Raw genomic sequence first — 57,671 nt, forward strand, 5'->3', positions numbered from 1 at the left:
GTTTTACGACGGGTCAGGACAAGCCAACCGCGGGGCCGCCACCATCCTCACTGTTTTACGAGACACCTCGAAGGGTTGAGGGCCCGTCTCGCCCCTTGGCCGAAGGTGCTCAAAGGTCGCACTCTATGGACGGCCCACCGCACATCGCATGAGCCGAAGGCTCGAGTCTCGAGGCCGAAACGGCGAGACCAAGGGGGCCGCAACCCGCGACGCCGAAGGCGCCGCCAAGAACACAGAACCTTCACGAGCAAGCCCGCAATTCCATCTTCACGAACCGGGCAAGCCCACCGAGCCCTCGCCGATCAGCCCGCTACGCCCCGGTGCGGCATACAGAACGTGAACAGCGAGCACCGACCACGCACACCTACGCCGGCTCGGGATCCGCCCCCAGTGCCGGAAGAGTCGCCGAAATCACAGCGGGATGTTCTTGTGGTGGCTGGCCCGGCAAGGCGCCGCCGCCAGCGCGGCCGCGATCTTGCTGCGCGTATGCGCCGGGTCGATGACCTCGTCGACCACCCCGATCGACACCGCCCGCTCCACCCCGCCGGCGATGGCCTCGTGTTCGGCGGTGAGCCGTTCGTGCAGCGCTTCCCGCTCTTCTTCCGGCACCGCGGCCAGGGCTTTCTTGTGCAGGATCCCGACCGCGGCTTTCGCGCCCATCACCGCGACCTCCGAGCCCGGCCAGGCGTAGACCGCGGTGGCGCCGAGGGAGCGGGCGTTCATGGCGATGTAGGCGCCGCCGTAGATCTTGCGGGTGACCAGCGTGACCCGCGGGACCCGGGCTTCGGCGAAGGCGTGCAGCAGTTTGGCGCCGCGGCGGACCACACCGTCCCATTCCTGGCCGACGCCGGGCAGGTAGCCGGGGACATCGGTGATGACGACCAGCGGGATGCCGAAGGCATCGCAGAGGCGCACGAACCGGGCGGCTTTCTCGGCGCTCTTGGAGTCCAGGCAGCCGCCGAGCCGCAGCGGGTTGTTGGCCAGAACGCCGACGGTGCGGCCGGCCAGGCGGCCGAGGCCGGTCACCATGGAGCGGGCGTAGCCGCCCTGGAGTTCTTCGAAGCTGGATTCGCCGTCGACATTGTCGAGCAGTTCGTGGAGCAGCGGTTTGACGTCGTAGGCGCGTTTGGCCGAGGCCGGGAGCATGGCCTGCAGGTCGATATTGCCGTGTTCGGCGGCGACGAGGTCGAATTCGCCCTGTTCGGCGAACATCGAGACCAGGCGGCGGGCGCGGTGCACGGCGTCGGCTTCGTCGTCGGCGACGATATGGGTGACGCCGGATTTCTTGCCGTGGGTTTCCGGGCCGCCGAGGGTGGCCATATCGACCTGTTCGCCGGTGACGCTGCGCACCACATCCGGGCCGGTAACGAAAACGCGACCTTCGGGGGCCATGATCACGATATCGGTGAGCGCGGGGCCGTAGGCGGCGCCACCGGCCGCGAAGCCGAGTACCACCGAGATCTGGGGGACCCGGCCGGAGGCGCGGACCATGGCCTCGAAGACCTGGCCGACCGCGTGCAGGGCCTCCACACCTTCGGCGAGCCGGGCGCCTCCGGAATGCCACAGGCCCACCACCGGTGCGCCGGAATCGATGGCGGTGTCGATGGCGTCGACGATATGCCGGCAGCCCTCCACGCCCATGGCGCCACCCATCACGGTGGCATCGGAGCAGTAGGCGACGGTGCGGACGCCGTCGACCTCACCGACGGCCGCGAGCACACCCGACTTGTCGCGCGCGTGCAGCGGCAGCACGGTGCCGGGGTCGAAGAAGCGTTGGAGCCGCCCGAGGGGATCACGCGGATCGGTCGCAGTTTCCTGATGGCGGGCCGGAGCGATAGTCGTCATCGCGTTCCTCCTCGAAAATGTGCGCCCGAGACGCGGGCCACTTGGTGTCGAAGCCCGGACGGGGCCGCCCGGATGAAACCCGGCGGCCCCGTCTATGGGTCGTCGAACAGTTCGGTCGGACCGTCAGGCCCGGCCGAAGGCGAGCGCGACATTGTGCCCACCGAAACCGAACGAATTGTTGATCGCGTACTCGATCTCCTGGCGGCGGGCTTCGCCCTTCACCACATCGAGGTCGATCTCCGGATCCTGGTTTTCCAGGTTCAGGGTGGGCGGCACGATACCGTCCCGGATGGCCAGCACGGTGAGCACGGACTCCAGTGCGCCGACGGCGCCGATGGAATGTCCGAGCGCCGATTTGGGCGCGTAGACCGAGGCGTGGTTGCCGACGGCCTTGTTGATCGCCTTCGCCTCGGCGGTGTCACCGATGGGGGTGGCGGTGGCGTGGGCGTTGATATGGGTGATGTCCTGCTTGGACAGACCCGCGGTCTGCATGGCCCGGGTCATGGCGCGGGCGGCGCCCGTGCCTTCGGGATCCGGCGCGACCAGGTGGAAACCGTCGGAGGTGATACCGGCGCCCAGCAGCCGGGCGTGGATGGTGGCACCGCGCGCCTTGGCGTGCTCCTCGGTTTCGATGACCATGAGCGCGCCGGCCTCGCCGAAGACGAAGCCGTCGCGGTCGGAGTCGAAGGGACGCGAAGCACCCTTCGGGTCGTCGTTGCGGGTGCTCATCGCACGCATCATGGTGAACGCGGCGATCGGCACGGCGTCGATGAAACCTTCGACGCCGCCGGTGACGACCATATCGGCATCACCCATGACGATCATGCGCCACGCGTTGGCGATACCTTCCGAGCCCGACGAACACGCCGAGACCGGAGTGACCACTCCTGCCCGGGCCTGCAGCTCGAGACCGACGACGGCGGACGGCCCGTTCGGCATGACCATCTGAACAGCGAGCGGCGAGATCTTGCGATATCCGCCGTTCTTCAGCTTGTCGACCGAATCGATGAGCGCGTCACCGCCACCTAGTCCAGTGCCGATGGCCACACCCAGCCGATCCGGATCGACTTCCGGGCTGCCCGCATTACGCCAGACCTCGCGGCCGAGCACGGTCGCGAGCTGCTCGACGTAGGCCATCCGGCGGATCTCGACCCGGCTCAGCAGGCTGTCGGGACGAACTTTCAGATGGCCGCCGATGCGGACCGGTAGGTCGTATTCCTCGACGAAGGAATCCTCGAGAACGTCGATGCCGCTCTCGCCGTTGAGGAGACCCTTCCACGTCGCATCGACGTCACCCGCGATCGACGTGGACGCCGCCAGGCTCGTGACGACGACATTCGGGAAGTTCCCGTTCAAGGTGGAAGGAGTGGTCACGGTTTCGGCCCTACTCGGCGTTGTCGAACTTGGCCTTGAGCTCGGCGGCGGTGTCCGCGTTCTCCGCCTCGAGCTTCTGGATGTAGGCGACGGCGTCGCCGACGGTCTTCAGGCTGGCCAGATCCTCGTCCGGGATCTTGACCCCGTACTTGTCCTCGGTCTGAACCGCGATCTCGACCATGGACAGCGAGTCGATGTCCAGGTCATCGACGAAGGACTTCTCGACGGTCACCTCGGAGGGTTCGATACCCGTAACCTCTTCGATGATCTTGCCGAGTTCCTCGACGATTTGTTCCTGGGTCAGAGCGGCCACTTCGTGGCTCCCTTCTTGTTTTTCTCGGTAGGGCTCTACATATTTCTTCGGGCCGAGACGACGCACGGTTACGTCGACCCGGTGCCGTGCTCCCGTCGAGGGTTCGTCGGAAACACGGCCGTAGGCAAGCTAGCCGGAGCTCGTGAGCTCGGCGAGCGCGGGGAGGTCCTCCGGGGTCTTCAGCGCCAGGTTCAGGGTGCCTTTGAGTTCCCGTTTGGCAATGCCGACGAGGGTTCCCGCCGGTGGCAGCTCCGCCACCGCCGAAACACCGGCCTGCCGGACGGTTTCGGTACACAGGTCCCACCGGACGGGCCGGGTGACCTGCGCGGCGAGCTTAGCCACCGCGTCCGCGCCGGACTCGACCGGCTTGCCGTCGGCGTTCGACAGCAAGGGCCGAGTCGGCTCGTGCGGGGTGATCTCGGCGATCGCCGCCGCTACCGCCTGCTGGGCGGGAGCCATGAACTCGGTGTGGAACGCGCCCGCCACGGGAAGCGCTCGCACGCGGGCCTTCTCCGGCGGATTCGCGGCCAGTTCGGCCAGTGCGTCCAGGCGTCCCGCCGCCACGATCTGACCGGTGGCGTTGCGGTTGGCCGGGACCAGTTCCAGTTCGTCGAGCCGCGCCAGCACGGTGGCCTCGTCGCCACCGAGCACCGCGGACATACCGGTCGGTTCCAGTGCGCACGCCTTCGCCATCTCGGTACCGCGGATGGCTGCCAGCGTAACTGCTTGGTCGGCGGAGATCACGCCGGCGACCGCCGCGGCGGCGAGTTCGCCCACCGAATGTCCGGCCACGATGGTGTCGGCCGGCACCCGCTGATCGCCGATCTCGGCGAAGGCGAGCAGCGCGGCGGCCACCACGAGCGGCTGGGTCACGGCGGTGTCGGTGATCTCTTCGGCGGTCGCTTCGGTCCCGAGCCGGATGAGATCCAGACCGGATTCCTTCGACCACAGTGCGAGGCGGTCACGAGCGCCTGGCAGGTCGAGCCAGGGCGCGAGCATGCCGGGTGTCTGAGAGCCCTGTCCAGGGGCGAACAACGCGATCACGTACCTAAGAAAACACTGTGAGACGGCGTTTGCGAGATGTCGACGTGAATGAAGCTTTCGGACAGGTTTTGTATGGTCTCCACAAAAGCCCGCGTGGCGTGTCCGAATCGACCGAATCGGGGTTCGCGTTACAGCCCGTCTTTGTTCGATGGGACAAAAGAGTCCTCTGAGGTTTGTGATGACGATTCGTTACGTGTTCGTGTCAAACGACCCACGGTGGCGGCGATTCGTAACACATACGCATCCCGCGGATTGAGCGGATCACGACCGGTTACTTCCCCGATCCGCTTCAGGCGATAACGCACAGTATTTGGATGAACGTACAGTTGACGCGCGCACATCTCGACCGCACCACCGCAATCCAGGTAGGCATCCAGGGTGTCCGCCAGGGCGGAACCGGCAGAGGCCAACGGTAGGACAAGGTACTCGACGAGCGCGTCGACCGCAGCTCGATCACCGAGCAACGCGCGTTCGGGCAGTAATTCCATGGCGTGCACCGGGCGCGGCGCCTCCCGCCAGCCGATCACCGCCTCCATGCCGGCGAGCGCCTCCAGGGCGCTGCTGTGCGCCGCGCCGAGGGTGCGCGTGGTCGGCCCGATCACCACCGGGCCGTCCGAGAACGCCTCGGTGAGCAGATCGTCCATGAACGGCGAGCTGCGCAGGGCGTCGCCCAGCGGGCCGCTCACCACCATCACCAGGCGGGAGCCCTGGACCACCGCCAGCGCCGCCCGGCCGTGCCGGGCGGCGATGGTGTGCACCGCGCCGACCACCGACACCCCCTGATCCCGCGGCGGCGTACCGACCAGGACCGTCGCGGGGGCGGTCGCGTCCCAGTTCAGGGTGGCCGCCCGGGAGAGCATGTCGGAACCGGTATCGCCGCGCACCACCGCGTCCACCACCAGCGCTTCCAGCCGGGTATCCCAGGCGCCCCGGGATTCGGCCGCGCTGGCGTACACCGAGGCGGCCGCGAAACCGAGCTCACGCCCGTATCGCAGAACCGCCTCGGTGAGCGCGACCAACTGCCGGTCGTTCCGCGCCAGCGCGGGCAGCCACTGTTCGAAGAAATCCATGGCGACCCGGACCATGTCCACGGTCTGGCGCAGCGTCAGCCGCCGCGCCAGATCCTGCGGAATGACCTGGAAGGCATCCATACTGAACCGGATATCACTATCCGGGTCCTGGAGCCATTCCAGGAAGTTGACCACCGCGGTCTGCACCAGCATCTGCACGCCGGCACGCTGCGCGGCGTCCAGATCGGCGAAGAACGGCAGCCGATCCTGCATCGACCCAACGGCTTCGGTGGACAGCCGCCCGGAGAACTGCTTGACGCGTTTGAGCAGCGTGTCCGGCAAGGGATCACGGTTCTGCCGGTTCGGCGACAGCGCGCCGGTCGGCAGGTACACCTCGTGCTCGCTGGAGCCCTCGGAGACCCGGCGCGGACGCGGTGGTCTGCGTTCGATCATCGAACCGCCGTCACTCCGCGTCTCCGGCCCCGCCGGCGGTGAACTCGGGCGCCGCCGACACATCGTCGATGCGATACCGAGCGGCGGCCTCGGCGGCTTTCGCCGGATCCAGCCTGCCGATCCGGCCCAGTCCCGCCAGGGCGGCGACCACGATGGATTCCGCGTCGACATTGAAGACCCGGCGTGCGGCGGGCCGGGTGTCGGAGAACCCGAATCCGTCGGTACCGAGCGTGGTGTAGTCGCCCGGGACCCATTTACGGATCTGATCCGGTACCGCGCGCATCCAGTCCGTGGCGGCCACGAACGGACCCTGTGCCTCGGCCAGCGCCCGTGCCACGTAGGGCTGCCCCGCGTCCTCACCCGGGTGGTGCAGCGCCTCGATCTCGAGTTCGAGGGCCTCCCGGCGCAGCTGGCCCCAGGAGGTCACCGACCAGACGTCGGCGGCCACACCCCAGTGATCGGCCAGCAGCTGCTGGGCGCGCAGGCCGTCGGGCACGGTGACACCGGAGACCAGGATCTGCGCCCGGACATCACCCGCGCCACCCTTCTTGTACAGGTAGATCCCCTTGAGCAGACCGTCGACGTCGAGATTCTCGGGCTCGGCTGGCTGCTGGTAGGGCTCGTTGTACAGGGTGAGGTAGTAGAAAATGTTCTCTCCACCGAACCCGTCCACGCCCGGCGTACCGCCGTACATCCGGCGCAGGCCGTCGCGCACGATATGGGCGATCTCGAAGGAGAACGCCGGATCGTAGGAGACGACCGCGGGGTTGGTGGCCGCCAGCAGCAGCGAATGGCCGTCGTTGTGCTGCAGACCCTCACCGGTCAGGGTGGTCCGGCCGGCCGTCGCGCCGAGGACGAAACCGCGGGCGAGCTGATCGGCCGCGGCCCACAGCCCGTCACCGGTGCGCTGGAACCCGAACATCGAATAGAAGATGTAGAGCGGGATCATCGGCTCGCCGTGGGTGGCGTAGGAGGTACCGACCGCGGTGAACGACGCGGTGGAACCGGCCTCGTTGATGCCCTCGTGCAGGATCTGCCCGACCGTGCTCTCCTTGTAGGCGAGCATCAGTTCCGCGTCGACCGAGGTGTAGAGCTGGCCGTTGCGGTTGTAGATCTTCAGCGACGGGAACCACGAGTCCATACCGAAGGTGCGGGCCTCGTCCGGGATGATCGGCACGATGCGCTTGCCGATCTCGGGGTCGCGCAGCAGTTCCTTCATCAGCCGCACCAGCGCCATGGTGGTGGCCACGTTCTGCTTACCCGAACCCTTGCGCACCGATTTGTACGCCTCGTCGCCGGGCAGTTTCAGCGGTGCGATATTCGTACGCCGCTCCGGCAGGAACCCGCCCAGGGCCTTGCGGCGATCCAGCATGTACTGGATCTCCTTGGTCTCCGGGCCCGGGTGGTAGTACGGGGGCAGGTACGGGTCCTTCTCCAGCTCGGCATCGCTGATCGGGATCCGCTGCAGGTCGCGGAAGTCCTTGAGGTCTTGCAGGGTCAGCTTCTTCATCTGGTGGGTCGCATTGCGGCCCTCGAAATGCTTGCCGAGGGTGTAGCCCTTGATGGTCTTGGCCAGGATCACCGTCGGCTGGCCCTTGTGCGCCAGCGCCGCCGCGTAGGCCGCGTACACCTTGCGGTAGTCGTGACCGCCGCGCTTGAGGTTCCAGATCTCCTGATCCGACAGATCCTGCACCAGCGCCTTGGTGCGCGGGTCGCGGCCGAAGAAATGGTCGCGGACGTAGGCACCGTCGTTGGCCTTGTAGGTCTGGTAGTCGCCGTCGGGCGTGCTGTTCATCAGGTTCACCAGCGCACCGTCGCGGTCGGCGCCCAGCAGCGCGTCCCACTCCCGGCCCCAGATCACCTTGATGACATTCCAGCCGGCGCCACGGAAGAACGACTCCAGTTCCTGGATGATCTTGCCGTTACCGCGGACCGGGCCGTCGAGGCGCTGCAGGTTGCAGTTCACCACGAAGGTCAGATTGTCCAGACCCTCCATGGCCGCCACATGGGCGAGACCGCGCGATTCCGGTTCGTCCATCTCGCCGTCGCCGAGGAACGCCCACACATGCTGCTCGGAGGTGTCCTTGATCCCGCGATCGTGCAGGTAGTGGTTGAACCGGGCCTGGTAGATGGCGTTCATCGGGCCCAGGCCCATCGACACCGTCGGGAATTCCCAGAAATCGCTCAGCAGCCGCGGATGCGGATACGACGGCAGGCCCTTGCCCAGGCCGCCGTGGCTGTACTCCTGGCGGAAGCCGTCGAGCTGATCGGTGCTCAACCGGCCCTCGAGGAAGGCGCGGGCGTAGATACCGGGCGAGGCGTGACCCTGGATGAAGATGGAATCGCCGCCGCCGGGATGGTCCTTGCCGCGGAAGAAATGGTTGAACCCGACCTCGTAGAGCGCCGCCGAGGACGCGTAGGTGGAGATATGCCCGCCGACGCCGATACCCGGACGCTGCGCGCGGTGCACCATGATCGCCGCGTTCCAGCGGATCCAGGCCCGGAAGCGCCGCTCGGTCTCCTCGTCGCCGGGGAACCAGGGCTCGTTCTCGGTCGGGATGGTGTTGACGTAATCGGTGGACGTCAGCGAAGGAATGGAGACCCGCCGCTCACCGGCGCGTTCGAGCATCCGGAGCATCAGGTAGCGGGCCCGGCCGGGACCTTCGCGCTCGAGCATCTCGTCGAACGACTCGAGCCATTCGCTGGTTTCCTCCGGATCTATATCCGGTAGGTAAGACGCCACTCCTTCACGAATCACACGGACTCGGCCACCGGCGGGCGCACCGTGGGCGTCGCGAGGGGTGGGAGCGGAACCCGGCACAGCGGATTCCGCCGGGACGCCAGAGTGGATCAGATCGGTCAAAACTGCTCCTCGTACAGGGGGTGGTCGAGCTGATGGCTGCGGTGACCCCGAGTGGCCCGCTGGTGTGCGGATCACTCGTGACGACTTTTCCGGGCGTACCCACGCACTCGCGTGGCACGTCCCACATCATCATGTCAGCCGCCGATCCAGTACCGTTCGACAGGCACGTCTCACTGCGGTTACCGAGGAGTCGGGAGGACGATGGAAGGGCTGGACCCGCGCCGGTTCGGGCTGGTATGCGCCGCGACGGCCCTGGTCGCCGGCGCCGCCGTGGCCGGTTGCGCGCAGCAGGTCGAAGGTATCGCGACACCTAACGCCGCCGAGGCGACCTCCTATCGCGAATACGCCTCGTCCTCGTCCGCCGCCGCCACCTCGTCCCAGATCGCGGCCGCCCGCGACAAGGCCATCTCCGACAACTGCACCCTCTTCCCCGGCACCACCGGGGTCGGGGTGAGCAAGTACAACGAGTTCGTCGACGCCCACGACAACGACGCCCCCGACTACGACGCCAAACGCGACGGCGCCGTCACCGCGCTCGAGGACGCCGCCAAACAGGTCGAGGGCGGAGTGAACACCGCGGGCGCGCAGCTGCCCGAGGAATTGCGGACGAAGTTCGTCGCCTACGTCGACTCGGCCCGGGCCCTCGCCCAGGCCACCCGGGAGATGACCTACACCTCCCCCGTCGGACCGCTCAACGACGCCAGCAAGCGCGTGAACGACGCGCGCAACGCGGTACGCGATGCCTGCCCCAAGTAACCCGGATCGCCCGTCACCAGCGGTTTCGGACGACATAGAAAATTCGATCCACCCGATCGGCTTGCGTTAGGGCCGATAACCATGTTCGCTTGCAGATATCTGTAGTCGGGAGTTGAGGAGGACGCCACCGTGGTCGCCGCGGCGGACGATCAGAATTTCGCTCAGAAGCTTGGCATCACCCACGGCATGGTTGTCCAGGAGCTGGGCTGGGACGAGGACACCAACGACGACCTCCGGGCCGACGTCGAGGAGACCTCCGGTAGTGAACTGCTGGACGAGGACTCCGACGAGGTCATCGATGTCGTCCTGCTGTGGTGGCGGGACGGCGACGGTGACCTGGTCGACGAGCTGATGGAGGCGATCGGCCCACTCGCCGACGACGGCTTCATCTGGGTGCTCACCCCCAAGACCGGTAATGCCGGCCATGTCGATCCCAGTGAGATCGCCGAGGCCGCACCCACCGCGGGGCTCACCCAGACCTCCGCCATCAAACTCGGTGAATGGTCCGCCAGCCGGCTGGTGCAGCCCAAGGCCCCCACCAAGCAGCGCTGAGCCGCCCACAACTGTTCCGCGCACCCCATGGGCCGGGGTGCGCGCACCCGAGATTCGGAGGACCCTCATGCCCATAGAGGTCGGTGCCCAGGCGCCGGAATTCACCCTCAAGGACCAGAACAATCAGGAAGTCTCGCTGGCGGACTACCGCGGCGAGAAGAACGTCCTGATCGTGTTCTACCCACTCGCCTTCACCGGCATCTGCCAGGGCGAGCTGTGCAAGGTCCGCGACGAACTGCCGCGGTTCCAGAACGACAACACCGAGATCCTCGCGATCTCCGTCGGCCCGCCGCCCACCCACAAGATCTGGGCGGCCGAACAGGGCTACGTCTTCCCGCTGCTGTCGGACTTCTGGCCGCACGGCGCAGTGGCCCAGCAGTACGGCGTCTTCAACGACGTGACGGGTTTCGCCAACCGCGGCACCTTCGTCGTCGACCGCGAGGGAATCATCCGATTCGCGGAGATGAACGGCCCCGGAGAGCCCCGTGACCAGGCGGCTTGGGAGAAAGCGCTCGCCGCGCTAGATTCATAGACCGTTCCCCTCGGACACTGTCCGGGGGTCCGGGCGTATAGCTCAGCGGTAGAGCTCTGGTTTTACACACCAGCGGTCGGGGGTTCGAACCCCTCTGCGCCCACCATTACCGCCCTTGCGGATCGACCCTCGATTCAGCCGGGCCACTCGCATGCGCAAATCTGCGTCGATCTCTTCGGAACCGCCACGTGGTCGCCTCCCTCTCAGCCGAACCAACGCTCAGGGCCGAGGGCGCAGGACCCTCACGTCGGTCCGAACGATCCAACCGTCCACGTACTGCGTCGGCTCTCCACCCGGCGCTTCCGGTCTCCGTCTGGACCACGATCCGTAACCGAGCGGTCTTTCACCACGGAGCAAGAAGTATTTCGCCGACGAAGCGGATGACGCTTTTCCAGCGGGCTCGTCTCCACGCCGTGACCCGAGAGAACCGCGAAGCGCAGCGGGTCCTTGCGCTCGCCGACAGGGCCGCGGCATCGGCCGAGGACGAACAGAAGCCCGACGCCGGGTACTGGTACACCCCGGGGTTCTACGGCCCTCAGCGCTCCCGAGTGCTGCGCGCGCTGGGACAAGCCGAGCGGGCGCGGGAAGAAGTCCGGGCCGCCGTCGACGCGCTTCCGCCCGAACACCGCCGGGCCGAGTGGGCCGCGAAGTGGCGGCGGGCGGCGGACGGTGTCGACGATGTGCCGCACTGAGCAGTAGGGGCAATTCCGGGAACTGGCGTCCGCTGTGTCGCCAGCACGGCACTCGCTGTCTTCCGGCCCTGACGTGAGCACTGCCGGTGGCGCACGGCGGATATCCGATTCGTCCGGGCTGGGGCAGGTTCGGCCCTACCATCAGGTCTGCCACTGCTTCCCCGGCCGGTCCACACGCAACTACGGCGCGACGCCCCGGCCGCCCACGGCGGGCAGCACATAGGAGAAACGCCGCACCCGCGGCAACCACAGCTGCAACTCGGTGAGGTCGGTCAGGTCGGTGACCCCCGCGATCCGCGCGAGCCCCCCGTGCAGCCGGTGCCATTGCCCAATCCGACCCGGCGGCAGCGTTCCGGCGACACGGTTCGCCCATCCGTCGTCGCGGGGACGTGGTTCCAGGTCGGCGACGAACCGGTGCAGCGGGGTGCCGGGTGGTCGGTGCGCGAGTCCGCCGTCTACCCCGTCCCCCGGCCGCGGCGGTCCGTCGAGGACCACGCCGAGCAGTTGCGTACCGGCGGTGAGCAGGCCCAGCAGAAGGATGACGGCCTGGTATTCGCCCGGCTGCCCGTCGGATCCGAGGAAGCGGGACGCCTCGGACAGATCGCGAGTGGCGCGGACCATCCGGTACAGGTTGACGAGACGTTTCGCCTCGCGGGGTGTCTCGATCAGTGTGTCCAATGCCGCGAGCAGGGCGATCTCGGCTTCGGTCATCGGACGTGGTGGCGGGGTGCGGAGCCCGTCCTGTTCTTGCCGGTCGACCTCGGATCCGCGTTCGACTGTGATCACGCCAGCGGTCCGGGGCTCGATCGTCGGCGGCGCCGGTACGGGCGGTGGCGTGTCCTCGACCGGCTCCACCGTCGGGGCAGGTACGGGATCGGGTCCACTGATCGAGCGGAGCAGGCGGCCCAGGCCGTGCGACGACATCGCTGGTAGGACGAGCGGGATATTGAGGATTTTCTCCAGGTAGTCCTCCGGGGTGCGTCCGAACGCGTCCGGGTCGTCATCGGCGTCCATCGCCAGCAGATCGGAGTAGCTGCTGCGCAGCGAGCGCAGCAACCACCGCGGGTCCACACCGACCACGACCACGAACAGTTCGAAGGCCAGCAGCAGGTGTACCGCCTGCAATACCTCGACCACCTGCGCCGGCCGGCACCGGTCCAGATCGTCGATATAGAGGACGATCCGGTCGACCGGCCGCCGGGACCGGTCCCATTCCTGGTCGCTCGCCCGCCATTCCACCATCAGTTCGACGAGCTGTTCGAAATCCTTGCGGACTGTGGAGACCAGCCCGAGACTGCCCGAGTAGTCGTCACTGCGCGCCCGGTCGGCGATGAAACCGTGCAGGCGCCGCCCCGGCGCGAGCTGGGCGAGTTGCCGGCCGAGTTCGCCCACCTGGGTGACGACCTCGTCCAATTGCGCCTGCGCCACCTGCTGTCGCGCCTCGGCGGCCCGTAGCCGGTCCAGCGTGTCCGACATCTGTTCGGCCACCGCCGCGTCGGCCGCGCCGCGCATACCGGTGTGCAGTTCCCCGGCGATTTCCCGCAGTGTCTGCAATCCGGCGCGCGCCCGGATGAGCAGCGCGACCCCGGTGCCGGCGCACGCACCGAAGAGCGCGACGGCCCCGGTCAGCCAGTCCCGCAGGCCGGGCGCGAGAACCGCGGCCAGCAGGCCGGTGAGCAACAGGACGGCCGCCACCGCCAGCGCGATCCGGCCGCGCCGATCGGCCGGGACCCGCCGCAGCGCCTCGGCTTCGGTCAGGGTGCCGTGCATCTCCTCGGCCAGCAATCTGGCCCGGGCGGCCTCGTCGGTGATGCCGAGCCGGCGCCACAGGCCGTCGACGCGGCCCCGGAACGACTCGGAGTTGCGCAGCGCCACCAGGAGGTCGCCGGCGGTCGTCTCACGGGTCGCCGTGGCCTCGTCGATCTCCGCGCGCAGTGCCGCCGCGGTATCGCCCGCCTCCCGGGTGGCGATCTCGAGCTGTCTGCGCTGGTCGACCCGGTGGGCGAGCTCCCGGCGGATCCGCTCCGCCCGCTCCCGCGAACCAGGCTCGGCGCCGGCGAGCTGCCGGAAGATCTCGTCCCCGAGGCTGGCCCACAGATTGCTGTCCGTGTAATGCCACGCATTGAAACCGATCTGCACTATCTCGGTGCAGTACCGTTCGCCGGTTCCGGCCAGTCCATCGATCCGGTCCCGCAGCATCGCCATGAAATAGCTTTTGCCCGAACCCCACGCCCCGAAGACGCCGACCGACAGCGGCAGTGGTGTCGCACGGTCGGCGATCACTGTGGCCAGCATGGACACATATGGTGCGACGCCGAGTTGGTCACGGTCCAGCGGGATCCCGATATTCGGATCGACCAGATCGGCGGACAGGCTACCGGCCAGGCCACCGGACAGGTCGGGTACCGATCGGGCGAATTCCGCCGCGATGGCCGCCACCTCGCTCCGCTCACGGCAGAAGAAGACGACACCGTCCAATCGCTGCCCGGGCGGATCCCACGCGGATTCCACTGCGGCGGCGACCACCACCGCCGCGACCTCTGTCTCGGGCCGGTTCAGGATCCCGGCCGTGAACAGTGGCAGGCCGAGAACCCGGGTACCGCCGCCGACCGCGGTCCGGATGGCTTCCTGGACGGCCAGCCGGAGGACGTCGTCCGACAACGCGCTCTCGTCACCGCCGGACTCGCGCGGGTTGACGAGGAGCGCCTGTTCCGGCCTCGTGGACGAGAGCGCGAAGAATCGTGGACGGCGGGCGTCGATCAGCTCGTATCGGATCGAATTCCAGGCCGCGTCCGGATATGCCTCACGTAACGCACTCCCGAGCGAGCCGACCCCGGCTCCCACCGACACCGCGATCGTATCGATATCGAGTTCCCACGGGCGATTCGTCAAAGCCAACGAGAACCGCGTCGCGCCGATCACACCGAGTTCGGTGATGTCGACGGCGTCCGATGCTGTCATTCTTCATCTCCCCCGGTCGCGTTCACGCGGTGCCGAGTATGCCATCCGTGCACGCGAGAAGGACTCCGAGAAGCGGACCGGCGTAGCCGGGGCAGCGAGGAGGGTTTCCGGGGCCGGGGATTCTCCACCGCGTTCTCCGCGTCCACCGAGACCTGTTTCCGGCGGCAGGGTGTCGACCGGATCACCGTGGAGACCGGGCTGGACGACGGCGGGGTGGCGTGGGCGAAGGCCGGCTACGGCTGGGATCTCGACCCGCGCAATCTCGCCGAATCGGCCGCGAACATCCGAGCCCGGATCGACAGTTTGATTACCGACCCCGCAAGACACCCGAGTACGTCCGACACAGCGCTGCTGAAAGACATCAAAGCGCGTTTCAGCCGGACCGAGGGCCGAGTTCCTCTCGCCCCAGGAGTTGCTCGCACTGGCCGGTGACAACCCGAAGCTCGGCGAGGACCTGATGCGAGGGACTCAGTGGTACGGGGCGAAGAAACTGTGACGCCACCGAACACTCACACGTGCACGTATCTGTCCGCCTCCCGCGCGGCCGGCAAGGGCGCGCCGCCGTGACGCAGGTACGGGGAGCGCAGGGCCGGCAGGATGGCGGCGACCGCGAGGACGGCGAGCACGATTGCGAGGATCAGCGGCGCCCGGAGTCCGTGGCCGGGCAGCAGGCTCGAACCGATGGCCGAACCGAGGATCACGCCGAGCGTGATGAAGGAGGTGTGCACCGTGTTCACCAAGACCCCGGTGCCGCCCGCGCGCTGTACCCGCACGGCCATGGCCGGATTCATCGTCACGCCGACGAGTCCGATCCCGAGCATGAACACCACTGCCGCGGGCTTGGAGCCGGTGTAGACGGCGAAGCCGGTGAGGAACACGATATTGAGCAGAGTGCCGATCAGCAGCGTGGCGACGGTGTGGCGATCCGCGAAGCGCCCCACGACGGCATTGCCCGCCACCGTCGCGGCACCATAGGCCAAGAGCAGCAGGGGCACCGAACTGTCGGCGAATCCGCTGAGCCGGGTGAGTACCGGGGTGAGAAAGCTGAAGACGGAGAAGGTCGCGCCGATGATCAGCGTGCTGGAGACGAGAGCGAGCAGCAACTGGGGGCGGCGGAAAGCACGGAGCTCGGCGGCCGGTGACGCGACGGCCGAGCCGTCCTCGGGGACCGGCCGGCCGGGGTCGCGGACGAAAGCCAGAGTCAGCGCTGCGGCGAACGCGGTGAGCACCGCCACCGTCCAGAAGGCCGCCTGCCAGCCGAGACGGCCGCCGATGAAGGTGGCCAGCGGCAGTCCGAGCAGGGTGCCCAGCATGAGTCCGCTCATGGCCACCGATATCGCGCGTCCCCGGAACCGTTCGTCGACGAGCCGCATGCACAGCGATATCGCGAGACCGAAGAACGCCTGGGCGGCGACACCGGTGACGATCCGGGCGACCACCATCACCGGGTACGAGGAAGCCAGGGCCGCCGAGAAATTCCGGCGAAGAAGATCGCGAACACGATCATGAGCGCGGGTTTCGGGGAGAGCCGCAGTAGCGCGGCGACGAGTACCGGTCCGCCGAGCGCCATGGCGGCGGCGAAAACCGTGACCAGGTAGCCGATTCGGTCGATACCGGTGCGCAAGCTCTCGGCCAGCTGCGGCATCAGTCCGGCGACCGCGAATTCGCTGGTCACCATGGCGAAAATGCCCGCGGCCAGGACGTAGACGGCGGCGGTACGTGCGGCGGGGTGAGTCGGTGGCACGGGAAGTTCTCCTAAATTCTGTAATGATCAGTACACAATGCGGGCGCGAAAGGGCGTCGATCGACTCATCAGCGGTTCAGTCGTTCGCCGGATCCGGGCGCAGCGCGCGCAGTGTGGCCGTGACGATCTCCCCGGACCACGGGGCCGCGACCCGGCCCTGCGAGGAGATGCGCAGGCCCGCGACCGCCGAGTTCACGAAAGCGGCGAGCCCTTCGGCGGAAACGCTTGTCGTGACCTCTCCGGCGGCCTGCCCCGCCCGCAGGACGGCGCTCAACAAGTCCAAGCGGGCGGCAGTATCCCGGCCGATCCGCTCGACGCTCTTCTCGTGCACGGGATCGTCGGCCAGTTCGGCCACCGTGTTCACCGCCAGGCAACCCCGCGGCGACCCGGACTCGGCCCGTTCGGCCTCCTCGGCCGCGACCCGGCGCAACAGCACCTCGATACGTTCGACGGTGCCGAGCGAACCGTCACCGACGATCTCCTGCGCGCGGGTCAGGTTGCTCTCCAGATAGGCATCGAGGCACTGCGCGAAGAGTTCGTCCTTGCTACCGAAGGTGTTGTACAGACTGCTGCGCCCCAGCCCCGTCGCCCGGCAGAGATCCTCCGCACTGGTGGCGTGCAGCCCGGCGCGCTGAAACTGACCCATGGCGGCCGCGAGCACCTTCTCGTGTTCGAAGCTGCGGGGTCTGGCCATGCGCCGACCCTAACGTATTATGTAACGAACTGTCCATAACCCGGGTCGGCGCGGCCTCCACAACCGGCACCCGCATCAGCGGCCGCCCGCGAGGTCGAGGAAGCTGCCCGTCGCATAGGAGGCGGCATCGGAGATCAGCCAGGCAATGGCTTCGGCGACCTCATCGGGACGGCCGCCGCGACCCATCGGCAACCCGGGCGCGAGCCGGTCCACCCGGTCGGGGTCGCCGCCGAGGGCGTGGATATCGGTGTGGATATAACCGGGGCGGACGGCGTTGACGCGGATTCCCTCGCCCGCGACCTCGGCGGCCAGGCCACGGGTGAAAGCGTCCAGGGCGCCCTTGGCGGCGGCGTAGTCGACGTATTCGCCCGGTGCGCCGAGCCGGGCGGCGACCGAGGAGACGTTCACGATCGCACCCCCGGCGCCGCCGTGCCGGTGCGACATCCGCCGCACGGCCGCAGCGGCGCACAGCATCGGACCGATGACATCGGCCGCCATCATCCGCTGTAACCGGTCCGCGTCGAGATGCTCCACCCGACATTGGGTTTCGAGCATCCCGGCATTGTTCACCAAGCCGACGAGCGGCACCCGATCGGCGTCGACGGCGGCGAACAACGCGTCGATATCGGCAGGGATGCCCAGATCGACGCGGGTCGCCCGGGCCCGGCCACCCGCCCCGCGGATAGTGCGCACCACCTCGTCGGCGGTCGCGGCCCGAGTGCGGTAGGTGAGGTGGACGGCGTAGCCGTCACGCGCGAGCCGACGCGCCGCGGCCGCGCCGATACCACGGCTGCCGCCGGTCACCACGATCGTCCCTCGATCCACCCGCCGCCTCCTCGGAACAGCCGATACGCCTGCCTCACAGTACGTGCCGAGGGCCGGGCGAGCGGTATCCGCGCGCGGGCGATCGGTGGGCGCCGCACGATACCCACGAGCGTGGCCTCCGGCAAGCGCGCCGGTCAGCCCACGTCGCGACGCAGCCAGGTGACCTCGGCGCCCTCACTGCCGGTCCGGTAGACCTCCAACTCCTCATCCCAGGCCGTCCCCAGCACCCGGTCCAGTTCGCCGGCCAGATCGAACCCGGTGTACCGGCCCAGTTCCCGGTCGGCCTGCAACAGGACCCGCAGGCGCATCTCCCCCACCATCACATCCCCGTTGGCGCTGGTGGAGCCGTGCCACAGGCCCAGCGACGGCACGAAACTGTACCGTTCCCCGTCGACTCCCTCACTGGGATCCTCGGTCACCTCGAAACGCAGGACCGGCCAGGAACGCAGCGACTGCGCGATACGGGATGCGGTACCGGCGGGGCCGAACCATTCGGTCATTGCCCGGAGTTGGCCGGGGGCGGCGGGCTGCGCCGTCCAGCGCAGGGCGGCCGGAGCGCCGAGAGCGGCCGCGAGCGCCCATTCGATATGCGGGCACAGCGCGGCGGGCGACGAGTGGATGTACACCACACCCGCCGTTGCTTCCGCGTATCGGGACGATCCGCGCACCACGTACACCTCCGGTTTCGACGTGCTCGTCTTCCCCAACGGGTCCGTCGAAAAGGCGTTGCCCGAGTGTACTCGAGTGCCCGGTGTTACACGTGTTACTTGCCTGCCGTGTTGCGGGCAAGTGTTGACTCCGCAATGACCGAATCACTGAACGGAGGCCATACTTCGCGCGACCAGTCACCGAAATTCTCGTCGCTCAAGGCCACACACGCCACACCGGGGCGCGGGTCCACCCACAGGAACGTTCCGGACTGCCCGAAATGACCGAAGGTCTCGGGCGAATTGGTGCTACCGGTCCAGTGCGGCGACTTCCCGTCCTTGATCTCGAAGCCCAGGCCCCAGTCGTTGGGCCGCTGCGAGCCGAAGCCCGGCAGCACACCGTCGCTGCCCGGGAACTGGACGCTGGTCGCCTCGGCGAGGGTCTGCGCCGAGATGAGGCGCGGTTGGAGAAGTTCGGCAGCGAAACGCAACAGGTCGGCGAGAGTCGAATTCGCGCCGTGCCCGGCCGAACCGGTCAACTCCGAATCGACCATGCCCAGCGGTTCGAAGACGCCCTCGCGCAGGTACTCCGGGAAAGGGATACCGGTGTGTTCGGCGACCGTGTCGGCCAGCAGTTCGAAACCAGCGCTCGAATAGATCCGTTTGGCACCAGGGCGGGCCAGGATATCGGCGGTGTCGAAAGCCACGCCGGAAGTGTGTGCCAGCAGGTGCCGGACGGTCGCGCCGGGCGGGCCGGCGGTCTGATCGAGCTCGATCGCCCCCTCCTCCACGGCGACCAGCGCCGCGTAGGCGGCCAGGGGTTTGGTGACCGATGCCAGGCGGTAGACCCGGTCCGTCTCACCGGCCGACCAGCTCCCGTCCCGGGTGATCACACCCGCCGCGGCATGCCTGACCGGCCATTCCTGGATCTGCTCGAGTGCGCGCACACCCCGAGGTTACGAGACGGAACCGGGGCCGCGGAACCCGGCCGAGCCGTTGCCGGCGAGCAGTGGGATGCCACCGCGGGCCGACGGTCGGCCCGGGTGCCGCAAATGCGCTGCGGCGGAGCAGATCACCAGGTGGTACGCGCCGACGGGCCGCACACGTCGGCCCGCCCCGGTGACCGTCGGCGCCGGGGAGCGAGGTACCTCGGATATGCAGAAATCAGAGCGCCGCAGCGGGCGAGCCGGGTGGGCCGGTGCGGGGCGGCCCACCCGGGAACGCGCGGGGGACACTCGCCGATCAGCGGTCGGCGTCGGTGTACTTGATGATGCCGCGGATGTTCTTGCCGTCCAGCATGTCCTTGTAGCCCTGGTTGACGTCCTCCAGGGAGTAGCTGCGGGTGACCATATCGTCCAGATTCAGCTGGCCGGCCTTGTACATGGACAGCAGCCGCGGAATGTCCTGGCGGGCGTTGCCGCCACCGAAAATGCAGCCCTTGACCGTCTTCTGGAGCATGCAGAGCAGGAAGTTGTTCATCTTCACATCGGCGGCGTCCATCCGGCCCATGGAGGTGACGACCAGAGTGCCCGCCTTCGCGGTGAGGATCAGACCCTCTTCGATGTATTCGCCCTGCATCTCACCCATGGTGAGAATGACCTTGTCGGCCATCCGGCCCTCGGTCGCCTCCATCAGTGGCATGATCGCCTCGGCCATGCCGGTGTAGGTGTGGGTGGCGCCGAACTTCTTGGCCTGCTCCAGCTTCCAGGGATTCGGGTCGATGGCGACGACCTTCTGTGCCCCGGAGAGCACCGCGCCCTGCAGCGCGCTCATCCCGACACCGCCGATGCCGACGATGGCCACGGTATCGCCGGGCATCACATTGGCGATATGGGTGGAGGAGCCGAATCCGGTGGGCACACCGCAGCCGACCAGGCAGGCGACCTCGAACGGGATCTCCGGGTCGATCTTGACCACCGAGCTGTAGTGCACCGTCATATACGGCGAGAACGTGCCGAGCAGGCACATCGGGATGACGTCCTTGCCGCGGGCCTGGATGCGGTAGCTGCCGTCACTGATGGACTGCCCGGACAGCAGGCCCATCCCGAGATCGCAGAGGGCCATATTCCCCGATACGCACGCCGGACAGCGGCCGCAGGCGGGGATGAACGACAGCACCACATGATCGCCGACGGCCAGGTCGGGCGGGGTGCCGGGACCCAGTTTGGTGATGACACCCGCGCCTTCGTGGCCGCCCATGGCCGGGAACGACGGCATCGGGGTGGCACCGGTGACCATATGGTGATCCGAATGGCACATTCCGGCGGTTTCCAGCTGGATCTGCACCTCACCGGCGCGGGGGTCACCGAGTTCGATTTCCTCGACCGACCACGGTTCGTCGATCCCCCACAGGATCGCGCCCTTCGTCTTCATTCGTGTCCGACCTCTCGCATGCGCGGGCTTTCATGTGACGGCCTCCACACTACGATACGAACTGGAACACGTTCTAGTGGTTTGGCGAAGATTTTCCCGGGAGAACTGGTCGACCGACCATGACGCAGCGGCCGACAGTGGAAACCCACCGCCGGCCGCCCGCCGAGCAACTCACGAATCGTCCACTTCCACCGCCGATACCCGCGGGACCCGGCCTACGGAGAGCCCCGCCGCGATATCGCCCGGCTCGGGCCGGGAGAAGTACCGGCACACACCGGACGGATCGGATTTATGAAACCTGTTCTCACTCCATGAGTCCGCGCGCCCGCGCGAAGAGTTCGAGCGTATTCGCGTGCAGGAACTCACCGACCCGCTTCGGCGCCTTGCCCGCGAAGGACCGCGCGTAGGTGCCCTCCAGCACGATGCCGAGTTTGAAGCAGGCCAGCACCGTGTACCAGGTGACGGCACTCAGGTCCCGGTCGGAGAACTTGCCGTAGTGCTCGATCATCTCCGCGCTCGTCGGCAGCGCACCGGCCTCGCCGAGCTTGCCGATCAGCGCCGCACCGGAGGTGCCCGGTTCGGGCCGGGTCGCGATCTGCCAGCCGAGATCGAGCAGCGGATCACCGATGGTCGACATCTCCCAGTCGACCAGGGCCGCGACCTCGGGCCGCTCGTAGGAGAACATGATGTTCGCCAGATGGCAGTCACCGTGCAGGATGCCGGGGGTCCATTCGGCCGGGCGGTGGCGTTCCAGCCAGTCCGCCACCGAGTCCAGACCCGGGATCCGCGGGCCGGGATAGCCCTCGTTCGACGCGTACGACTCCAGCTCATGGGTCCAGCGACCGACCTGCCGTTCCAGGAACCCTTCCGGTTTGCCGTAGTCGTCCAGGCCCAGCGCCCGGTAGTCCAGCGCGCCCAGCCGGGCGATGGCCTCCACCGCCGACAGGCCCATCTGCCGCCGGGCCTCCGGGTCCTCGGCGAAGGGGGCGGGCAGCTCGTTCTGCGGGTTGAAGCCCTCGATCGGCTCCATCAGATAGAAGACCGCGCCCAGCACCGATTCATCGGGTTCGGCGGCGATCACCCGCGGGGCGCGGACATCGGTATCGGCCAGCGCGCCCAGCAGCCGCGCCTCCCGGCGGATGACCTCGTTGCTCTTCGGGCGCAGATGCGCCGGGCCGCGGCGCAGTACGTAGTCGCGGCCGCCCCGGGTGAAACGCAGCATGATGTTCTGCGTGCCGCCGCCGAGCGCCTTCACCTCCCGGAACTCACCGCCGGCGAGCCCCCGCTCGTCCATCCAGTTCCCTACCACGGTGAAGTCGACGTGCTCACGATCCACGCCTACCGGCTGCGCAACAGACATGCCTGACATTGTGCCCCACCCACCCGGATAAACTGCGGGCGACCGACAACAGTTCGTAACCCGCCCGCGGCGTAGGGTTCGGGCCACAATGTCTTTCTCCGTGACCCTCCAGCACCGCGTACTCGAGCGGGCCGTCGATACCGAGGCCGCCTTCCTGCGGTTGTGCAGCACCTCGCCCGCCGCCTTCTGGCTCGACAGCGAGCATGTGGAGCCGGGGATGGACCGCTTCTCGTTCCTCGGCGACGCCTCGGGCCCGCTGGCCGAGGTGATCGGCTACCGGGTCGGCAGCGGTATGGTCACCGTCCGCACCGCCGACGGCGCCGTCCGCGAGGAACGGGGCACCATCCTGGATCATCTGGCCGCAGCGCTACGGGCCAGGCCGGTGCCGCTGCCGGACGACTTCCCGTTCGATTTCGCGGGAGGTTATGTCGGCTACCTGGGTTACGAGGTCAAGGCCGATTGCGGCGGGTCCGCGGCACACCGTGCCCCGGCGCCCGACGCCCAGTGGATCTTCGCCGACCGGGTGGTGGTCGTCGACCATCTCGCCGGGCGCACGTATCTGCTGGCCCTGTCCGACGATTCCGGCCGCGTCGCGGCGCAGACCTGGCTGCGCGCCACCGCGGCGATCCTGGAGACACTGCCGACCTGGTCGAACCCGCCCCCGATCACCACGGCGGGCGATACCGCGGGCCTGGAAGAACACCTGGTCCGCGGCCGGACGCGCTACCTGCGCGATATCGCCGACTGCCGGGCCGCCCTGCGGGCCGGTGAATCGTACGAGATCACGCTGACCGACCAGCTCGTCTTCCCCGCCACTTCCGGCGGGCTCGACGTCTACCGCACACTGCGCCGGGCCAATCCCGCGCCCTACTCGGCCTACCTGCGGTTCGGCGATCTGGAGATCGCCTGCTCCTCCCCCGAACGTTTCCTGAAGATCGACCGCGACCGGACCGTCGAGACGAAACCGATCAAGGGCACCGCCCGCCGCGACCCCGACCCGATCGTGGACGAACAGCTGCGCCGCGCGCTGACCGAGGACCCGAAGACCCGGGCCGAGAACGTGATGATCGTGGACCTGTTGCGCAACGATCTCGGGCGGGTCTGCGAGGTCGGCAGTGTGCGGGTGCGCGAACTGCTGGCCACCGAGACCTACTCGACCCTGCACCAGCTGGTTTCGACCGTGCGCGGCACCCTGCGCGCCGATACCGGGGTCGTCGACTGCCTACGCGCCTGCTTCCCGGGAGGTTCCATGACCGGGGCACCCAAGATCCGGACCATGCAGCTCATCGACACCCTCGAAACCCGCGCGCGCGGCGTGTATTCGGGGACGATCGGGTTTCTGGGGCTGGGCGGCACGGCCGACCTCAATATCGTCATCCGCACCGCGGTGCGCTACGGCGGGACCTGGCAGATCGGTGCCGGCGGCGCCATCGTGCTGGACTCGGTGGCCACGGCGGAATACGACGAGATGCTGCTCAAGGCCGCGGCGGTGTACCGCGCCCTGGCCACAGGCCCAGTCGCCACCGCCGCGCCGGCCACCGGGGTCACCGTGGCCGGGTGAACGCCGCGACGGCCCGAGAAGTATTGCGGGCCATCGGAAACGAGCCGTCCGATCCGGCGAACAGCGCGACAATGGAGCGATGGCACAGCTCTGGGTGAGAACACATGGTGGGGACTGGCTTCGGGCCGATCAGATCATCGAGATCGGCACGGAATCGGTACGTGAACGCGGCCCACACGACGGTCCGGGCGCCGTCGAGGTCGTGGCCCGGCTGGCGGTGGCGACCGGCAGTGGGCAATGGGACTACGACCGGGGCAGCGGCACCGTCGGACCGAGTGTCCGGGTCCTGGGGCGGTATCCCAGCGGGGAGGCCGCCGGACGGATCGCCGATCAACTGGTGCTGATTCTGCTCAGTGCGAACAAGAACGCGCAGATCACCTTCGACGACGCCGAGGTGCAGGTACGCCCCGTCCACGACCGCACCACCCACGACACCCCCTACAACGGCCGGGCCCTCGACCCGGCCTGAGCGCTCAGGACCGGCGCCGGGACCTTTTCTTCGGTTCGGGTTCCGGTTCCGGAGGTCCGGTCGCGGTGAGACCGGCCATCCGGCCGAGCCGGCCGACTCCGGGCAACCGGGACAGCGCCCCGAACAGATCCTCCCCCAGCGCGATCATCGCCTCCAGCCGCGGCAGCAGCCGGTCGTAGGCGGCGAACGCGGGATCGGCGAGGGCCAGGGTGCGGTCGAGCCGGTCGATGGTGGCATTGAGCCGGTCGATGGCACTGGACAGATTCTCCAGCACATCGGGCAGTTGCGCGGCGAGCTGCGCCGACGCCGGTGGCAACCGCACCGCGGCGTCGAAGGCCTGGCCGGCGGTCAGCTGGGCGGCTTCCAGGGCCTGACCGGCGGCGGACTGCGCGGCGTCCACCGCGGTCTGCGCGGCGGCGAGTACATCGGCGGGTGACGGCACCCGCCGGGCCCCCGGCCGCTTGTCCCCCGGCTGCCCCGGATCGGTCATGCGACAACTCTGCCGCATCGATGACGAGAACCGCTACGACCTGCACACCTACGGGCGTGTCGGCGGCACATGGCATAGTTCGACGACGATGGAACTGAGCAAGGGCGCCAATACGCCGATACCGACATCGCTTCTGGCCGTGGTGATTTCCTGGCGGTCGGACCATACGGTGGACGCGCACGCCCTCCTGCTGGGCAGCGACGGATCGGTGCGCGGCGACCGGGATCTGGTCTTCTACAACGCACCCCGCCACATATCCCAGGCCGTCACCCTCGACCAGGACCCCGATCCGGGCACGGCCCGGCTGAGCGTTTCGCTGCCGCGTACCGAGGCCGAGGTGGACCGCATCGTGGTGTCGGGCTCACTCGAGGAGGCCACCTTCACCGATCTCGGCGAGGTCACGCTCACGATCTTCGCGGTCGACGGCCCGGTGGCGGTGTTCACCGTCGACGATTCGGAATCGGTATCGGCCATGATGTTCGGCGAGTTCTATCGCCGGGACGACGGCTGGCGGTTCCGGGCCGTCGGGCAGGGCTGGGCCGCCGGGATGGCGGGGCTGATCACCGAGTTCGGCATCCAGGTCGACGAGGCTCCGGCGGCACGCCGGACCGCCCCGCCGGCGCTTCGCGGCGAGAGCTCGGCCCGGGCGGCCGGCGAGGACGCCACGGAACTACTGCGACCGGCCGGGGACCGCAGTACCGCGGTCCTCGATCGGCCCGCCGATCCCGGGCACCGCCGCACCGGTACGGCGACCGACGATCCGGCCGGTGACCGGGCGACCCCCCGCCGCGGCCCGGACCGGACCGCCACCGGGAACGGCACCCGCACCGCGTCCCCCGGGGCACATCCCGGCAACGCCCACTACCGTCTCGACGAGAACCCGCCCGCCACGGCCCCCGCCGCACCCTGGGACCGTTTCGCCGAACGACAGCCCACCCGGCAGCTCCCCGGCACGGTGTCACTGCGCCGGCTCGCCACCACCGAGCCGGTACACCTGCCTCCGCCGCCCGAACCCGGCCGCGCCGACTGGTACCCCGACCCCGAGGACCCGGTACGGCTGCGCTGGTGGGACGGGGAACGCTGGACCGCCGACCGGCGTCCCGCCGTGCGCGCGCACGCCCACGACTGCGACCGCTGCGGCGCGCGCCGGCGGCGCCGGGTCTTCGGCGGTCATCACCCGTGCCCGTCCTGTGCGGCGGAGATCGAGGAATTCCTCATCCACTGGCACACCCGGGCGGCCCGGTTGCTCGCCTCGTCCGGGCCGCGCGGCCCGGAGTGGGAGGCACTGTGGGCTTCCCTGCGCTATCAGCGCATCGACGCGGCCGCGGCCCACGCCGCGCTGCAACCCGCGGCCCTGCAGTACGTGGAGCGCCGGGTCGCCTTCGCGTTCGCCGACGGGCAGATCACCGCCGAGGAATTCGACGAGGTCGAATACGCCGTCACCGAGCTCGGTCTGCGCGGCCCCCTGATCGACGAGCTGCGGTCGCGGATGACACGCGGACGCGCGCTGTCGCGATTGCGGGAGGGTGATCTGCCCGCCATCGCCACGCCGGGTCTGCATCTGGACGCCGAGGAACTGGTGTATCTCGATGTCGATGCCACCCATATCCGAGAGCTGGCCCGCGGGCCCAAGCACACCGACGGCCGATTGATCGTGAGCACCAAGAAGCTACGTTTCGTGGGTACGGGGGCGGGCGTCGAACTGCCGTGGTCGCGAATCGTCTCGGTGGCCGCCGAATACGACACCGTAGTGGTCGCGGCGACGTCGGCCCGCGGTGGCGCCACTTTCGCCGTCACCGACCCGGAATACCTCGCGGCCGCGCTGGAGGGCGCGCTGCGTATTGCGAAGCGTCTGGTCCTGGCCCCCGGCCAACGGGATTCGCGCAGTATCCCGCAGGAGGTGAAAGCCGAGGTGTGGCAGCGCGACGGCGGCCGCTGCGTGGAATGCGGGGACAGCCACTACCTGGAATTCGACCATGTGATCCCGCTCAGCCGCGGCGGCGCCACCAGCGCGGCCAACCTGCAGATCCTGTGCCGCGGCTGTAACCGCACCAAAGGCGCCAATATCTGATCGCGGCGGGGCCGGAAGACTAGGGCACCAGTGGCGGCGGCGACCAGCTGCCGTCCAGCACCCGGGGTTCCGGCTCGTACAACCGCATGATCAGCGAGAACTGGCCCTGCTCGGGAATCGGCAGCCAGTTGGACCGCGGAACCCCGGGGCCGGGGTCGGCAGCCTGCACCGCGAACTCCAACGCACCGTCGGGCGCGAGCCGCGGCGCCACTGGGTGCCCGAGGGTATGCAGGTCCGCCGGATTCTGCACCAGGTAGCCGTCGGCCCCATAGGCGGTGATCGACCAGAACGCTTTCACCGGAGGCGCCTGGCCGGGTTCGAATCGCAGGGTGAACTCCCGCGGGTCACCGTTCTTGTCGGCCTCGTCGAACAGCGCGGGATAGAGCATGGCCTCGGCGATATTCGCGCCGACCCCCCTTCTGGCGGTCGTGGCGCGCAGCAGATAGTTGGCGCCGTACCGGCCGACGTTCAGCGCTACCACCCACCCGTCGCGCATCCGGGAGGCCGGATCGACGTAGGCCGCTATCTTCTTCTTCGCCGCGTCGACGCCCGCGTCGAGTTCGCCGGTGCTCACGCCTTGCGGGGCCCCACCCGGGCGGATGCCGATGGTGGCGAACCGCCGCATCGCCGGTTCGTCCTCCGGTGCCGGCGGATTGTCCTTCATCAACTCGCACAAGCGGTCGAAGTATTCGCGCGACGACATCGCGGCGACCGAATCGCGGCCCACCGGTCCCGACCAGTCCTGGTTACCCGGTATCGACTCGGATTCCGTGGCCGCCCGCGTGTTCCACGCGCTGAGTGGCGCCAGCCGCAGCTGCGCCTGTAGAGCGCGAACGGCGGGAACGTCCGCGCTACCGCGCACCTCGATCCGCCCGTAGAGCGAGGCATCCGCGGTCGGCACCGGGAGTTGCACGACACCGGGCGGGAGTTTCCCGGCCCATCCCGGCCCGGTGACCGCGTAGGTGTAGGGCGGCACCGCGCCGGGCTCGGCCTCCGGACGCACGCTGCTCGGCGTGGACACCGTATTGGACCAGGCGTCGAGGACCTGCATCACCCAGTACCGATCCTGGATCTCCGGTACCTCGAACAGCACCGGTTCCTTACGCAGATCCAGCCAGGCGATCGAATACAGGTTGTCCAGGTCGATCCGGACCACCGTGCGCTGGCTCGCGGGCGGCAGGGAGGATGTGTGCTGGAACCGATTCGTGGATGCGTAGTCCATTACTTTTCGGCGAAACGTATCGATCACGATCATCGGGTAGCCGAAGATATAGGCATCGGCCGCCACCTCCCGTCGGGCGGCCGGGGTACCCGACGGCGGAACCGCGGTACCGGAGTCCTTGCCCCCGCAGGCGGCCAGACCGGTGACGGCGACGAGACCCAGCATCGACCGCCGGGTCATGCTGAACCGGTCCGCCACCGGCTGCGTCATGTCTCCGGATGCCGCGGCGGGCACTTCGCGCATTCGCACTCTCCCTGCTCATCGCTGTCGACGGACTGCGAGCAGGATACGCGGAGATAGCTGGAACGTTGCGGATGCGGGCGGCGCGGCCGCTCTCAGATGGCGAGAACCGTGTTCATGATAGTGCCCGCGCTGGTGGCGACGACACCTCCGATCATGGCGCCGGCCACCATCTTCGGCGACTGCATCCCGCTCCCGGACCATTTCTCCCAGGCAAACTTCGCGCCCGCGAAGATGATGCTGATCGTGCCCGACAGAATGGCCAGCCAGGTGCCGTACCGGACGAACTGATCGATTTTGTCCGCCAGCGGCGGCGGCTCCGGGGTAGGGTCGCTGACCTGCGCGTATACCGATATTGCGTCCATAACCGACGCCGCGATGCTGCTCACCGTCTGCTCCCTTACCGATACCGTCCGGGGCGCACGGCCCCGCCTCCATCATCCAGACAGATACCGGTGCGGCGCAAGTTCTTGCCGCGCAGCGGCTTTCACGCTATAACCGCTGGTGACCCGAACACCTGCCCGGACCTGGGATTACTGCATACCACCCGGCGAGCGGTTACGATGCGTTAGCGTTCCCGCCCACCCCGAAACTAGAGTGAGCTGCGAGATGATACTGGCCGCTGTGACCGATACGCTGGCGCAAATCGGTAACCCCACACCCGAAGCACCCCCCATCTCGGACAAATTCCTGCAACTCGTCAGGTATCTCACCTGGTTCGTGTTGCTCGCCGGAATCTGCGCGATCATCTACGCCGGCGGCAAGTTCGCCTGGGAGAAATGGTCCGGCGGCGGTTTGGAGTCCCCGAAGATGGTGGCCGGCGCCATGATCGGTGGTGTCATCGCGACCAGCGCGGGCACCATCATGAACGCCGTGATCGGCTGACGCGCCGCATTCTGCTCGACCCCGGGGCGTCTCGTCCGGATCGACACCCAGCGCACGCGGGTTCGCGTCGATGACCGCGGCGGGACCGCGCTCGATTCCGTCGTAGTAGGCGCGCGTCCTCGACATATCCACACCCGAGGCGGAACGTGGATCGCCGCCGTGCCCGTGCCAGTGTCCAGCCGGTCCGGGACAGCTGCCACTGGACCCCGAACAACCGCACCCGCCCCTCCGCCGGCAGGCGAGGATCCCGGACCGCGTGCGGGTCGACCAGGACGCAACTCGGCGCGGACGGCCGAGCGGAGATCAGCGCAGCAGCGCCTCGATCAGATCGGCGGCCCGCATCGTGCCGCCTTCGGTCCGTGCCTCGGCGCGCAGTCGCGCCGACCGGTCCGCCACCCCGGCGTCCCCGACGAGGTCCATCAGCGCCGCACGCAGGTTCTGGGGAGTGGCGTCGTCGGTGTCGATCCGGCGCGCCACACCCAGTTCCACCAGGCGGTCGGCATTGAGGAACTGCTCGGCGGCCTGCGGTACGGCGATCATCGGGACACCGGCCAGCAACCCTTCGCCGCACCCGCCCATCCCGGCATGGGTGAGGAACGCGTCCGCCCGGTCCAGTATCGCCCGCTGCGGAACCCACGAGTGCACTTCCACATTGGCCGGGATATCGCCGAGTTCTCCCGGGTCGGTGTGTTTTCCGATCTGCAGGACGATATGCCAGCCGGGCAGGTCGCCGAAGGCGCGCAGGCAGCGACGGTAGAACTCCGGCCGGTGGGTGTAGGCCGAACCCAGCGAGATCAGCAGGACCTTGTCGGCCGCGGCCGGACCCACCCAGCCCGCGTCGGACCCGTCCGGGTCGAAACAGGGTCCGACGAAGGTCACCTTGCCGGCATCCACCCGGTCGGCATGCGGTTGCATCGCCCGGGGTATCAGGGCCAGGGCCCGGTCGGGCACACCGGAGAAGGCGTCCACATCGGCGGTCACCGCACCGCAGTCGGCGAGCCACCGGGCGAACCGCGCCCGATGGGCGTCGGCACCCGGTAGTTGCCGCAGCTGTACCACGACCTCCCGCTCGTACCCGTCCCAGCCCACGAAGGACGGGGACAGCTGCAGGACGGGCCGACTCTGCGTTTCGGCGAGCGCGCGGCCGGCGTACGCGCCGATGTCGTACAGGTAAAGGTCGGCCGGATCGGCCCGGTAGGCCGCGGACAACTGTGGAAGGGCCGCCACGGCATCGTCGAGGAAGAGGTCCATCGCGGCGATCGGGTCGTCGGGCCAGGTGTCGTCGGCGACCGGCAACCCGGACGCGCACGGGACGAATTCGGCGCCGGTGGCGGTGAGCAGATCGGCCACCACCGGATCGTTGGCACAGGTCACGCGATGACCCCGAACCACGAGCTCACGGATGATCGCGAGACTCGGCAGCACGTGACTGACGATCGGGATACCGACCATCGCGATATGGGCAGAGTGGGAAGGCACAGCGGTTTCCCTCATTTCAGTTCCGTGGCGGCGGCTTCGAGGTCGGCGATACCGCCCGACATGATCGTGCGCACATGCCGGGTGAGGTGTTCGATGGGCCAGTCCCACCAGGCCACCGCCAGCAGCCGGGCGATATCGGGCTCCGCGTAGCGGGTGCGGATGAGGCGGGCCGGATTACCGCCGGCGATACCGTAGTCGGGTACGTCGGCGGTGACGACGGCGCCGGCGCCGATGATCGCGCCGTGGCCGATCCGCACACCGGGCAGGATCGTCGCGCCGTTACCGATCCAGACGTCGTTGCCGACGACGGTATCGCCCCGGTTCGGCAGATCGCTCAGCAGGTCGATGTGGTGGGCCCACCCGCCGCCCATGGTGGGAAACGGGAAGGTCGACGGACCGTCCATACGGTGGTTGGCGCCGTTCATGATGAACCGCACGCCGGTGGCCAGCGCGCAGAACTTTCCGATGATCAGCTTCTCCGGCCCGTAGTGGTAGAGCACATTGCGGGTTTCGAACGCGGTCGGGTCGTCGGGGTCGTCGTAGTAGGAGAACTCCCCGGCCTCGATCAGCGGTGAGCCGATCAGCGGTTTCAGCAGGACGACGCGCGGCTGCCCGGGCATGGGGTGCAACACGGTGGGGTCGGCGGGAAGCGTGACGGGGTCGGCGGGCACAGCAAAACTCCTTCGATACGTGGATGTGCCGGATTCGGCGAGGTTCAGACGGATACCGGCGCCCGCAACGCGAGCCGGTCACCGTGCCATCGCGCGCGCAGCCGGCGGTCGTGGCTGACGATCACCAGCGCGCCCGGGTAGTCGGCCAGCGCGGTCTCCATATCCTCGACCAACCCTGGTGAGAGGTGATTGGTGGGCTCGTCGAGCAACAGCACGTCGAACGGTTCCACGACCAGCCGCGCCAAGGCCAGCCGCTGCCGCTGCCCGGTGGACAGCTCCGCGACGCGGGTCGTGAGCTGCGCGCGGTCGAACAGGCCCAGGGCCAGGAGTCGTTCGGCGTGCCCTTCGGTCTCACCGGTGCGGCCGCGGGCGAAGGCGGCCGCCAGCGTCTCCCCCGGCACGGCGGGCGGCGGCTCCTGCGCGAGATAGCCGACCCGGCCGCGGCGGACGACGGTGCCGCCGTCCGGTGCGAGGACCCCGGCCAGCACCCGCAGCAGTGTGGACTTGCCCGCGCCGTTCGGGCCGGTGATCAGCAGGCGCTCTCCGGCGGCGAGGGTGAGGCCGGTCGGGTCCAGCCGGTCGGCGACAGTGATCCCGGTGGCGTCGAGGACAGTGCCGGGCGTACCGCCGGACCGCAGTGCCGGGGTGAAACGCAACGGCTGTGGGGGCGGCGGCACCGGGTCGGCGAGCAAGCGGCGCAAACGTTCCTCGGCATTGCGGACCCGCCCGGCCAGCGACTGCTGCACCCGGCCGGCCGCCCGGTCGTAGGCCATCTTGTTGTTGTCCTTCATCGCCCGCCCCGGGGCGACCCGGCGGGCCGTGGTGGCGGCGGCTTCCCGCAGCCGCTCGATATCGGTCTGCCACTGTTCGTGGGCTTGTACCCACCGCCGCCGCGCCGCGGCCTTCTCCGCACGGAAACCCGCGTAGCCGTTGCCGTACCGGACCACCCGCCGCCGGTCCGCGTCGACCTCCAGCAGGGAGGTCGCGATCCGCTCCAGGAAGACCCGGTCGTGGGAGACCGCCACCGTGGTACCGCGCCGAGTGCGCAGATGGCTTTCCAGCCAGGTCAGGGCGTCGTCGTCGAGGTGGTTGGTGGGCTCGTCGAGCAGCAGCACCTCGGACCCGGCCGCCAGTACCGCCGCCAGGCGTAACCGGACCTGTTCGCCGCCGGAGAGCCCGCCGACTTCCCGGCCGCGAGCGACCAGACCCAGGCCGAGACCGTGCAGGGCACGCTCGACGCGGGCATCGGCGTCGTACCCGCCGCGTAGTTCGAAAATGGTGGCCAGTTCGCCGTATTCGGCGAAGCCGGACTCGTCGCCGGCCGCCATGGCGGCCTCCAGGGCACGCATCCGGCCCTCGATCGCGCGCAGCTTGCTCAAGGCCCGGTCGATGACCTGCTGAACGGTTGCCGCCGGCGGCAGCTGCTCGTCCTGGGCGAGATAGCCGACACCGCCGTCGGCCCGGAGGACGATCTCGCCGGCGTCGGGCCGCTCCTGCCCGGCGAACAGACGCAGCAGGGTGGACTTACCGGATCCGTTCTCGCCGATGATGCCGGTGCGCTCGCCCGTGGCGAGCGAACACGTCACCTCATCGAGAACGCGCCGGCCATGAAAAGACTTGGTGACCGCGAGCGCGGTGATCTGCGTGGACATGGACACTCTCCGAAGCATTCGAGTACGACGCGACCCCGGGGGACCGCAGGACGGGGTGAACGCTTCGAATGAGCATCGGCGACCTCACTAGTGCGACGAATGTTGCATTAGCATGGTGTCACAGCCTGCCCCCCAGAGCAACCGGATGATCGATATGACTTCTCCCCCCTCGGCCGGCGAGACCCCGCGCCCGGCGCCGCGACCGGGCGGACGCACCGCCCGCATCCGCGCCCAGGTCCTGGCAGCCGTACACGCGGAACTGACCGAACACGGCTACGACGCACTCACCGTGGACACCGTCGCCGCCCGCGCGGGCGTCCACCGCACCACCGTCTACCGCCGTTGGCGCGATGTCGGCGGTCTGATCACCGACGTCTTCGCCGCGGCCGCCGATATCGATTGGCACCCCCGCGACACCGGTTCCCTCCGGGGGGATCTGGCCGCGCTCAACCAGGAGATCCAGGATTCGCTCGTCGAGGAACCGTCGATCGCGGCGGCGCTGATCGCGGTGTCGTTCCGCTCCGAGGAGGCCGCCCGCGCCCTGCGCCAGTTGTGGGAGAACCGATATGTCCAGTCCGAGGTGGTGGTCGAACGCGCCGTGCACCGGGGCGAACTGACTCCCGGCGTCGACGCGCGGGCCGTCCTGATCGCGGCCACCGCGCCGGTCTACCACCAGCTGACACTGCTGCGAACACCACCCGACCCGCACCTTCCCGACCGTGCGGCGGCCGCCGCGGCCCTGGCCGCGCACGGCGGCGCGTTCACCGGCCCAGGGGCCGTCGACCCCGACCGAGTGAGCCGATAGACCGGCCTACACCGGCCGGGGAACCATCTATCGAAAATATGTTCGAACTCGGGTACGGTTACCCGCATGCCCGAACTCGCCCCCATCCCGTTCGCCCGGCTCAATCTCGAACAGGTACGGGAACGACTTCTCGCCGCGGCGGCCTTCGGCGAGTCCCTCTCGCCCGATCAGCTCGAGGCGCTGGCCGGCAAGCTCAACACCGGCCTGAGCATCTACATCGAGGCGACCCAGAACAGCGCGCCCCGTGCCCCGCGTCCGGCGGTGCCCGGCCGGGCCTGCCTGGATTTCCGCGGACACCTGCGCTGAACCCGGCCCGCGCCGTGACGCGGACCGGGCCGGCGCTATCGGCTCACCGGTCGCCCTCCACCACCGGCTCCCCGTCCACCACCTCGATGGGCGAGGTGACGAGCTCGAACTCGCCCTCGTGCTTGGCCACGCCCTGTAGCACCGCGCCCTCGACCAGTTCGACACCCAGGTCCGCCCGCACGATGAGCGGATCGCTGCGGACATCGCGGTAGAGCGAGACGCACATGAGCACCATCACCACCATGAACGGCAGCGACACCACGGTGGTGAGTGCCTGCAAACCGGTCAATGCGCCACCGAGATCGCTCGAATCGGCGATCACCAGCATGATCGCGGCGACCGCACCGGTGGCGGTACCCCAGAAGATCACGGTCAGCCGGGACGGTTCGATATTGCCCCGCTCCGACAGGGTGCCCATGACGATCGAGGCGGCGTCCGCGCCGGAAACGAAGAAGATACCCACCAGGATCATCACCAGCACGGTGGTGATCGAGGTCAGTGGATACTCCGCGAGCAGGTGGAAGAGCGCGAAATCGGGGTTCACGCTGCCGTCGGCTTCGGTGAGGTCGTGGGTATCGGTCTGCTGGCGGATGGCCGCGCCGCCGAAGACCGCGAACCAGACCAGGCTCACCAGGCTGGGCACCAGCAGGACGCCCGCCACGAACTGCCGGATGGTGCGACCCCGGCTGATCCGCGCGATGAACATCCCGACGAAGGGGGTCCAGGAGATCCACCACGCCCAGTAGAAGATGGTCCAGCTCGACAGCCACGTCTCCATTTCCGCGCCGCCGGCGATCCCGGTCCGCGAGGCCATGGTCGGTAGCTCGGCGATGTAGTCACCGACGGCGGTGGGCAGGAAGTTCAGCATGAACAGGGTGGGCCCGGCGATGAAGACGAAGGCCGCCAGGATCACCGCGAGCACCATATTGATATTCGACAGCCACTGGATACCGCGGGCGACGCCCGAGACCGCGGAGAGGATGAACGCGACGGTGAGCCCGGTGATCACCGCCACCAGGCCGATCTTGCCGACGGCGTCCACCCAGCCGTTGAACTCGAACCCGGCTCCGATCTGCAACGCGCCCAGACCGAGCGAGGCCGCCGAACCGAACAGCGTGGCGAAGATGGCCATCACATCGATCGCCTTACCCCCCAGGCCCTCGGCGTGCCGACCGAGCAGCGGCCGGAACACCGACGAGAACAGCTGGGACCGGCCACGCCGGAAGGTACCGTAGGCGATGGCCAGCCCGGCGACGGCGTAGATGGCCCACGGATGCAACGTCCAGTGGAACAGCGTGGTCGCCATCGCGACCTCGGCGGCCTGCGGGCTGCCGGCCTCGGCGGTATCCGGCGGCGGAGCGGTGAAATGGGTCAGTGGCTCGGCGACACCCCAGAACATGAGGCCGATCCCCATACCGGCGCTGAACATCATGGCGATCCAGGAGACTGTCCGGAACTCCGGTTGTTCGTCGTCGGCGCCGAGCGGGATCTTGCCGTACCGGCTCAGCGCCAGCCAGATCACGTAGACCACGAAGGAGGTGGCCACCAGGACGAACAACCAGCCGGTATTGGTGATCACCCAGGACTGGGCGTTCGAGGCGAAGGTGGCCAGACTTTCCTGGTCGAAGATCCCCCAGAGTACGAAGGCCACGGACCCTACCGAGGTGATGCCGAAGACCAGCCAGTCGAGCTTGCGGCCCACTGGTCTGTGTCTGGGCGGGCCCGGCACACCGCTGTTACGCGTCGCGGGTTTCCCGCCGGTGTCGATCGCCATGGACGAGTCCTTTCAGATCGCACGTGCGTCCGGCACCGAGGTCGCGAGCCGGCCGTTACCCGGCCACTCCGCGCACCGCGACCACGCCGCCGAACCGGATGTTCCGGAAAAACCGTACTCGCCCCCGATTCGAACGCTGCGTCGAACACGTGAACAGCGAGCAGCGCGTCCGCTCCGGAGGTCGCCGAATACGGCCCGGAAAGCCCTGGATCCACGATCAAGACAATTGTCCGAACTACAGTACGGACGTTCGACCGGTTATCTGTACATAAATGCCCCGACCCTGCCGAACTCGTACCCGGGCCGACGAACCGATCGGGAGGCACACCACATGGCGGACTCCACGAAACTGGTGGTGGGAGCCTCGGGATTCCTCGGCTCGCACCTGACCCGCCAACTGGTGGCGACCGGTGCGCCCGTCCGCGTCCTGGTCCGCCGTACCAGCGATCTTCGGGCCATCACGGACCTGCCGGTGGAGATCCACCACGGTGACCTGTTCGACGATCACGCACTGCGCACTGCCCTGCGCGACTGCGACGAGATCTACCACTGCGCGGTGGACACCCGGGCCTGGCTCCGCGATCCCGAACCCCTCTTCCGGACCAATATCGCCGGCCTGCGCCAGGTGCCGGACGCCGCCTGCGCCGCCGGACCGCGGCGGTTCGTCTTCACCAGTTCCGCCGCCACCATCGGACGCCGGCCGGGCGGTGTCGCCGACGAACCGTCCGGCGACAGACGACGGACGGTGCGCACGGCGCACTGATTGCACCCTACATACAATGTGTAATATGCAATACGCTCCCGGCCGCGTGGTATAACGACTGACGGGACGCCCGCCGCGCCGCCACGGCATCGAGTACGAGCAGGACACCCGCCATGGATAAACCCACGCATCTGATCGAATTCGAGACCATGCTCCTGGGCCGGCACAGCCTCAATGCCCATCTGCGCCGCCCGGACCACCTCGAGCGCAGTGCCTATCTGGTACTGCGCCGGTTACGGATCGAGGGACCCATGTCCATCGGCGAACTCAGCGAGGCCTTCGGCCTGGATACCTCGACCGTGCACCGGCAGACCGCGGCCATGCTGAAAGCCGGGCTGGTGGAGCGTATCCCCGATCCCGAGGGCGGTCTGGCCCGTAAATTCCGGATCACCGACGAGGGTGAACGCCGGGTCCGGGCCGACCGCGACTACAACGTCAGCGCCCTCGACCGCCTGCTGCGCGGCTGGAGCAACGAGGACGTCGAGACCTTCGCGGCGTACCTGGAACGGTTCAACACCGATCTCGAGGCCCGGGAGGCGCGCCCCTGGCCGCGTCCCTCCCGCACCGAGCGGCGGCCCTAAGGCCCACAGCCACGCCACCGGCGCCCACCGAGGGGGACCGGCAGGCCGCACCGCCCGGCGGCAGGCGCTCCGAACACGGGCGCCGGTTCCGCCGCCGGCCCGGGAGATCCGTGTCGACTGTTCGTGCGCCCCCGATCGCGACGGACAGGTCACCCGAGTGCGGTTCCGGTGCCGAATCCACGGTCGATATCACCACCAGCGCAGCAGTGGATGCAGCGCGCGCCCGAGTGGGCCGGCCAGCGAGCGGGAGAAGCTTGCGCTCAGATGATGTTCGTCGTGGTAGACGAGAATATTGCCGACGACGACCGGGCACACCTCAGCGGTGCAGACCGCGTCACTGAGGTCGATGGGGAAGACATTCGGGAAACGGGACGCCGGTTCGAGCCCGGGGTTGATCTCGTCCAGCGCATCGATGCGGTGCATTCCGCAGTCGATCGCGGTACCGCCGAAGGCGAGGCAATCACCGGCCCGGTACGGTACGCCACCGTCACGGCGCAACCAGGGCGTATCCCGGATCGCGATCACATTCAGGCGCTGATCGGCGAGAGCCGCCCAGACGTCCGGATAGCCGGGCGGGGTTTCGTCGCCGCTCTCCAAACGCGGGTGGGTGCCGATAGTGAATACCCAATCGGGACGTTCGGTCCCCAACCGTTCGATCACCTCGCGAGACCAGTCACGACAGTCCGGGATGGCCTCCCCCCGGTAGGTGGCGTCCTCGGCAATCGTCAAGGCGCAGCCCATTTTGAGGTACGTCCGGATGCGGAAACTGTGCTGTTCGGCGAGTACCTGGAAGGCGGGCAGCCAGTGCTCCACATGCGAACTGCCCGCCAAGGCGATTGTTCGATCCGCACCCGGGTCGCCGTAGGTGCAGGTGATGACATCACGGGTATCCCAATCGGCGATGCAGCCGTCCAGCGTCGAAGGCGGCAGGTCCGCCGCGACCTGCAATGGGCCGGGACGCACCGGGGCCTCCGGAACAGGCGCATCGGACGCGAGCGCTTCCGCACCGGGATACCGGGGAGGCTCGAGATCGCTCGGTACGGTCGCCCGCTCTACGACGAGGGCCTGCCAGACCACCGTTACCGCGACCAGCGCGACCGCGCCGACCGACACCATCGATCCGGCGATCCTCTGGTATCGCTGCGTCCCACCACCCGCGGTGGTGCCGGGCCGGGAGCGCAACCGGAGCGGTTGTTCGACCCAGCGGTGCGTGCACCAGGCGAGAAGGACCGACAGTGCGATGATCGCCATCCCACCGGCCGGACCCGCCTCCGGCTGTTCCCGGTGGGCGAGATAGAAGATCAGAATCGGCCAGTGCCACAGGTACAGCGGGTAGGCGATATCGCCGAGCCGGCGCGCTGTGGATGTAGCCAGGATCCGATTCGGCCACGGCCGGAATTCCGGGGCAAGACCGCTACCGGACAGGATGAGTGCCACGCAGGCACCCACGGGCACCAGGGCGGCCGGACCGGGAAACCGGTTGGCGCCGTCTACGATCAACCATCCGCATCCGACCACCCCGGCAAGCCCCAGCCAGGCCAGGACATGACGCAGCGGGCGCGGGGGTGACCAGAACGGCGCGGCGAGTACCAGGGCCGCGCCCGCCAGCAGTTCCCAGGCGCGGGCGTAGCTGTCGTAATAATTCCAGCCCTGATAGGTGACCATGCCGTACGCCGCATACGCGAACGATGTGGCCGCGGCCCCGGCCACGAGCACTGCCAGCACCGGCCGGGCCCGGCGGCGATGCCCCCGGCACAGCCCGGCCACCCCCGCCACGACGAGTAGCGCCGCCAGATAGTACTGGCCCTGCACCGACATCGACCACAGGTGCTGTAGCGGACTCACCGATGGATCCGCCGCCAGGTAGTCCGACCAACTCCACGCGAGCTGCCAGTTCTGGTAGTAGAACATCGACGCCAGTGTCTGAGTGGCGATATCCGCCCACTGCGTATAGGGCCGTAGCACCACGGCCGCGCCGACAACCGCGATGAGCACCACGATCAACGCCGGCAGCAGTCTGCGCAGGGTCCGGCGCACCGTGAACCACACACCCACCGACCCGGTGGCATCGGCCCGGCGCAGGAGCAATCCGGTGAAGAAGAAGCCCGAGAGCACCAAGAACACGTCGACCCCGCCGGACACGCGGCCCATCCAGATGTGGAACACCACCACCAGCGCGATCGCTATTCCGCGTAGGCCGTCGAGATCCGCGCGGTATGCCGCGGCCGATGGATCATTCCCGGCGAACGCCGCACCGGTCCGGGCCCCGGCCGACGTTCTATCGGCTACCGCACCGCCGCCGATACCGGGACAAGCCCGCGCCGCCACCCGAGGCACGCGGCCGGGCAAATCCGACACAGTCATGCCAAACCCATTCCCTAACCACCGTGGAGCCGGTCGCGTGATCGTGCGGGCGGATGCCCGCCGCTGCCGCTCGACACCAGGCTCCACGCGGCGGCACGACCTGTGCGGTGCCGGACCGTGTGCACCATTTCCCACTTGCTTCCACTGTATCGGACGCCCTGTCGCCCCTCCCGGGGTCCCGTCCCGCTCCGGACCGAGTACGGTGCCGTACCTGCCCGACCGCCGGTTCGGCACGGGCACTTCATGAAACCGCTGGTGGGTGCACCGATCGGCGGCGCCACCCCACCAGCTACTTCGATACACGCCCCAGGCGATCGTTTCAGAAGCGCCGCATATCGACCTGGCGGCGCACATTGGACAACGCGGTCACCACGGCCGTCCCCAGCGGGCCGCTCCGGTCGTACAGGGTGGTGGTGCCGACCGCGACACCCGCACAGGCCACCTGATCCTGTGCCAGCACCCCGATCCCCGGGCCGGACGGCACCCGGGCAAGCGTCAGTGTGACATCGGAGTTGATATAGCCGATCCCTTCGGTGCCCCAATTGCACATGAAGCTCGCGGCGTCACCGGCCATCCCCGCTCGCTGCAGCGGCGTCACCGGCTCACCCGCGACCACCGGCAGCATGTTCTGCCAGATGGCCTTGCGCTCGGCGTTCTGCGTGGCCACGAAATCGCGGGTCCAGTCGCCGTCCCCGCTCTTGAACAGCGGGTGGGCGCCGGCCTCCGAGGTATCGGGAATCTCGGGCACCGGGAAGTCGTGCGGCGGCTGCCACAGGTCGCCGGCGGGCACCGCCCCGGTGCGCAGGTAGACCACCGTCGCCCGTGACCGCACCTCCCCGCGCTGCAGCAGTTCGGCATCCGCGACGCAGATACGTTTACCCTCCCGCACCACCACACTGCGCAGCGTGGCCGGCTCGTCGACGACCGGGCGGAACAGGTCCACGGTCACCCGGGCGGGGACGAACTCCGCCCCCGGGGAGCGCGTTTCCAGTTCCCGCGTCAGCAGTCCGCAGATCGCCGGTCCGCCCACCTGGGTCGGGCTCCAGCTGGACATGGCTTTACGGGTGGGCAGGTACTGCTGACCCTCCCTGGTGAAGAACGCGAACACGCCCATCGGCTCCTCTCGCACAGACCCCTGCCCCAGAATTACAACACGTTCTAGTTCGTGGTCGGCCGAAGGGCCCGGCCGGCGGTGGTTCAGACCTGTAACTCCCGAGCGAGGACGCCGGCCGCCTCCCAAATCTCGGCCGGATCGCCGTCCCAGCCGAGTACCCGCAGCACCGCGGCGGCGATGGCCTCCCGCACCCCCTCGGGCACCCCGCCGGCGTCCGAGCGGATATTGATCACCGTCTCCACCAACCGGAACGGCAGGGTCTGCGCTTCGGCCACCCCGTTCGCGCCCGGCCCGGCCACCACGCGCGCGGCCAGCCGTTCGTAGCTCGTGCGCAGGGCGTCACGGCGCGCCCGGAACCGGGCGAACCGATCCCCGCGCAACTCCGGCAGGAAGTACAGCGCACCGATATTCCAGCGCGCGTCGCACAGCTGACCGATATCGAACCGGGCCAGGGCGTACAGCCGGACCGCGGCCGGTTCCGGTCGCCGTTCCAGGCGCGTCGCGAGTTCGGCCGCCCCCGCGATGGTTTCACCGAGCAGGGCGTCGAGAATGTCGTCCTTGGCCGCGAAATGGTGGTACAGCGATGCCTGGCGGATACCGACCGCCTCGGCGATGGCCCGGGTCGAGGTACTTCCGTACCCCTGGGTGGTGAACAGTTCGGCGGCGGCGTCGAGGATTTCGGCGCGCGGTGTCTGCCCCTGGCGGCGACGCGGCGCGAGACGCGGGCGGCCCGGACCGAGTTGGGTCATGCCTCCATTGTCGCCGACCAGCGGATCAGCACCGCGGGGGAGATTTCTGTCATTCGACAGAAATATCGGCAACGCAGACGTTACGCCCGGCCGCGATACGGATACATCGCCGTCACCACCATGTCGCGGAAGCCGAGGAACCTTTCAACCGATAGATATTCGTGTCGGATGAAGGGCCCCGGCCATGATCATTCTCGGAATCGCGATCAGTGTGGTCGCGGTGATCGGCATCGGCCTGCTGGTCGCCCGCAAGGTCGACGGTGACAGCGTGAACTTCCTGGTCGCCGGCCGATCGCTGGGTCTCCCGCTGGTCGCGGCGGGCCTGATGGGCCAGGCGGTCGACTCCAACGCCACCCTCGGCAATACCGATCTGGCCGGTTCGGTCGGCTTCTGGGCCGGTGCGTCGCTACCGCTGGGCCTCGGTCTGTGCCTGCTGCTCACCGGGATCTTCTTCGCCAAGCCGATGAACCGGATGGGCCTGCTGACCCTGCCGGACTTCTACCGGATCAAATACGGCCGCGGGGTGGAATTCAGTGCCTCGATCCTGATGATCTTCAGCTTCTGCATCCTGCTGGCGGGCAACCTCGTCGCCGGTGGTTTCCTGTTCGAACGCTTCCTCGGGATCCCCTACACCGCCGGTGTCCTGCTCATCGTGGCGATCGTGCTGACCTACACCGTCACCGGCGGCATGTTCAGCGACGCCTACACCGCACTCGCCCAGATGGTGATCACCGTCATCGGGTCGCTCGCCCTGCTCATCTGGGTGGGATCGACCTACGGGATCACCATTCCCGAGGGTATGGGACCGTTCGACCTGGGACAGCTCGGCAACAGTTCCGAAGGCGCCGTGGTGAACTGGGCGACGCTGATCGCCCTCGGTATCGGCGATATCGTCGCCATCGACTTCATGCAGCGCATCTTCTCGGCCCGCTCCCCCGAAATCGCCCGCCGGGCCTGCTTCGTGGGCGCGGCCGGAACAGCTGCGGTCGGTATCCCCTACGCGTTGGTCGCCCTCGCCACCACCGATCTCGTCGGCGAGGGATCGGGTCCGCGACTGCTGTCCCTGCTGGACGAACACGCCCCGGCGGGTCTGGCGATCCTGGTGCTGTCGGCGATTGTGGCGGCATCGTGCTCCACCGCCAACGGCGCCATCCTGGGCACCGCCTCGGTGGCGACCCGGAATATCGCCGGGCGCACCGACCGGACCGACGCCGCCGGACGCGACACCTTGCTGCGGGATGTGCGGCTCACCATGATCCCGGTCGTCGCGGTGGCGATCTTCTTCGCGGTGCAGGTACCGCAGACCGGCATCCTGCTCACCCTGGCGTTCGACCTCATGCTCGCCGCGCTGATCGTGCCGTTCATCGCGGGCCACCTCACCTCGCGGACCACCACCGCCGCCGCGGTCGCGGCCATGGTGGCCGGGCTCGGTGTCCGGCTGGTCCTGTTCGTACTCACGCCCACCATGTACGGGGTACCGAATACCGTTCTCCATATCGACAATGCGCTGATCGGCCCGGGTTTCGATGGCTGGCCCACCTTCTTCGGCTTCCTCGCCTCACTGCTGGCCTTCCTCGGCACCCTCGCCGTGCAGCGGTTGCGTGCGCCCGCCGGAAGACCCGCGGTTGCGGGGGATATTGCCCCGCTGCCCGTGCCGGAACCCGCTGTCCAGCACGGTTGATCGCCGTCCGCCCGCGAATCGGGCCGTATTCCGCTGCCGTGCTTGCGGATCGGACATCCACGCACGGCCGGCGCACCCGCCGAGACCCGACGAACAAGGAAAGAGCATGACACCCACCACCGCCTCGACAACCGGCGCCCGCGCGCACGCCCGAGCCCAGGCATCGGCGACCGCGGCCACGCCCGCACTGCCCGAGGGGGTCCCGCTCGACGCGACCACCTGGACCGTCCGGCTCCCACCCGGCGGCTACGCGAGCACCGTGCTCTGCCGCGGCACCCGGCTGCGACTCGCCGACCCGCACGGCGCCGCCTGCGCGCACCTGTTCCTGCTGCGCGCGGGCGCACCGTGGGAACGTCTCAATATCGCCGACACCGTGAAAGTGCCCTGGCAGGCCTATCTCGGTGCCGGGCACCCACTGTTGTCCGATCAGGGCCGGCTGCTGGCCACCGTGATCACCGACACCTCGGGCCACCACGACGCGCTCTGCGGGCCCACCCCCGCAGGCCGGCTGCTCCTGGAACGCGCGGCCGCGAAACACGGGCTGACCCCGCGCGATATCGGCCCCACTCTCTCGTTCTTCCGCGGTGTGCGGGTGGACGGTGACGGCACCCTCACCGCCACCGGCCCGGCGGCCGCGGGCGCCTACGTCGACCTGATCGTCCAACTGCCGGTGATCGTCCTGGTGGCCGCCACCGCGCACCCTCTCGACGATGCCCCGGTCACCGACCTCGATCTGGTCGCCTGGCCGGGCGACCGCGCCGCCGCGGCCGCCGCCAACAGCGACCCGGAATACCTGCGCGCCGTCCAGAACACCGAACAGGCCTGGTCGGCCGCCCGCACCCGACAGGAGTGGATATGAACACCGCGACCCCGGCAGCGACCGTCGTGCTCGACGAAGTGGTCCTGGCCCGTGCACCGTGGTCGGCGGTCGTACGGGCGGGGCATCGTCTCGACATCATCGATCTGCACGGCAATCAGGCCGTCGACTGCCTGCTCTACGCCGCGGCCGACCACACCGACCGCTACAGCGCCCAGGCGACGGTCACCGCGCAGCGCAATATATTCCTCACCACCGGCAGTGTGCTGCGCACCGACCGCGGCACGGCACTCATGACCGTGCTCGCCGACGAGGTCGGCAACCACGACACCATCGCCGGAGCCTGCTCCCAGGAGTCCAATACGCTGCGCTACGGCCACCACACCCGCCACCAGCACGCCTGCGTGGAGAACTTCCTGGCCGAAGCGGCGAAATGGGGTATGGGCAAACGGGACCTGGTGTCCAACATCAACTGGTTCATGAACGTACCGGTGGAGTCCGACGGCACGCTCGGTATCGTCGACGGCCGGTCCGCACCGGGCAAGACGGTATCGCTGCGCGCCGAGATCGACACCCTGGTCCTGGTGTCCAACTGTCCCCAGATCAACAACCCCTGCAACGGCTTCGACCCCACGCCCGTGCGCATGGTGGTGACCCGGTGACCGCCCCGGTGACGCTTGCCCCACTGCCCGCCCCGGTGACCACCACCCGCCACGCGGTGGTCGAACGTCCCGGTCTGCTCACCACGGTGCAGGACTGGCCGGGCCGGACCGGCTACTGGCATGTCGGCGTACCGCCGTCGGGCCCCATGGACGATCTGTCGTTCCGGCTCGGCAACCGCGCCCTGGGCAACCCCGAGGGCGCGGCCGGGCTCGAATGCACCATGGCCGGTCCGGCATTGCGGTTCGCCGAGCCGACGTGGATGTGTGTGACCGGCGCTCCCGTCACGGTGACGGTGGCCGGTCGTCCGGTGCCGCTGTGGCGCCCGGTATTCGTACCGGCCGGAGAGGTTCTCGATATCGGTACGATTCGCGGCCCCGGAATGCGCTGCTATGTACTGGTATCCGGCGGACTGGCGCTCCCCGAATACCTCGGCAGCCGGGCCACGTTCACTCTCGGGCGTTTCGGCGGCGTGGGCGGGCGGGCACTGGCCGCCGCGGATGTTCTCCCGGTCGGCCCCGCACCGGGCCCGCCGGCCGGCGCGATACCCGGCGGTGCACAACCCGTGCTGGCCCGCGACTGGGAACTGGCCGTCACCGAGGGGCCACACGGCGCACCGGAGTTCTTCACCCGCGCCGATATCGATACACTGCTCGCCACCGCCTACGAGGTGCACTTCAACTCCGACCGGACCGGGGTCCGGCTCATCGGTCCCAAACCAGGCTGGGCTCGCCCGGACGGCGGCGAGGCCGGACTACATCCGTCGAATATCCACGACACCGCCTACAGCGTGGGCGCGCTCGATTTCACCGGCGACACCCCCATCCTGCTCGGCCCCGACGGGCCCAGCCTCGGCGGCTTCGTCTGTCCGGTGACGGTGACCGCCGCCGACCTGTGGAAGCTCGGCCAGTTGTGCCCGGGCGACCGGGTGCGTTTCGTGCCGGTGCGCGCGGAGCGGGCCGCGTCACCGGCCGAACTGGGTCCCGAACGCCGAGCGGGCTGGCCGATCGTCCTGTCCACCGGCGGCGACGGCGACGACGGCATCCTGCGGCACGGGGAAACCGCGGACGGTACACCGGTGACCTACCGACGCGCGGGCGATGACGGGATCCTCGTCGAATACGGTGCCATGACCCTGGATCTCGAACTACGCGCCCGCGTCCACGCGCTGCACGAGCACCTCCGCGCCCGCGGTGAACGGGGTATCACCGAACTCACCCCGGGCGTCCGTTCGCTCCAGGTCCGGGTCGAACCGCGCACGCTGCGGATCGGCACGGCCCTGGATCTCCTGGCCGAGGCGGAGGCCGCGCTTCCGGCCGCCGAAGACCTGGTCGTCCCCAGCCGCACCGTGGATCTGCCGCTGTCCTGGGATGATCCCGCGACCCGGGAGGCGATCACCCGCTATACGCACGGCGTCCGCGCCGACGCACCGTGGTGCCCGTGGAATATCGAGTTCATTCGGCGGATGAACGGACTCGAGACCGTCGACGACGTCTTCGATACCGTGTTCGCCGCCGAGTACCTGGTACTGGGCTTGGGGGATGTCTATCTCGGCGCGCCGCTGGCCACCCCGATCGATCCCCGGCACCGGCTGATCACCACCAAATACAATCCGGCCCGGACCTGGACCCCGGAGAACGCGGTCGGTATCGGCGGCGCTTACCTGTGTATCTACGGAATGGAAGGCCCGGGCGGATATCAGTTCGTGGGGCGCACCACCCAGGTGTGGAGCCGACGCACCGATAGCGAAACCCCGTGGCTGCTGCGCTTCTTCGACCGGATCCGCTGGTATCCGGTGAGCGCGGCCGAACTTCTCGACCTCCGGGCCGATATCGCCGCCGGCCGCGGCGAATTACGCGCCGGCCCGGGGGAATTCCGCCTCGCGGCGCATCGCGGATTCCTCACCGAGGAAGCGGACTCCATCGAATCGTTCCGGGCCCGGCAGTCGGCCGCCTTCGCAGCCGAACGCGAATCCTGGCGCCGCTCCGGGGAACTGGGCCGGACCCACTGAACGCCGGCCCGCCGCCCGGCCACACCGGCCGGCGCGCCGGCTCGGCTCAGGCCCCCGACGCCACCACCGCGGGCTGCAACTGGCTCAACATCTCGTCGGTACCGAGCACCATGCCGCAGCGGCGGGCGGTGTACTTGGAGGCGATCAAATGTTCCTCCCGGCTGAAATCGGCCACCGCGTCATGCGCCAGGAACGCGTGGATATCGTTCATGAACGCCTCGGCCGCACTGAGCATGCAGCCCATATGGGCGTACACGCCGGTGACCACGAGCTGGTCACGGTTACGGTAGCCGAGCAGTTGACGCAGATCCGTGCGCTGGAACGCCGAATAACGCCATTTGGTGACCCGGATGTCCCGCTCGTGCGGTGTCAGTGCGGCGATAACTTCGGTATCGGGGCCGTCCGACATACCGGTACCCCAGAAATCGGCGAGCAGGCCGCGCCGGTCGGGATGCTGGTCCCCTGGCTGCATACTGTAGATCACCGGTATGCCCAGCTCATGGCACCGATCACGCAGCCGGACGATATTCGCGATCATCGTCCGGGCCGGATCGCGATCGAGCTGGTAGGCGGTGAGGAAGTAGTGCTGCATGTCGTGGATGAGCAGGGCGGTGCGATCGGGATCGAGTCTCCAGGCCACTCTGTTGGTGATCTCGTCGTCCAACGGCGGCATCGCATAGGGCGCGATCGGCTGCATGGGCATGTCCAGAACTCCTCATCTCGTGTGGCCCGCGACCTTCTGGAAGGCCGCGCGCCCGGGCGCAGTGGCGAAAAGGTGGTGGGTCAGGGCACCGTCGCCGGACAGCCGGCCACACCCAGCGGTCCGAGGACGCGCTGTAATTTCCCGGTGGTCTCGGCCAGTTCGTCCTCGGGATCGGATTCCGCGACGATGCCGCCACCGGCGTAGGCCACCAGGGTCCGGTGGTCGGCGGCGAGTTCGGCACAGCGGATGCTGACCATCCATTCCCCGTTGCCCTCGGCGTCACACCAGCCGACCGCGCCGGCGTAGAAACCGCGTTCACCTTCGAATTCGGCGATCAGCCGGGCGGCCGCCGCGGTGGGGGTACCGCAGATGGCCGGGGTCGGATGCAGTGCGGCGGCCAGTTCCAGCGCCGACGGCCCGGCCATCGGGACAGTCGCGCCGATGGTGGTGCCCAGATGCCACATGGCCGGCGTCACGGTGAGACCGGGGCCGGCGGGCGTACGCACATCGGTACACCGATCACGCAGTACCCCCGCCACATGCTCCACCACGAAGCCGTGCTCGTGCTGATCCTTCGCCGACCCGAGCAAGTTCTCGGCAGCGAGCCGATCGGCCGGCGCGTTCTCCGGCACCCGCCGGGCCGAACCCGCGAGCGGATGGCTGGTGACCTCGGTACCGATCCGCCGCACCAGGATCTCCGGGCTGGAACCCACCAGGTGACGGCCGGTGAACAGGCCGCCGGCCGCGGACAGGTCCACCAGGTAGCCGTTACCGGCGGGATCGGTGGAGACCAGGAGATCCAGCAGATCGACGGCGCGCACGGTGCGATCGGCCCGGGCCCGCAGCGCCCGGGCGAGGACGACCTTGCGCAGCGGCTGCGCGGGATCGGCCAGCAGCCGTACCGCGGCGCCCACCCGGCGCAGATGCTCCTCCGGTTCCGGGAGGTGTTCGGTGACCGCGATATCGGGCGCGGTGACCGGCCGGGCGGTCCGCGGACCGTCGGTCACCGAGATGGTTTCGGGAGCCCACAGCGCCGCCGGTGCGCCGGGTGTGAACGGCAGCGCGCCGACGATATGGGAGACCCGGCGCGCACGCAGTTGCGCGACGGCTTCGGCGGGGTTGTGGAAGACACGCCCTCCGGCAGACGCGGTCACGGTGCGCTGCGGCCGGGACAGGACAAAGGCGGGATCCGCGGAAGACGCGGGGTTCTCGGCGTTGATGGTGGTCATCCTCTCGTGTCACATATCCAGCGTTGCACCGCCGTCGACCCGCAGGTCGTGCATGGTGATGTGGCGCGCGGCATCGGAAGCCAGGAAGCGGACGGCGGCGGCGATATCGGCGGGATCGGCGATCCGCCGCAACGGGATGCCCAGCCGGTAGTTCTCGGGGTCGCCGTCGAGCAGGCCGGTCCGCCCGGCCGCGCCGAGACCGTTCTCGTCGGAGTCCGCGTACATTCCGCGCAGCATCGGGGTATCGGTGGAACCCGGGGAGACCAGGTTGACCCGCACCCCGTGCGGTGCCACCTGCAGGGCGAGCGAGCGGGTGAACGCCGTGGCCGCGGCCTTGGCGGCGCCGTAGGCGGCGAGATTCACCCGGGGGACGGTGGCGGAGTTGGAGGAGACGACCACAATGGATCCGGTTCCCGCCGTGATCATTTCGCGCGCGGCCCGCTGGGCCACGTACACGGCGCCGCCTGCGTTCACGGCCACACAGCGCTGCCACTCCTCCGGAGAGGTATCCAGGGCCGAGCCGCCGATCATGGCGCCTGCGGCGTGCACGACCACCCGGGGTGTGCCGCGTTCGGCGAGCTCTTCGTCGAACGCTTCGGCGACCGCTGCCGCGTCGCTGATATCGACTTCGGCGGATGTCACACCGGTACCCTCGTGCTGCCGCCCGAGCCGGGCCGCGACTTCGTGCACCCGGGAGTCCCTGTCCCACAGCGATATATGAGCGGAATCGCCGGCGAGTTCGGCGGCGATCGCCGCACCGATTCCCCCTGCGGCTCCGGTGACGATAACCCCTTCGCCCCATTGCTTCGTGACCATTAGGTTAGCCTAACCTGAAGTTACACCGTAAGGCCAGCATTCCGGTGTGACATCGAACAAGATCGCCGATCGGAAAGAGGTGCTCCATGTCATCGCCCGCCCTCCCCGGTATCACACCGTGGCCGCCGGACCAGATCGACCGATACCGAGCCGAAAAGCTCTGGACAGGTGAGACATTCGGGTCCCTGCTGACAGCTCGCGCCACCGCGAGCCCCGAGGCGATCGCGGTCGTGGACGCGGCGAACCGCTGGACCTACGCCGAACTGGAGCACCGGTCGCGGTCGCTGGCCACCGGCTTCGCCCGGCGGGGCATCCGGCCGCGGGACCGGGTCCTGGTCCAGCTCCCCAACCGTGCCGAATTCGTCGAAGTGATCTTCGCGCTGTTTCACCTGGGCGCCCTGCCGGTGTTCTGCCTGCCCGCGCACCGAGAGGCCGAACTGATCCCCATCGCCACGGCGAGCGGGGCGGTCGCGATGGTCACCTGCGACCGACATCAGCGGTTCGACCATGCCGCACTGGCCGATACGGTCCGGCGCGAGGTCGCGACACTGCGTCATGTACTGCTGGTCGCCGACGACCCCGCGCACGAATTCGCCGAGGGCGCCGCAGACCTCGCCGACTACCGGGACGAGCCCGGCGAACTCGCCGGGCCGGATGCCGGGGATATCGCGTTCCTGCAGTTGTCCGGCGGCAGTACCGGTATCCCGAAACTCATTCCGCGCACCCACGACGACTACCTGTACAGCGTGCGGCGCAGTGCCGAGATCACCGAACTGGGTCCCGATACCGTCTATCTGGCGACACTGCCGATCGCGCACAACTTCCCGATGAGTTCCCCGGGCATCCTCGGTGCGCTCTACGCGGGCGGCACGGTGGCCATGACCCCTGATCCGACCCCCTCGACGGCGTTCGCGGCGATCGAACGTTTCGGTGTGACCATCACCGGCTTGGTTCCGCCGCTGGCGCGGCTGTGGGTCGAACGGGCCGAGCAGGGCGGCGAACTCCCCGATCTGTCCAGCCTGCAGGTGGTCCAGGTCGGCGGCGCCCGCTGCCCGGACGAACTGGCCCGCCGGGTCGGCCCCGCGCTGGGTGTCACGCTGCAGCAGGTGTTCGGTATGGCGGAGGGCCTGGTCTGCTACACCCGGCTCGACGATCCGATCGACGTGGTGGTCGGCACCCAGGGCCGGCCGATGTCGGAGTACGACCGGATCCGGGTCGTCGACGACGCGGACGCGGACGTGCCACCGGGCGCCGACGGAAATCTGCTGACCCAGGGGCCGTACACGATCCGCGGCTACTACGACAATCCCGAGGCCGACGCCCGCAGTTTCACCGCGGACGGCTGGTACCGCACCGGCGATATCGTCGCGCTGCGGCCGGACGGGAACCTGGTCGTGAAAGGCCGGGCGGGCGATTGGGTCAATCGCGGCGGCGAGAAGGTATCGGCCGAGGAGCTCGAGGCCCATCTGCTGGAACATCCCGGAATCCGGGACGCGGTGATAGTCGGTACGCCCGATCCCGTACTCGGGCAGCGGATCTGCGCTTTCGTCCAGCCCCTGGACCCGCAGACCCCGCCGACGCTGACTACGGTGCGCACCTTCGTCCGGGAACGCGGTATCGCGGCCTGGAAGATGCCGGACGCGGTGGTCACCGTCGCCGAATTCCCCGAAACGGGAGTGGGCAAGACCAGCCGTCGCGATCTGCGCCGGCTGCTCGCCGAGGGGCACCGCACCGCGTGACCCCCGCCGCCGCGGACCGCGCCGGGCACGCGGTCCGCGGTGCCCGGTCACGGGCACAGCACCTCCAGCCAGGACTCCAGTACGGGGTCACCGGCCAGCATCAACGGGTCGACGGTCTCGTGTCCCTCCGACCGCCATTTCTCCACCAGCTGCATGATGCGCACCGAATCCAGTCCGGCGTCGAGCAGATTGGTGTCGGTGGACAGTTCCTCCGGCGCCACGCCCAGCAGATCGGCCACATCGCGGATGAAGTGGTCGCGGCCGGCCACCGCGGTCGGCTCGTTCGTCATCTCTGTCTCCTTATTCCTCGCGGTCGAAATCCGCGACTCCGTGCTTCCAATAGCCCGCGATCAGGCAGTCCTTCGCCGGCACACCGAGTTCGCCGCGCACCCATTTGCGGATCGGCCGCAACTGACCGGCTTCCCCGGCTACCCACGCGTAGACGTTCTGGCCCTCCGGGACGGTGACCGTGCGGATCGCCTTCTCCAGCAGGTCGCCGGTACCGGCCCGCGCGTCACCCCGGTGCAGCCAGCGGACCTCCACCCCGGCCGGGGCCGCCAGTTCGATCTCCTGGCTCTCGTCGACCACTTCGACGAACGCCCAGCCGGTCTTCTCGCGCGGTAGCCATTCCAACCAGCGGGCGATGGCGGGCAGCGCGGTGATATCGCCGGCGAACAGATAGTTGTCATAACTGGTGGGCACCACCACGCCACCGGGCGGGCCCGCGATATGGATGCGGGCGCCCGGCCGCACGGCCAGCGCCCAACCCGAGGCGAGACCGCCGGGATGCAGGGCGAAATCGATATCGAGTTCACCGGCCGCCGCGTCGTAGCGGCGCACCGTGTACTCCCGGGAAATCGGCCGCGGTGCGGGCCAATCCAGCGACAGGCCGTCGGGGATCGGCAGCCGCAGCGTGCCGTCGGTATCCGGGAACACCAGTCGCACGTGCTCGTCGGGCACGTAACTGTGGAACCCGTCGAGTTCGGGACCGCCGAAGGTGATCCGGATCAGCCCCGAACCCACCGGGGCGGTGCGGATCACCTCCAGTACCCGCAATCCGATCGGATAACCGACCTTCGCGCCGTGCGTGCCGGCGAGTACCTCGGCGATCCGCTCACGGTAGGCTCCGCGATCCACCATCACACTCCGTCCTTCTTCTCCTCGGCCACGGTCCCGGCGGCCTTCTCTTCGACTACGGTGCCGCCTACCGGAACCTGCGCCGGCGGCGGTGGTTGCGGCGGGCCGCCCGCGGGCGCGGTGAGGCCGTACAGTGGCCACACCAGCACCAGTGCGAAGACGAACAGCACCAGTACCGCCGCGCCGTAGACGACCAGTGCGGTACCGGGTTCGACCAGATTGCCGATAACCCCGGCCGCCATGGAGCCGACCGCGGTACCGGCCACCGACTGCACCATGAGCAGTCCCGACATCCGCCCGCGCATATCCTCGGGCGCGTTCTGCTGCAGTACCGCGTAGCGCAGGATGCCGTTGACCGCCCGGGCGACGCCGAACGCGGCCAGCCCGAGGAAACTCCACGCGGCCTGCGGCCAGATACCTGCCAGGATCAGGCCGAGCGGCATGAGCGCCAGCGAGCCCAGCAGCACCAGCCCGTTGCGCCGCGTACGGCCGATCCAGCCGCTGGTCAGCGATCCCAAAACGGCACCCGCGCCGGGCGCGGCGTAGAGCAGGCCCAGGGTGGCCGGGCCCGCGTCCAGAGCCCGGTCGGCGAATGCCGGGAGCAGTACCAGGGGCCCGCTGACCAGCATGGCGAGCAGGCCACTCGCCAGTACCGCACGAATCACATTGTGCCGCGCGGCGAACGCCATACCGTGACCCAGTTCCACGAGCGGATTGCGGATCTCGCGGGCCGGTGGCGGGGCCGACCCGATGGCCCGGATCAGCGATACCGTGGCCACGGTGGCCGCCGCGGCGGCGAAGAACGCGAAGGACACCCCGATCTGCGCGATGAGCACGCCGGCGATCGCCGGGGTGATCATGGTGCCAAGATCGGAGGTCAGCGTCGTCAGCGCACCGGCGGCCGGGACCTTCGCCCGGGGCACCAGCATGGGCACCAGCGCCATCATCGCCGAACCGCTGATCCCCCCGGCCAGGCCGTCGACCACGGCCGCGGCGTAGATCACCGCGAGGAACGGATCGGGCAGCAACGCGTTCACGCCCAGCGCGAGGAAGCCCAGGCCCGCCGCCGAGCGGGACAGCGAGATCACGGTGCGCCGGTCGTAGCGGTCGGCGATCACGCCGCCGCCGAGACTGCCCACGAACAACGCCACCGCCATCGCCGTGGACACCCCGGCGACGTGCAGACTCGATCCGGTGAGCTCGTAGACCTGCACCGGCAGGGCCACCATCAGCAGGCCGATACCGAGAACAGAGACCAGTCGCGCACCGAAGGCAGCGCGGAACCGCCGGCTCTCCCGTAACGGAGAGATATCGATGAGGAGGCCGGCGGGGGCTTTCAATTGAACTGCTCCTGGATCAGATCGAGGGTGTCCATGACGCCGCGGTAATCCGGCCGGTAGCTGGTGGCCGGCAGTTCGTAGACCTTCTTGTCCTTGAACGCGGGCAGTTGCGCGTACAGCGGATCCTTCGCGAGATCGGCCGCGCTCTTGGCGCCGCTGAGCGGCACGACGAAGACCACGGGCGCGTCCACGACCTTCGTCAGCAGTTCGGGGCTGAAACCGAACCAGTCGGCCGAGGGATTCAGCTCCGGATCACCGGCCTTGGCCAGCACCTGGTCGTCGGCCTGGAAACCCAGCTCGGCGAGCAGCGTCGGCAGCGCGGCGTTCGGCAGGATCATCTTCGGCCGGCCGTCGGCGGCGGACTGGAAGTAGCCGACCTGCTGTTCGGGGACCTTGATCGCCGCGGAGACCTCTTTCACCTTGTCGTCGTAGGCCGAGATGAGATCGGCGACCTTGTCGGCGCGGTTGACCACATCGGCGATCTGCGTCAGCTGGTCCTGCCAGCCGGTGACATTGCCGGGCAGCAGTACTGTCGGCGCGATGGCGCTGAGCCGGTCGTAGGCGTCCACCGACTGTTTGGCCGGGAAGCCCTGGCCGCCACCGATGATCAGGTCGGGCTGGAGGGAGGCGACGAACTCCACGTTCACGGCCTGCCCCACCGGCACCATCTGGGTGCCTTGTTCTTTCGCGGCGTCGGCCCAGGTCTGCGGGAAGTCGGCATTGCGGCCGCTGACCCCGAGCACCCGCGGGTCCGCCGCGGCCACCGGGACGTCGAGGTCGTAGAGGTAGCCGGCCAGCGCGCCGTTGAGCACCACCACCCGCTGCGGATCCGCGGGCACCTCGATGGCGCCCTTCTCGGTCTGGACCGGGCGGGTCCCGGAGGCGGCGGTGGGTTCGGCATCGGAGCTACAGCCCGCGACCGCGGCCACCGCGACGAACAGACCGACCACGAGGCGTAGCCAGGCCGCGAAGCGGCTGTGGGATAACAGCGACATAGGTGTTCTACTTTCTTTCTCGAATCGCCGGGGTACCGGATGGTGCCGCGGCGAGATCTCGGGGACCGGGGCGCACGGTCAGGTCCGCAGGGCCGCTTCGGTATCCAGCAGCGCGGCGACCTCCGACCAGCCGTCCTCGGAAACGATCCCGAAATGGGAGTAGGGCAGGCGGCGCGCGGTGATCCGCACGCCGGCGGTGCGCCAGCCGGCCAGCTGGGCGGCGATCCGCGTGGCATCGTCCTCGCCACCGGGATCGGCCGCATACAGCGCCATCGGCCCGGCATAACTCGGTGTCTCGGAGACGGTGACCATGCGCAACAGTTCACCGGCCGCGCCCCGGATGAGCGCCGCGAGATCCGGGGCATCGTCGGGAAGTTCGGGCAGCAGGGCCGCCAGGCGCTGCGGATCCGTCAGGGCCGCGGTGGCCTGACCGGCCAGATTCGCCAGCGGATGCGAATCGACCAGACCCACGAACGCGACCTCCGCACCGCGCTCGGCGAGGGCCGCCGCGATCGCGTGCACGATATTGCCGCCGAGTGAGTACCCGAGCAGGTGGTAGGGCCCCGCGGGCTGGATCTCGCGGATGGTCGCCAGATATCGCGCGGCGAGTTCGTCGATGGTCGTGGCGCCCGATTCCACACTCCGCAACGCGGGCGACTGCAATCCGATCAGCGGCCGGTCGGCACGCAGCCGCCGCGCCAGCGGGGTGAACTGCCAGGCGGTACCGCCCACCGGGTGCACACAGAAGAGTGGTTCGGCCGACCCACGGGGACGCAGTTCGAGCACATGGTCGAGGCGCCGGCCCAGCATGGCGATCTCCTCGGAGGGCGCGGCGATATCCGTCTCCCGAATCGACACCACCTGCGGCGCCGCCACCGGGGTGGCACCGTCGATCCGGGCCGCCAGCGCCCGCGCGGTGGGCGCCTCGAAGATATCGTCGACCACCACCTCGTGACCCGCCCGGCGCAAGCGGCCGACCAACCGGACCGCGGTGAGCGAATGACCACCCGCCGCGAAGAAATCGTCGTCCGGGCCGATGGCTGCCACACCGAGCACCGCGGCCATGGCCGCGAGCACCGGCCCGGCGGCCGCGGACAGCGTCGGGTCCGCGACCGCGGTGACGGCGACAGCGGGGGTTTCCACGGGATAGTCGGGAACCGGCAGCGCCTTGCGATCGAGTTTGTCACTGCTCGTCATCGGGATCTCGTCGAGTTCCACGAAGGCCGCCGGAATCATGTACTCCGGCAGGGCGTCGCGGACCGTGGCTCGCACCGCGTCGATGTCCAGGGCGGCGCCGGTCCGCGTCCGCAGATAGGCCACCAGGCGCTGATCGCCGGGGTTGTCCTCGCGCAGGATCACCGCCGCCTGCGCGATCTCGGGGCGGCGCAGGATCGCCGACTCGATATCGCCGAGTTCGATCCGCTGACCGCGCAGTTTGATCTGGCTGTCGGTGCGGCCCACGTACTCGAGTTCGCCGTCGGCGCCCCAGCGGACCAGATCGCCGGTGCGGTACATCCGTTCACCGTTCCCGGCGGGGTCGGCGACGAAGGTCCGCGCGGTCTGCTCCGGGCGGTGCAGGTAGCCGCGGGCGAGCTGGACCCCGGTCAGATACAGCTCCCCTACCACCCCCGACGGCACCGGCAGCAATCTGTCGTCGAGCACCCGCACCCCCGCGCCGCCCGGCGGGCGGCCGATCGGGACCGTCACGATGTCGGCGTCGTCGGTCGCGTGATAGGTGATGCAGACCGCGGCCTCGGTGGGGCCGTACAGGTTGTTCACCCGGGCCCCGGTCGCGGTCCGGAACCGCTGTGCCGTCGCGGGTGGTAGCGGTTCGCCGCCGGTGAACACGCAGCGCAGCGCGCCGCACCCGGACAGATCACTTTCCTCGGCCGTGGTGGTGAGCATGGACGAGGTCATCTGGATCGCGGTGACCCGTTCCTCGGCCATCAACCGCGCCTGATAGTAGGGGTCGCGATGGCCGTCGGGCCGGGCCACCACGATCCGGGCGCCCACCAGCAGCGGCAGGAAGATCTCCAGCAGCGAGGCGTCGAAGGTCGCCGGGGTCCGGTACAGCACGGTGTCACCGATGCCGAATCCGTGCTGCTCCTGCAACCAGGCGAAGGTGTTCACGATGGCCGCGTGCGGGACCGTCACGCCCTTGGGTACACCGGTGGAGCCGGAGGTGAACAGCAGGTAGGCCGCATTGTCCGGCCGCAACGGCGCGAGCCGGTCGGCGTCGGTGAGCGCGGTGTCCGCGAAATCCGCGGTGTCGAGCGTATCGACCGAAACGACGGGTGCCCGGCCGGTTTCGAAGGCGTCGGCGGCCGTGGTCAGCACCAGCGGTGTGGCGGCGGCCGCGAGGATGGTGTCCACGCGTTCGGCGGGCTGCCCCGGATCCACCGGCAGATACACCCCGCCGGCCCGGCAGACGGCGTGCGCCGCGATCACCTGATCGGCGCCGCGTCGCATGGCCACCGTCACCACGGTCTCGGGACCGATGCCCCGGGCGACCAGCCGGCGGGCGAGCCGGTTGGCGCGCGTCTCGAATTCGCGATAGGTGATCGTCTCGCCGTCGACCGTGATCGCGGGCGCCGCCGGATCGAGCGCGGTGTGCGGACCCCAGTCGGCCATGGTGCGGCCGCGGGTATCCGGGTGACGGGTGACGGCCAGCACCGCACCGGCGGTGGCGTCGGGGGCGTCGACCAGGGCGGTGAGTACCGCACCGAGCCGGGCCGCCATCCGAGTGGCGGACGCGGCGTCCACCGCGCCGGGGTCGTGGTGCAGCATCAGGCGGAACCGGTCGCCGGGCAGGGCCGTCACCGTCACCGGGTAGTGGGTGCGGCTGTGCACCGTCACACCGGCCACTCCCACCTCGCGCGCGTCATTGCCCTGTACACCGGTTCTCGGGAAATTCTCGTAGACCACCAGGGTGTCGAAGAGCCGCCCGATTCCGGCCGCCCGTTCGACCGTGGCCAGGCCCAGGTACCCGTGGTTCTGCAGCTCGAGTGTGATCCGCTGGAATTCGGCGAACTGAACGGCTGCGGGCCGCGCGGAATCCAGGGTCAGCCGGACCGGGACGGTATTGCTGAACAACCCGACCATCCCCGCCACACCCGGCAGCTCGCTCGGCCGGCCCGACACCACCGCACCGAAGACCACATCGTCGCGACCGAGTTGTTCGGCCAGGACCATCCCCCAGGCACCCTGTAGCAGGGTGTTCATGGTCAGTCCGTTGGCCCGGCCGAACGATTCGAGCGCGGCCACGGTCTCGCCGGCCAGCGGCACCTCGAGCCCCACCGCGGCCGAGCG

General features: G+C 68.9%; 49 protein-coding genes, 1 tRNA gene and 1 pseudogene (1 of these 51 running past the window's edge). 18 read left to right on the forward strand and 33 right to left on the reverse strand.

Annotation, left to right across the window (positions count from 1 at the left end):
- Positions 1-411 precede the first annotated feature (411 nt).
- From NGR01S_RS16025 to aceE, 6 genes are all read right to left on the reverse strand, one after another.
- Positions 412-1,845, reverse strand: coding sequence for an acyl-CoA carboxylase subunit beta (locus tag NGR01S_RS16025; protein WP_063037578.1), 1,434 nt, complete (start codon positions 1,843-1,845; stop codon positions 412-414).
- A 123-nt stretch (positions 1,846-1,968) separates the two neighbouring features.
- Positions 1,969-3,219, reverse strand: coding sequence for a KasA/KasB family beta-ketoacyl-ACP synthase (locus NGR01S_RS16030; RefSeq protein WP_063037580.1), 1,251 nt, complete (start codon positions 3,217-3,219; stop codon positions 1,969-1,971).
- A 10-nt stretch (positions 3,220-3,229) separates the two neighbouring features.
- A complete protein-coding gene (acpM, locus tag NGR01S_RS16035) occupies positions 3,230-3,532 on the reverse strand; it encodes a meromycolate extension acyl carrier protein AcpM (RefSeq protein ID WP_030524039.1) in 303 nt (100 codons plus the stop codon).
- Positions 3,533-3,661: 129 nt separating this feature from the next.
- Positions 3,662-4,576: an ACP S-malonyltransferase gene (locus tag NGR01S_RS16040; RefSeq protein ID WP_063037582.1), complete on the reverse strand. Its 915-nt coding sequence runs from the start codon at positions 4,574-4,576 to the stop codon at positions 3,662-3,664.
- Positions 4,577-4,704: 128 nt separating this feature from the next.
- A complete protein-coding gene (locus tag NGR01S_RS16045) occupies positions 4,705-6,039 on the reverse strand; it encodes a PucR family transcriptional regulator (protein WP_063037946.1) in 1,335 nt (444 codons plus the stop codon).
- Positions 6,040-6,049: 10 nt separating this feature from the next.
- A complete protein-coding gene (aceE, locus tag NGR01S_RS16050) occupies positions 6,050-8,860 on the reverse strand; it encodes a pyruvate dehydrogenase (acetyl-transferring), homodimeric type (protein WP_218020785.1) in 2,811 nt (936 codons plus the stop codon).
- 243 nt (positions 8,861-9,103) lie between these two features.
- Here aceE and NGR01S_RS16055 point away from each other — a divergent pair, with 243 nt between their 5' ends.
- From NGR01S_RS16055 to NGR01S_RS16075, 5 genes are all read left to right on the forward strand, one after another.
- Entirely contained in the window at positions 9,104-9,658 is a 555-nt protein-coding gene (locus NGR01S_RS16055) for an Rv2240c family protein (protein WP_030524043.1), read from the forward strand.
- A gap of 129 nt (positions 9,659-9,787) precedes the next feature.
- On the forward strand, positions 9,788-10,210 hold the full coding sequence (locus NGR01S_RS16060; protein ID WP_063037586.1) for a DUF3052 domain-containing protein: 423 nt from the start codon (positions 9,788-9,790) through the stop codon (positions 10,208-10,210).
- A 67-nt stretch (positions 10,211-10,277) separates the two neighbouring features.
- Positions 10,278-10,742, forward strand: coding sequence for a peroxiredoxin (locus NGR01S_RS16065; protein ID WP_063037596.1), 465 nt, complete (start codon positions 10,278-10,280; stop codon positions 10,740-10,742).
- A gap of 31 nt (positions 10,743-10,773) precedes the next feature.
- Positions 10,774-10,848 (forward strand) — tRNA-Val (locus tag NGR01S_RS16070).
- 307 nt (positions 10,849-11,155) lie between these two features.
- A complete protein-coding gene (locus NGR01S_RS16075) occupies positions 11,156-11,434 on the forward strand; it encodes a hypothetical protein (protein ID WP_157107287.1) in 279 nt (92 codons plus the stop codon).
- 180 nt (positions 11,435-11,614) lie between these two features.
- Here NGR01S_RS16075 and NGR01S_RS16080 read toward each other — a convergent pair whose 3' ends face one another.
- From NGR01S_RS16080 to NGR01S_RS16120, 9 genes are all read right to left on the reverse strand, one after another.
- Entirely contained in the window at positions 11,615-14,395 is a 2,781-nt protein-coding gene (locus NGR01S_RS16080) for a P-loop NTPase fold protein (RefSeq protein ID WP_063037600.1), read from the reverse strand.
- Positions 14,396-14,904: 509 nt separating this feature from the next.
- Positions 14,905-15,837 (reverse strand): MFS transporter, encoded by a 933-nt coding sequence (locus NGR01S_RS16090; RefSeq protein ID WP_218020775.1) that lies wholly within the window; start codon positions 15,835-15,837, stop codon positions 14,905-14,907.
- The gene (locus NGR01S_RS31970) at positions 15,837-16,139 is read right to left on the reverse strand and encodes an MFS transporter (protein ID WP_218020776.1); all 303 of its coding nucleotides are present in this window, start codon (positions 16,137-16,139) and stop codon (positions 15,837-15,839) included. Before NGR01S_RS31970 ends, NGR01S_RS16090 begins: the two co-directional genes overlap by 1 nt.
- A gap of 76 nt (positions 16,140-16,215) precedes the next feature.
- Complete coding sequence (locus tag NGR01S_RS16095) at positions 16,216-16,833, reverse strand: TetR/AcrR family transcriptional regulator (protein ID WP_063037604.1); 618 nt, start codon at positions 16,831-16,833, stop codon at positions 16,216-16,218.
- A 75-nt stretch (positions 16,834-16,908) separates the two neighbouring features.
- Positions 16,909-17,658 (reverse strand): SDR family oxidoreductase, encoded by a 750-nt coding sequence (locus NGR01S_RS16100; RefSeq protein ID WP_063037606.1) that lies wholly within the window; start codon positions 17,656-17,658, stop codon positions 16,909-16,911.
- A gap of 134 nt (positions 17,659-17,792) precedes the next feature.
- Complete coding sequence (locus NGR01S_RS16105) at positions 17,793-18,326, reverse strand: DUF3145 domain-containing protein (protein ID WP_063037948.1); 534 nt, start codon at positions 18,324-18,326, stop codon at positions 17,793-17,795.
- Positions 18,327-18,421: 95 nt separating this feature from the next.
- Positions 18,422-19,252, reverse strand: coding sequence for a serine hydrolase domain-containing protein (locus tag NGR01S_RS16110; RefSeq protein WP_063037608.1), 831 nt, complete (start codon positions 19,250-19,252; stop codon positions 18,422-18,424).
- Between the two features lie 295 nt (positions 19,253-19,547).
- Positions 19,548-20,678 carry an NDMA-dependent alcohol dehydrogenase gene (locus NGR01S_RS16115; RefSeq protein WP_063037609.1) on the reverse strand — a complete coding sequence of 377 codons (1,131 nt, stop codon included), beginning with the start codon at positions 20,676-20,678 and terminating at the stop codon, positions 19,548-19,550.
- A 304-nt stretch (positions 20,679-20,982) separates the two neighbouring features.
- A complete protein-coding gene (locus NGR01S_RS16120; RefSeq protein ID WP_084481137.1) occupies positions 20,983-22,047 on the reverse strand; it encodes a phosphotransferase family protein in 1,065 nt (354 codons plus the stop codon).
- Between the two features lie 79 nt (positions 22,048-22,126).
- On the opposite strand from NGR01S_RS16120, the gene pabB reads away from it, so the two are divergent.
- Positions 22,127-23,599: an aminodeoxychorismate synthase component I gene (gene pabB, locus NGR01S_RS16125; protein ID WP_084481140.1), complete on the forward strand. Its 1,473-nt coding sequence runs from the start codon at positions 22,127-22,129 to the stop codon at positions 23,597-23,599.
- 79 nt (positions 23,600-23,678) lie between these two features.
- Positions 23,679-24,068 carry a hypothetical protein gene (locus tag NGR01S_RS16130; protein ID WP_063037613.1) on the forward strand — a complete coding sequence of 130 codons (390 nt, stop codon included), beginning with the start codon at positions 23,679-23,681 and terminating at the stop codon, positions 24,066-24,068.
- A 4-nt stretch (positions 24,069-24,072) separates the two neighbouring features.
- Here the strand turns inward: NGR01S_RS16130 and NGR01S_RS16135 are convergent, their stop codons facing one another.
- Positions 24,073-24,558, reverse strand: a complete 486-nt coding sequence (locus NGR01S_RS16135; protein ID WP_063037615.1) for a hypothetical protein — start codon at positions 24,556-24,558, stop codon at positions 24,073-24,075.
- Between NGR01S_RS16135 and NGR01S_RS16140 the strand changes: the two genes are divergently transcribed.
- Positions 24,557-26,629, forward strand: a complete 2,073-nt coding sequence (locus tag NGR01S_RS16140; RefSeq protein ID WP_245664624.1) for a TerD family protein — start codon at positions 24,557-24,559, stop codon at positions 26,627-26,629. The two genes, NGR01S_RS16135 and NGR01S_RS16140, sit on opposite strands and share 2 nt — an antisense overlap.
- A gap of 19 nt (positions 26,630-26,648) precedes the next feature.
- On the opposite strand, the gene NGR01S_RS16145 is transcribed toward NGR01S_RS16140, so the two are convergent.
- Both NGR01S_RS16145 and NGR01S_RS16150 read right to left on the reverse strand, forming a co-directional pair.
- The gene (locus NGR01S_RS16145) at positions 26,649-28,094 is read right to left on the reverse strand and encodes a DUF1254 domain-containing protein (RefSeq protein ID WP_245664625.1); all 1,446 of its coding nucleotides are present in this window, start codon (positions 28,092-28,094) and stop codon (positions 26,649-26,651) included.
- Between the two features lie 92 nt (positions 28,095-28,186).
- A complete protein-coding gene (locus tag NGR01S_RS16150; RefSeq protein ID WP_063037617.1) occupies positions 28,187-28,480 on the reverse strand; it encodes a hypothetical protein in 294 nt (97 codons plus the stop codon).
- 220 nt (positions 28,481-28,700) lie between these two features.
- On the opposite strand from NGR01S_RS16150, the gene NGR01S_RS16155 reads away from it, so the two are divergent.
- On the forward strand, positions 28,701-28,976 hold the full coding sequence (locus NGR01S_RS16155; RefSeq protein WP_030524066.1) for a hypothetical protein: 276 nt from the start codon (positions 28,701-28,703) through the stop codon (positions 28,974-28,976).
- 303 nt (positions 28,977-29,279) lie between these two features.
- Here NGR01S_RS16155 and NGR01S_RS16160 read toward each other — a convergent pair whose 3' ends face one another.
- The 3 genes from NGR01S_RS16160 to abc-f all read right to left on the reverse strand — a co-directional run bounded on the left by NGR01S_RS16160 (position 29,280) and on the right by abc-f (position 32,778).
- Entirely contained in the window at positions 29,280-30,455 is a 1,176-nt protein-coding gene (locus NGR01S_RS16160; RefSeq protein ID WP_245664626.1) for a macrolide family glycosyltransferase, read from the reverse strand.
- A gap of 11 nt (positions 30,456-30,466) precedes the next feature.
- Positions 30,467-31,075 (reverse strand): CatB-related O-acetyltransferase, encoded by a 609-nt coding sequence (locus NGR01S_RS16165; RefSeq protein ID WP_063037954.1) that lies wholly within the window; start codon positions 31,073-31,075, stop codon positions 30,467-30,469.
- Positions 31,076-31,170: 95 nt separating this feature from the next.
- Complete coding sequence (gene abc-f, locus NGR01S_RS16170; protein ID WP_174551707.1) at positions 31,171-32,778, reverse strand: ribosomal protection-like ABC-F family protein; 1,608 nt, start codon at positions 32,776-32,778, stop codon at positions 31,171-31,173.
- A gap of 154 nt (positions 32,779-32,932) precedes the next feature.
- Here abc-f and NGR01S_RS16175 point away from each other — a divergent pair, with 154 nt between their 5' ends.
- Together NGR01S_RS16175 and NGR01S_RS16180 are read left to right on the forward strand one after the other, a co-directional pair.
- Positions 32,933-33,583 (forward strand): TetR/AcrR family transcriptional regulator, encoded by a 651-nt coding sequence (locus tag NGR01S_RS16175; RefSeq protein ID WP_063037623.1) that lies wholly within the window; start codon positions 32,933-32,935, stop codon positions 33,581-33,583.
- A gap of 66 nt (positions 33,584-33,649) precedes the next feature.
- Positions 33,650-33,889, forward strand: coding sequence for a DUF6374 family protein (locus tag NGR01S_RS16180; protein WP_063037625.1), 240 nt, complete (start codon positions 33,650-33,652; stop codon positions 33,887-33,889).
- Positions 33,890-33,932: 43 nt separating this feature from the next.
- Here NGR01S_RS16180 and NGR01S_RS16185 read toward each other — a convergent pair whose 3' ends face one another.
- Positions 33,933-35,663 (reverse strand): BCCT family transporter, encoded by a 1,731-nt coding sequence (locus NGR01S_RS16185; protein ID WP_063037627.1) that lies wholly within the window; start codon positions 35,661-35,663, stop codon positions 33,933-33,935.
- Positions 35,664-35,994: 331 nt separating this feature from the next.
- Between NGR01S_RS16185 and NGR01S_RS16190 the strand changes: the two are divergent.
- Both NGR01S_RS16190 and NGR01S_RS16195 read left to right on the forward strand, forming a co-directional pair.
- Positions 35,995-36,384: pseudogene (locus NGR01S_RS16190) on the forward strand (NAD-dependent epimerase/dehydratase family protein); the annotation flags it as partial.
- A 155-nt stretch (positions 36,385-36,539) separates the two neighbouring features.
- Complete coding sequence (locus NGR01S_RS16195) at positions 36,540-37,007, forward strand: MarR family winged helix-turn-helix transcriptional regulator (protein ID WP_063037641.1); 468 nt, start codon at positions 36,540-36,542, stop codon at positions 37,005-37,007.
- 189 nt (positions 37,008-37,196) lie between these two features.
- Here NGR01S_RS16195 and NGR01S_RS16200 read toward each other — a convergent pair whose 3' ends face one another.
- The 3 genes from NGR01S_RS16200 to NGR01S_RS16210 form a co-directional block, all read right to left on the reverse strand.
- Complete coding sequence (locus tag NGR01S_RS16200; protein ID WP_084481143.1) at positions 37,197-39,371, reverse strand: acyltransferase family protein; 2,175 nt, start codon at positions 39,369-39,371, stop codon at positions 37,197-37,199.
- A 319-nt stretch (positions 39,372-39,690) separates the two neighbouring features.
- Positions 39,691-40,485 (reverse strand): acyl-CoA thioesterase domain-containing protein, encoded by a 795-nt coding sequence (locus NGR01S_RS16205; RefSeq protein WP_157107289.1) that lies wholly within the window; start codon positions 40,483-40,485, stop codon positions 39,691-39,693.
- Positions 40,486-40,568: 83 nt separating this feature from the next.
- Positions 40,569-41,234 (reverse strand): TetR/AcrR family transcriptional regulator, encoded by a 666-nt coding sequence (locus NGR01S_RS16210; protein WP_063037645.1) that lies wholly within the window; start codon positions 41,232-41,234, stop codon positions 40,569-40,571.
- Positions 41,235-41,418: 184 nt separating this feature from the next.
- Here NGR01S_RS16210 and NGR01S_RS16215 point away from each other — a divergent pair, with 184 nt between their 5' ends.
- The 4 genes from NGR01S_RS16215 (at position 41,419) to NGR01S_RS16230 (ending at position 46,403) form a co-directional block, all read left to right on the forward strand.
- On the forward strand, positions 41,419-42,915 hold the full coding sequence (locus tag NGR01S_RS16215; RefSeq protein ID WP_084481146.1) for a high affinity choline transporter 1: 1,497 nt from the start codon (positions 41,419-41,421) through the stop codon (positions 42,913-42,915).
- A gap of 106 nt (positions 42,916-43,021) precedes the next feature.
- Positions 43,022-43,774, forward strand: a complete 753-nt coding sequence (locus NGR01S_RS16220; protein WP_063037647.1) for a DUF1989 domain-containing protein — start codon at positions 43,022-43,024, stop codon at positions 43,772-43,774.
- Positions 43,771-44,394 carry an urea amidolyase associated protein UAAP2 gene (locus tag NGR01S_RS32555; RefSeq protein WP_063037961.1) on the forward strand — a complete coding sequence of 208 codons (624 nt, stop codon included), beginning with the start codon at positions 43,771-43,773 and terminating at the stop codon, positions 44,392-44,394. The genes NGR01S_RS16220 and NGR01S_RS32555 overlap by 4 nt, the downstream gene beginning before the upstream one ends.
- Positions 44,395-44,429: 35 nt before the next feature.
- Positions 44,430-46,403, forward strand: a complete 1,974-nt coding sequence (locus NGR01S_RS16230; protein WP_373861430.1) for a 5-oxoprolinase/urea amidolyase family protein — start codon at positions 44,430-44,432, stop codon at positions 46,401-46,403.
- 46 nt (positions 46,404-46,449) lie between these two features.
- Here the strand turns inward: NGR01S_RS16230 and NGR01S_RS16235 are convergent, their stop codons facing one another.
- The 3 genes from NGR01S_RS16235 to NGR01S_RS16245 all read right to left on the reverse strand — a co-directional run bounded on the left by NGR01S_RS16235 (position 46,450) and on the right by NGR01S_RS16245 (position 49,151).
- On the reverse strand, positions 46,450-47,106 hold the full coding sequence (locus NGR01S_RS16235; RefSeq protein WP_063037649.1) for an isochorismatase family protein: 657 nt from the start codon (positions 47,104-47,106) through the stop codon (positions 46,450-46,452).
- 80 nt (positions 47,107-47,186) lie between these two features.
- Positions 47,187-48,335, reverse strand: coding sequence for an isochorismate synthase (locus tag NGR01S_RS16240; protein ID WP_063037651.1), 1,149 nt, complete (start codon positions 48,333-48,335; stop codon positions 47,187-47,189).
- Positions 48,336-48,344: 9 nt separating this feature from the next.
- A complete protein-coding gene (locus tag NGR01S_RS16245) occupies positions 48,345-49,151 on the reverse strand; it encodes an SDR family oxidoreductase (protein ID WP_063037653.1) in 807 nt (268 codons plus the stop codon).
- An 86-nt stretch (positions 49,152-49,237) separates the two neighbouring features.
- Here NGR01S_RS16245 and NGR01S_RS16250 point away from each other — a divergent pair, with 86 nt between their 5' ends.
- Positions 49,238-50,890 carry a (2,3-dihydroxybenzoyl)adenylate synthase gene (locus tag NGR01S_RS16250; RefSeq protein WP_063037655.1) on the forward strand — a complete coding sequence of 551 codons (1,653 nt, stop codon included), beginning with the start codon at positions 49,238-49,240 and terminating at the stop codon, positions 50,888-50,890.
- A gap of 47 nt (positions 50,891-50,937) precedes the next feature.
- Here the strand turns inward: NGR01S_RS16250 and NGR01S_RS32830 are convergent, their stop codons facing one another.
- The 5 genes from NGR01S_RS32830 to NGR01S_RS16275 form a co-directional block, all read right to left on the reverse strand.
- A complete protein-coding gene (locus NGR01S_RS32830; protein ID WP_063037657.1) occupies positions 50,938-51,180 on the reverse strand; it encodes a phosphopantetheine-binding protein in 243 nt (80 codons plus the stop codon).
- A gap of 10 nt (positions 51,181-51,190) precedes the next feature.
- Positions 51,191-52,030: a siderophore-interacting protein gene (locus tag NGR01S_RS16260; RefSeq protein WP_157107290.1), complete on the reverse strand. Its 840-nt coding sequence runs from the start codon at positions 52,028-52,030 to the stop codon at positions 51,191-51,193.
- Positions 52,030-53,367 (reverse strand): enterobactin transporter EntS, encoded by a 1,338-nt coding sequence (gene entS / locus NGR01S_RS16265; protein WP_084481155.1) that lies wholly within the window; start codon positions 53,365-53,367, stop codon positions 52,030-52,032. The genes NGR01S_RS16260 and entS overlap by 1 nt, the downstream gene beginning before the upstream one ends.
- Positions 53,364-54,362 carry an ABC transporter substrate-binding protein gene (locus tag NGR01S_RS16270; RefSeq protein ID WP_063037659.1) on the reverse strand — a complete coding sequence of 333 codons (999 nt, stop codon included), beginning with the start codon at positions 54,360-54,362 and terminating at the stop codon, positions 53,364-53,366. Before NGR01S_RS16270 ends, entS begins: the two co-directional genes overlap by 4 nt.
- Before the next feature lie 78 nt (positions 54,363-54,440).
- Positions 54,441-57,671 carry the end of a non-ribosomal peptide synthetase gene (locus NGR01S_RS16275; RefSeq protein WP_063037661.1) on the reverse strand. The gene runs 3,882 nt beyond the window's last position, so only the last 3,231 of its 7,113 coding nucleotides appear in the window; the start codon falls outside the window, past its right edge — the gene reads right to left on this strand; the stop codon is at positions 54,441-54,443.

It is taken from the genome of Nocardia grenadensis NBRC 108939, assembly GCF_001613445.1.
Classification (GTDB): Bacteria; Actinomycetota; Actinomycetes; order Mycobacteriales; family Mycobacteriaceae; genus Nocardia; species Nocardia grenadensis.

What these genes read in the sequence shown, in the direction of transcription:
- NGR01S_RS16025 (WP_063037578.1), bottom strand. Translation starts at nt 1,845, where the DNA reads ATGACGACTATCGCTCCGGCCCGCCATCAGGAAACTGCGACCGATCCG.
- NGR01S_RS16045 (WP_063037946.1), bottom strand. Translation starts at nt 6,039, where the DNA reads ATGATCGAACGCAGACCACCGCGTCCGCGCCGGGTCTCCGAGGGCTCC.
- NGR01S_RS16055 (WP_030524043.1), top strand. Translation starts at nt 9,104, where the DNA reads ATGGAAGGGCTGGACCCGCGCCGGTTCGGGCTGGTATGCGCCGCGACG.
- NGR01S_RS16065 (WP_063037596.1), top strand. Translation starts at nt 10,278, where the DNA reads ATGCCCATAGAGGTCGGTGCCCAGGCGCCGGAATTCACCCTCAAGGAC.
- NGR01S_RS16080 (WP_063037600.1), bottom strand. Translation starts at nt 14,395, where the DNA reads ATGACAGCATCGGACGCCGTCGACATCACCGAACTCGGTGTGATCGGC.
- NGR01S_RS16090 (WP_218020775.1), bottom strand. Translation starts at nt 15,837, where the DNA reads ATGGTGGTCGCCCGGATCGTCACCGGTGTCGCCGCCCAGGCGTTCTTC.
- NGR01S_RS16095 (WP_063037604.1), bottom strand. Translation starts at nt 16,833, where the DNA reads ATGGCCAGACCCCGCAGCTTCGAACACGAGAAGGTGCTCGCGGCCGCC.
- NGR01S_RS16115 (WP_063037609.1), bottom strand. Translation starts at nt 20,678, where the DNA reads ATGAAGACGAAGGGCGCGATCCTGTGGGGGATCGACGAACCGTGGTCG.
- NGR01S_RS16120 (WP_084481137.1), bottom strand. Translation starts at nt 22,047, where the DNA reads ATGTCAGGCATGTCTGTTGCGCAGCCGGTAGGCGTGGATCGTGAGCAC.
- pabB (WP_084481140.1), top strand. Translation starts at nt 22,127, where the DNA reads ATGTCTTTCTCCGTGACCCTCCAGCACCGCGTACTCGAGCGGGCCGTC.
- NGR01S_RS16130 (WP_063037613.1), top strand. Translation starts at nt 23,679, where the DNA reads ATGGCACAGCTCTGGGTGAGAACACATGGTGGGGACTGGCTTCGGGCC.
- NGR01S_RS16140 (WP_245664624.1), top strand. Translation starts at nt 24,557, where the DNA reads ATGCGACAACTCTGCCGCATCGATGACGAGAACCGCTACGACCTGCAC.
- NGR01S_RS16135 (WP_063037615.1), bottom strand. Translation starts at nt 24,558, where the DNA reads ATGACCGATCCGGGGCAGCCGGGGGACAAGCGGCCGGGGGCCCGGCGG.
- NGR01S_RS16145 (WP_245664625.1), bottom strand. Translation starts at nt 28,094, where the DNA reads ATGCGCGAAGTGCCCGCCGCGGCATCCGGAGACATGACGCAGCCGGTG.
- NGR01S_RS16155 (WP_030524066.1), top strand. Translation starts at nt 28,701, where the DNA reads ATGATACTGGCCGCTGTGACCGATACGCTGGCGCAAATCGGTAACCCC.
- NGR01S_RS16165 (WP_063037954.1), bottom strand. Translation starts at nt 31,075, where the DNA reads ATGCCCGGGCAGCCGCGCGTCGTCCTGCTGAAACCGCTGATCGGCTCA.
- abc-f (WP_174551707.1), bottom strand. Translation starts at nt 32,778, where the DNA reads ATGTCCACGCAGATCACCGCGCTCGCGGTCACCAAGTCTTTTCATGGC.
- NGR01S_RS16175 (WP_063037623.1), top strand. Translation starts at nt 32,933, where the DNA reads ATGACTTCTCCCCCCTCGGCCGGCGAGACCCCGCGCCCGGCGCCGCGA.
- NGR01S_RS16180 (WP_063037625.1), top strand. Translation starts at nt 33,650, where the DNA reads ATGCCCGAACTCGCCCCCATCCCGTTCGCCCGGCTCAATCTCGAACAG.
- NGR01S_RS16185 (WP_063037627.1), bottom strand. Translation starts at nt 35,663, where the DNA reads ATGGCGATCGACACCGGCGGGAAACCCGCGACGCGTAACAGCGGTGTG.
- NGR01S_RS16195 (WP_063037641.1), top strand. Translation starts at nt 36,540, where the DNA reads ATGGATAAACCCACGCATCTGATCGAATTCGAGACCATGCTCCTGGGC.
- NGR01S_RS16200 (WP_084481143.1), bottom strand. Translation starts at nt 39,371, where the DNA reads ATGACTGTGTCGGATTTGCCCGGCCGCGTGCCTCGGGTGGCGGCGCGG.
- NGR01S_RS16205 (WP_157107289.1), bottom strand. Translation starts at nt 40,485, where the DNA reads ATGGGCGTGTTCGCGTTCTTCACCAGGGAGGGTCAGCAGTACCTGCCC.
- NGR01S_RS16210 (WP_063037645.1), bottom strand. Translation starts at nt 41,234, where the DNA reads ATGACCCAACTCGGTCCGGGCCGCCCGCGTCTCGCGCCGCGTCGCCGC.
- NGR01S_RS16215 (WP_084481146.1), top strand. Translation starts at nt 41,419, where the DNA reads ATGATCATTCTCGGAATCGCGATCAGTGTGGTCGCGGTGATCGGCATC.
- NGR01S_RS16220 (WP_063037647.1), top strand. Translation starts at nt 43,022, where the DNA reads ATGACACCCACCACCGCCTCGACAACCGGCGCCCGCGCGCACGCCCGA.
- NGR01S_RS32555 (WP_063037961.1), top strand. Translation starts at nt 43,771, where the DNA reads ATGAACACCGCGACCCCGGCAGCGACCGTCGTGCTCGACGAAGTGGTC.
- NGR01S_RS16235 (WP_063037649.1), bottom strand. Translation starts at nt 47,106, where the DNA reads ATGCCCATGCAGCCGATCGCGCCCTATGCGATGCCGCCGTTGGACGAC.
- NGR01S_RS16240 (WP_063037651.1), bottom strand. Translation starts at nt 48,335, where the DNA reads ATGACCACCATCAACGCCGAGAACCCCGCGTCTTCCGCGGATCCCGCC.
- NGR01S_RS16245 (WP_063037653.1), bottom strand. Translation starts at nt 49,151, where the DNA reads ATGGTCACGAAGCAATGGGGCGAAGGGGTTATCGTCACCGGAGCCGCA.
- NGR01S_RS16250 (WP_063037655.1), top strand. Translation starts at nt 49,238, where the DNA reads ATGTCATCGCCCGCCCTCCCCGGTATCACACCGTGGCCGCCGGACCAG.
- NGR01S_RS32830 (WP_063037657.1), bottom strand. Translation starts at nt 51,180, where the DNA reads ATGACGAACGAGCCGACCGCGGTGGCCGGCCGCGACCACTTCATCCGC.
- NGR01S_RS16260 (WP_157107290.1), bottom strand. Translation starts at nt 52,030, where the DNA reads ATGGTGGATCGCGGAGCCTACCGTGAGCGGATCGCCGAGGTACTCGCC.
- NGR01S_RS16270 (WP_063037659.1), bottom strand. Translation starts at nt 54,362, where the DNA reads ATGTCGCTGTTATCCCACAGCCGCTTCGCGGCCTGGCTACGCCTCGTG.